The 57671-nt window shown below is 33.5% G+C and carries 54 protein-coding genes; 16 read left to right on the forward strand and 38 right to left on the reverse strand.

What is annotated here, in order from left to right:
- Positions 1-479: sulfite exporter TauE/SafE family protein (locus J7K39_02495; protein MCD6178750.1), on the reverse strand; the 479-nt coding region annotated here is incomplete at its 3' end.
- A 141-nt stretch (positions 480-620) separates the two neighbouring features.
- Between J7K39_02495 and J7K39_02500 the strand changes: the two genes are divergently transcribed.
- Together J7K39_02500 and fumC are read left to right on the forward strand one after the other, a co-directional pair.
- Positions 621-965 carry an arsenate reductase family protein gene (locus J7K39_02500; GenBank protein ID MCD6178751.1) on the forward strand — a complete coding sequence of 115 codons (345 nt, stop codon included), beginning with the start codon at positions 621-623 and terminating at the stop codon, positions 963-965.
- A 32-nt stretch (positions 966-997) separates the two neighbouring features.
- A complete protein-coding gene (gene fumC, locus J7K39_02505) occupies positions 998-2392 on the forward strand; it encodes a class II fumarate hydratase (protein ID MCD6178752.1) in 1395 nt (464 codons plus the stop codon).
- Between the two features lie 199 nt (positions 2393-2591).
- Here fumC and J7K39_02510 read toward each other — a convergent pair whose 3' ends face one another.
- The 10 genes from J7K39_02510 to J7K39_02555 form a co-directional block, all read right to left on the reverse strand.
- On the reverse strand, positions 2592-3470 hold the full coding sequence (locus J7K39_02510; protein ID MCD6178753.1) for an SPOR domain-containing protein: 879 nt from the start codon (positions 3468-3470) through the stop codon (positions 2592-2594).
- A gap of 114 nt (positions 3471-3584) precedes the next feature.
- Entirely contained in the window at positions 3585-4394 is an 810-nt protein-coding gene (locus J7K39_02515; protein ID MCD6178754.1) for a TPM domain-containing protein, read from the reverse strand.
- 1 nt (position 4395) lies between these two features.
- Positions 4396-4839 carry a TPM domain-containing protein gene (locus tag J7K39_02520; protein MCD6178755.1) on the reverse strand — a complete coding sequence of 148 codons (444 nt, stop codon included), beginning with the start codon at positions 4837-4839 and terminating at the stop codon, positions 4396-4398.
- An 11-nt stretch (positions 4840-4850) separates the two neighbouring features.
- Complete coding sequence (locus tag J7K39_02525) at positions 4851-5441, reverse strand: LemA family protein (protein ID MCD6178756.1); 591 nt, start codon at positions 5439-5441, stop codon at positions 4851-4853.
- Between the two features lie 104 nt (positions 5442-5545).
- Positions 5546-7453 carry a molecular chaperone HtpG gene (htpG, locus tag J7K39_02530; protein ID MCD6178757.1) on the reverse strand — a complete coding sequence of 636 codons (1908 nt, stop codon included), beginning with the start codon at positions 7451-7453 and terminating at the stop codon, positions 5546-5548.
- Between the two features lie 136 nt (positions 7454-7589).
- Positions 7590-9605, reverse strand: coding sequence for an LruC domain-containing protein (locus tag J7K39_02535; GenBank protein MCD6178758.1), 2016 nt, complete (start codon positions 9603-9605; stop codon positions 7590-7592).
- Between the two features lie 257 nt (positions 9606-9862).
- Positions 9863-11893: an LruC domain-containing protein gene (locus J7K39_02540; GenBank protein MCD6178759.1), complete on the reverse strand. Its 2031-nt coding sequence runs from the start codon at positions 11891-11893 to the stop codon at positions 9863-9865.
- 143 nt (positions 11894-12036) lie between these two features.
- Positions 12037-13098, reverse strand: a complete 1062-nt coding sequence (gene rfbB, locus J7K39_02545; GenBank protein MCD6178760.1) for a dTDP-glucose 4,6-dehydratase — start codon at positions 13096-13098, stop codon at positions 12037-12039.
- A 73-nt stretch (positions 13099-13171) separates the two neighbouring features.
- Positions 13172-14191, reverse strand: a complete 1020-nt coding sequence (gene galE, locus J7K39_02550; protein ID MCD6178761.1) for a UDP-glucose 4-epimerase GalE — start codon at positions 14189-14191, stop codon at positions 13172-13174.
- A gap of 144 nt (positions 14192-14335) precedes the next feature.
- Positions 14336-14869, reverse strand: coding sequence for a glutathione peroxidase (locus tag J7K39_02555; GenBank protein MCD6178762.1), 534 nt, complete (start codon positions 14867-14869; stop codon positions 14336-14338).
- A gap of 92 nt (positions 14870-14961) precedes the next feature.
- Between J7K39_02555 and J7K39_02560 the strand changes: the two genes are divergently transcribed.
- Complete coding sequence (locus J7K39_02560; protein MCD6178763.1) at positions 14962-16254, forward strand: MATE family efflux transporter; 1293 nt, start codon at positions 14962-14964, stop codon at positions 16252-16254.
- Between the two features lie 533 nt (positions 16255-16787).
- Here the strand turns inward: J7K39_02560 and J7K39_02565 are convergent.
- Genes J7K39_02565 through J7K39_02585 form a run of 5 tightly spaced genes read right to left on the reverse strand, consistent with a single transcriptional unit; the run spans position 16788 to position 22597 of the window.
- The gene (locus J7K39_02565; GenBank protein MCD6178764.1) at positions 16788-17492 is read right to left on the reverse strand and encodes a UMP kinase; all 705 of its coding nucleotides are present in this window, start codon (positions 17490-17492) and stop codon (positions 16788-16790) included.
- A gap of 47 nt (positions 17493-17539) precedes the next feature.
- Positions 17540-18535: a hypothetical protein gene (locus J7K39_02570; protein MCD6178765.1), complete on the reverse strand. Its 996-nt coding sequence runs from the start codon at positions 18533-18535 to the stop codon at positions 17540-17542.
- 24 nt (positions 18536-18559) lie between these two features.
- Positions 18560-20134 carry a citrate lyase subunit alpha gene (gene citF / locus J7K39_02575; protein MCD6178766.1) on the reverse strand — a complete coding sequence of 525 codons (1575 nt, stop codon included), beginning with the start codon at positions 20132-20134 and terminating at the stop codon, positions 18560-18562.
- Positions 20135-20187: 53 nt separating this feature from the next.
- Positions 20188-21402, reverse strand: coding sequence for a citrate lyase subunit beta (locus J7K39_02580; GenBank protein MCD6178767.1), 1215 nt, complete (start codon positions 21400-21402; stop codon positions 20188-20190).
- Between the two features lie 37 nt (positions 21403-21439).
- Positions 21440-22597 carry an iron-containing alcohol dehydrogenase gene (locus J7K39_02585; protein MCD6178768.1) on the reverse strand — a complete coding sequence of 386 codons (1158 nt, stop codon included), beginning with the start codon at positions 22595-22597 and terminating at the stop codon, positions 21440-21442.
- A 135-nt stretch (positions 22598-22732) separates the two neighbouring features.
- Between J7K39_02585 and J7K39_02590 the strand changes: the two genes are divergently transcribed.
- The 3 genes from J7K39_02590 to J7K39_02600 are packed head-to-tail and all read left to right on the forward strand — an operon-like array spanning position 22733 to position 25836.
- Complete coding sequence (locus J7K39_02590; protein MCD6178769.1) at positions 22733-24604, forward strand: sulfatase-like hydrolase/transferase; 1872 nt, start codon at positions 22733-22735, stop codon at positions 24602-24604.
- Positions 24604-25476 carry a diacylglycerol kinase family lipid kinase gene (locus tag J7K39_02595; protein MCD6178770.1) on the forward strand — a complete coding sequence of 291 codons (873 nt, stop codon included), beginning with the start codon at positions 24604-24606 and terminating at the stop codon, positions 25474-25476. Before J7K39_02590 ends, J7K39_02595 begins: the two co-directional genes overlap by 1 nt.
- Before the next feature lie 12 nt (positions 25477-25488).
- Positions 25489-25836, forward strand: a complete 348-nt coding sequence (locus J7K39_02600; GenBank protein MCD6178771.1) for a translation initiation factor — start codon at positions 25489-25491, stop codon at positions 25834-25836.
- 27 nt (positions 25837-25863) lie between these two features.
- Here J7K39_02600 and J7K39_02605 read toward each other — a convergent pair whose 3' ends face one another.
- The 3 genes from J7K39_02605 to J7K39_02615 form a co-directional block, all read right to left on the reverse strand.
- Complete coding sequence (locus J7K39_02605; protein MCD6178772.1) at positions 25864-26085, reverse strand: DUF2795 domain-containing protein; 222 nt, start codon at positions 26083-26085, stop codon at positions 25864-25866.
- A gap of 301 nt (positions 26086-26386) precedes the next feature.
- Positions 26387-27376, reverse strand: a complete 990-nt coding sequence (gene wtpA, locus J7K39_02610; protein MCD6178773.1) for a tungstate ABC transporter substrate-binding protein WtpA — start codon at positions 27374-27376, stop codon at positions 26387-26389.
- 217 nt (positions 27377-27593) lie between these two features.
- Entirely contained in the window at positions 27594-28049 is a 456-nt protein-coding gene (locus J7K39_02615; protein ID MCD6178774.1) for a ferritin family protein, read from the reverse strand.
- A 95-nt stretch (positions 28050-28144) separates the two neighbouring features.
- On the opposite strand from J7K39_02615, the gene gap reads away from it, so the two are divergent.
- On the forward strand, positions 28145-29158 hold the full coding sequence (gene gap / locus J7K39_02620; protein ID MCD6178775.1) for a type I glyceraldehyde-3-phosphate dehydrogenase: 1014 nt from the start codon (positions 28145-28147) through the stop codon (positions 29156-29158).
- A gap of 318 nt (positions 29159-29476) precedes the next feature.
- Here the strand turns inward: gap and J7K39_02625 are convergent, their stop codons facing one another.
- The 5 genes from J7K39_02625 to J7K39_02645 are packed head-to-tail and all read right to left on the reverse strand — an operon-like array spanning position 29477 to position 34685.
- A complete protein-coding gene (locus J7K39_02625; GenBank protein ID MCD6178776.1) occupies positions 29477-30691 on the reverse strand; it encodes a hypothetical protein in 1215 nt (404 codons plus the stop codon).
- 4 nt (positions 30692-30695) lie between these two features.
- Positions 30696-31295, reverse strand: coding sequence for a ribonuclease HII (locus J7K39_02630; GenBank protein ID MCD6178777.1), 600 nt, complete (start codon positions 31293-31295; stop codon positions 30696-30698).
- Entirely contained in the window at positions 31288-32274 is a 987-nt protein-coding gene (locus tag J7K39_02635; GenBank protein MCD6178778.1) for a hypothetical protein, read from the reverse strand. Before J7K39_02635 ends, J7K39_02630 begins: the two co-directional genes overlap by 8 nt.
- Positions 32275-32279: 5 nt before the next feature.
- On the reverse strand, positions 32280-33554 hold the full coding sequence (gene purD / locus J7K39_02640; protein MCD6178779.1) for a phosphoribosylamine--glycine ligase: 1275 nt from the start codon (positions 33552-33554) through the stop codon (positions 32280-32282).
- 21 nt (positions 33555-33575) lie between these two features.
- On the reverse strand, positions 33576-34685 hold the full coding sequence (locus J7K39_02645) for a glycosyltransferase family 4 protein (GenBank protein ID MCD6178780.1): 1110 nt from the start codon (positions 34683-34685) through the stop codon (positions 33576-33578).
- Positions 34686-34805: 120 nt separating this feature from the next.
- Between J7K39_02645 and J7K39_02650 the strand changes: the two genes are divergently transcribed.
- The 3 genes from J7K39_02650 (at position 34806) to J7K39_02660 (ending at position 38792) form a co-directional block, all read left to right on the forward strand.
- Entirely contained in the window at positions 34806-36275 is a 1470-nt protein-coding gene (locus J7K39_02650) for a polysaccharide biosynthesis C-terminal domain-containing protein (protein ID MCD6178781.1), read from the forward strand.
- A gap of 146 nt (positions 36276-36421) precedes the next feature.
- Entirely contained in the window at positions 36422-37345 is a 924-nt protein-coding gene (locus tag J7K39_02655) for a hypothetical protein (protein MCD6178782.1), read from the forward strand.
- Between the two features lie 10 nt (positions 37346-37355).
- Entirely contained in the window at positions 37356-38792 is a 1437-nt protein-coding gene (locus J7K39_02660) for an O-antigen ligase family protein (GenBank protein MCD6178783.1), read from the forward strand.
- Here J7K39_02660 and J7K39_02665 read toward each other — a convergent pair.
- The 6 genes from J7K39_02665 to J7K39_02690 form a co-directional block, all read right to left on the reverse strand.
- Complete coding sequence (locus J7K39_02665) at positions 38789-39727, reverse strand: UDP-3-O-(3-hydroxymyristoyl)glucosamine N-acyltransferase (protein ID MCD6178784.1); 939 nt, start codon at positions 39725-39727, stop codon at positions 38789-38791. The two genes, J7K39_02660 and J7K39_02665, sit on opposite strands and share 4 nt — an antisense overlap.
- 70 nt (positions 39728-39797) lie before the next feature.
- Entirely contained in the window at positions 39798-40367 is a 570-nt protein-coding gene (gene efp / locus J7K39_02670) for an elongation factor P (GenBank protein ID MCD6178785.1), read from the reverse strand.
- Between the two features lie 9 nt (positions 40368-40376).
- A complete protein-coding gene (gene lpxA / locus J7K39_02675; protein ID MCD6178786.1) occupies positions 40377-41159 on the reverse strand; it encodes an acyl-ACP--UDP-N-acetylglucosamine O-acyltransferase in 783 nt (260 codons plus the stop codon).
- A 5-nt stretch (positions 41160-41164) separates the two neighbouring features.
- Positions 41165-42562 carry a bifunctional UDP-3-O-[3-hydroxymyristoyl] N-acetylglucosamine deacetylase/3-hydroxyacyl-ACP dehydratase gene (locus J7K39_02680; GenBank protein ID MCD6178787.1) on the reverse strand — a complete coding sequence of 466 codons (1398 nt, stop codon included), beginning with the start codon at positions 42560-42562 and terminating at the stop codon, positions 41165-41167.
- Between the two features lie 98 nt (positions 42563-42660).
- Entirely contained in the window at positions 42661-43686 is a 1026-nt protein-coding gene (gene lpxD / locus J7K39_02685) for a UDP-3-O-(3-hydroxymyristoyl)glucosamine N-acyltransferase (GenBank protein MCD6178788.1), read from the reverse strand.
- Positions 43687-43719: 33 nt separating this feature from the next.
- Positions 43720-44970, reverse strand: a complete 1251-nt coding sequence (locus J7K39_02690) for an HD domain-containing protein (protein ID MCD6178789.1) — start codon at positions 44968-44970, stop codon at positions 43720-43722.
- A 237-nt stretch (positions 44971-45207) separates the two neighbouring features.
- Here J7K39_02690 and J7K39_02695 point away from each other — a divergent pair, with 237 nt between their 5' ends.
- The 6 genes from J7K39_02695 (at position 45208) to J7K39_02720 (ending at position 51032) form a co-directional block, all read left to right on the forward strand.
- Positions 45208-46761 (forward strand): bifunctional response regulator/alkaline phosphatase family protein, encoded by a 1554-nt coding sequence (locus J7K39_02695; GenBank protein MCD6178790.1) that lies wholly within the window; start codon positions 45208-45210, stop codon positions 46759-46761.
- Between the two features lie 88 nt (positions 46762-46849).
- Positions 46850-47275, forward strand: a complete 426-nt coding sequence (gene tsaE / locus J7K39_02700; GenBank protein ID MCD6178791.1) for a tRNA (adenosine(37)-N6)-threonylcarbamoyltransferase complex ATPase subunit type 1 TsaE — start codon at positions 46850-46852, stop codon at positions 47273-47275.
- A gap of 22 nt (positions 47276-47297) precedes the next feature.
- Entirely contained in the window at positions 47298-48521 is a 1224-nt protein-coding gene (locus J7K39_02705; protein MCD6178792.1) for an alanine dehydrogenase, read from the forward strand.
- Between the two features lie 9 nt (positions 48522-48530).
- Positions 48531-49613 carry an endonuclease/exonuclease/phosphatase family protein gene (locus J7K39_02710; GenBank protein MCD6178793.1) on the forward strand — a complete coding sequence of 361 codons (1083 nt, stop codon included), beginning with the start codon at positions 48531-48533 and terminating at the stop codon, positions 49611-49613.
- Between the two features lie 94 nt (positions 49614-49707).
- On the forward strand, positions 49708-50286 hold the full coding sequence (locus J7K39_02715) for a sigma-70 family RNA polymerase sigma factor (GenBank protein ID MCD6178794.1): 579 nt from the start codon (positions 49708-49710) through the stop codon (positions 50284-50286).
- Positions 50283-51032, forward strand: a complete 750-nt coding sequence (locus J7K39_02720) for a hypothetical protein (protein MCD6178795.1) — start codon at positions 50283-50285, stop codon at positions 51030-51032. Before J7K39_02715 ends, J7K39_02720 begins: the two co-directional genes overlap by 4 nt.
- A 22-nt stretch (positions 51033-51054) precedes the next feature.
- Here the strand turns inward: J7K39_02720 and fabD are convergent, their stop codons facing one another.
- The 8 genes from fabD to J7K39_02760 all read right to left on the reverse strand — a co-directional run bounded on the left by fabD (position 51055) and on the right by J7K39_02760 (position 57668).
- Complete coding sequence (gene fabD, locus J7K39_02725; GenBank protein MCD6178796.1) at positions 51055-51942, reverse strand: ACP S-malonyltransferase; 888 nt, start codon at positions 51940-51942, stop codon at positions 51055-51057.
- Between the two features lie 67 nt (positions 51943-52009).
- Entirely contained in the window at positions 52010-52738 is a 729-nt protein-coding gene (locus tag J7K39_02730; protein ID MCD6178797.1) for a Bax inhibitor-1/YccA family protein, read from the reverse strand.
- An 83-nt stretch (positions 52739-52821) separates the two neighbouring features.
- Positions 52822-53424 (reverse strand): GTP cyclohydrolase I FolE, encoded by a 603-nt coding sequence (folE, locus tag J7K39_02735; protein ID MCD6178798.1) that lies wholly within the window; start codon positions 53422-53424, stop codon positions 52822-52824.
- A gap of 36 nt (positions 53425-53460) precedes the next feature.
- Positions 53461-53874 (reverse strand): 6-carboxytetrahydropterin synthase, encoded by a 414-nt coding sequence (locus tag J7K39_02740; protein MCD6178799.1) that lies wholly within the window; start codon positions 53872-53874, stop codon positions 53461-53463.
- A 90-nt stretch (positions 53875-53964) separates the two neighbouring features.
- Complete coding sequence (locus J7K39_02745) at positions 53965-54357, reverse strand: hypothetical protein (protein ID MCD6178800.1); 393 nt, start codon at positions 54355-54357, stop codon at positions 53965-53967.
- An 8-nt stretch (positions 54358-54365) separates the two neighbouring features.
- Positions 54366-54581: an AtpZ/AtpI family protein gene (locus J7K39_02750; protein ID MCD6178801.1), complete on the reverse strand. Its 216-nt coding sequence runs from the start codon at positions 54579-54581 to the stop codon at positions 54366-54368.
- Complete coding sequence (locus tag J7K39_02755; GenBank protein MCD6178802.1) at positions 54550-54939, reverse strand: polymer-forming cytoskeletal protein; 390 nt, start codon at positions 54937-54939, stop codon at positions 54550-54552. The genes J7K39_02750 and J7K39_02755 overlap by 32 nt, the downstream gene beginning before the upstream one ends.
- A gap of 26 nt (positions 54940-54965) precedes the next feature.
- On the reverse strand, positions 54966-57668 hold the full coding sequence (locus J7K39_02760) for a tetratricopeptide repeat protein (GenBank protein MCD6178803.1): 2703 nt from the start codon (positions 57666-57668) through the stop codon (positions 54966-54968).
- Positions 57669-57671 lie beyond the last annotated feature (3 nt).

Genomic DNA, 57671 nt, shown 5'->3' on the forward strand with positions numbered 1-57671 from the left:
AGAAAATAACCGATGCCTACATGGATAAATCCTCCATAAATGCCAATAAAGAAAAACAACAGATATTGTTTCCAGCTTAACGATTTGTTTACCAAATCAGTTTGTTCTTTGATTAGTTTTTGTGGATTGAAAAGGATGAAGACAAGCATTACCAACAGGATAACGCCCATTGCTTTTTCAAAAATGGCCTCGTTTAAATCTACAGCAACAAAAGCTCCTAAAATAGAACCAACGGTAGCCGGAATAGCAAGTAAGAATCCTTTTTTACTGTCAAGAACACCTTGCTGTTTGAAACTCCCGACTCCTACAATATTTTGAATAGCAATTCCGATACGATTAGTGCCATTTGCCATTGCAGGCGATAAGCCCATAAGCATTAAAACAGATAATGATATTGTTGATCCTCCACCGGCTAAAGTGTTGATAAATCCAACAGTAATTCCGGCTATAACTAAAGCAAAAAAATCTATGAGGTTCATATGTTATTTTTTGCAAACATAAATAAAATTAAAAAACTGATTTATTTATAATCTAAAACCAACATATATTATCAAATTTATTCATTATCAAGATGATTATTTTATAATTTTGATGTCTTAGATTGAAGAAATCCTATTATTATGATTGCAATTTACCATAATTCAAGATGTAAAAAATCACGTGCCGGACTTCAGGCTTTAAAAAATTTTACCGATAATTTTGAAATAAAGCAATATTTAAAGGATGATCCGTTTACCGTTGAAACTTTTACAGATGTTTTACGGAAATTAGGGAAGAGTCCTCAAGAAATGATTCGTAAGCAAGAGGCTGTTTATAAGTCAGATTATAAAGCCAAGAGCTTTACCGATGCTGAATGGATAGAGATTATGGTTAAAAACCCTAAGTTGATTCATCGTCCAATAATTATTAAAGATGATAAAGCCGTTCTTGGTGATCCTGCAGAAAATGTTGGAAAGTTATTTTAAATGAATACGTAAACTAATAAACATATAAGATAATGGAATATAGAATAGAAAAAGACACTATGGGCGATGTTCAGGTACCTGCCGATAAATATTGGGGTGCTCAAACGCAACGTTCTAAAATGAATTTTAAAATTGGTGATGAAGGTTCAATGCCAAGAGAAATTATTGATGCTTTTGCATATTTGAAAAAAGCAGCTGCACTTTCTAATGCTGAATTGGGTGGTTTAGCCCGTGAAAAAGCAGATTTGATTGCAAAAGTTGCAGATGAGATTTTAGCCGGTAAATTATATGATAATTTTCCATTAGTTATTTGGCAGACAGGTTCGGGAACTCAATCTAATATGAATGTAAACGAGGTTATTTCTAATCGCGCTCACGTATTGGCAGGAAATAAATTAGGTGAAGGCACAAAGATGATTCATCCTAATGATGATGTGAATAAATCGCAGTCTTCAAACGACACTTTCCCAACAGCTATGCATATTGCCGCTTATAAAATGATTATGGAAATAACTATTCCCGGAGTTAAACATTTGCGCGATGCTATTGATAAAAAAGCCAAAGAATTTAAAGATATTGTAAAAACTGGTCGTACACATTGGATGGATGCAACTCCTTTAACTCTTGGACAAGAATTTTCGGGTTATGTTTCTCAACTCGATCATGGATTGGCTGCCTTAGAAGCTACTTTAGATCATTTGTCGGAATTGGCTTTAGGTGGAACCGCAGTAGGAACAGGTTTAAATACTCCAAAAGGATATGATGTAAATGTAGCGGCTAAAATTTCTGAACTAACCGGATATAAATTTAAGACAGCTCCAAATAAATTCGAAGCTTTATCGGCTCACGATGCTGTTGTAGAAACATCAGGTGCTTTAAAAGTGTTGGCAGTAAGCTTAATGCATATTGCTAATAATGTACGTTATTTAGCTTCCGGTCCTCGTTGTAGTATTGGAGAGGTAAACCTTCCTGCTAATGAACCAGGATCTTCTATTATGCCGGGAAAAGTTAATCCTACTCAAAATGAAGCTTTGACAATGGTTTGTGCACAGGTTATTGGTAACGATGCTGCTATTGCCGTTGGTGGTATGCAAGGCCATTATCAATTAAATGTGTTTAAACCTGTAATGATTTCAAATTTATTGCAGTCGGCTCGTTTATTAGGTGATGCTTGTGTTTCTTTTGCTGATAACGCAATAGCTGGAGCAGAGGCTAACTTGAAAAACATTCAACATAATCTTGAAAGTTCTTTGATGTTAGTTACAGCTTTAAATACACATATTGGATATGAAAAGGCTGCTAAAATTGCTAAAAAAGCACATGCAGAAGGAACAACTCTTCGTGAAGCAACTTTGGAATTAGGCTATCTTAGCGATGAAGAATTTACAGAAATTGTTGACCCTAAAAAAATGTTAGGACATAGTTAGTAATAAAACCCTTTTTTTTAATAAGCCCGCTCTAATTTATTTTGGGGTGGGCTTTTTTTATATAGAGAAACTTTTGTGAAACTATTTGGATATCATTCTGAGCACTCGCGAGGAATCTATAAATAATTATTTATTAGCAATTTATATTCTTTACTTAATTTAGAGCTTAGGGAGGAATTAAAAAGAATTTTACAAAAGTTTAAAGTGTTAATATCCACGCGCCCTTAAATTTTTGAGCATATTTTTTCAAAGATCTATCAGCTTCTTTTTTATTTGTAAAATAATCTATTGCAACACGGAATTTATTGGCTGTTTCAACTAAAATAGCTTTTGGATAACCCATTTCTTTGTAACTTCTTACCGCATTTACCCCGTCTTTTTTATTTTTATAACTGCCAATTGTAATATAATAAACAGGGTTTTCTGTAGATTGTTCCTGAGTATTTTTGGCTTTATATTCGGGCGAAGCATTATTCAATACCTGAATAGATGTCCCACATACGGGCGTACTAACCTCATAGTCTATACCTTCTCCCAGCCAAACTACAGCATAACCATCTTCAATTCCGATTCCAATAGCTTTCCACGATTTATTTTCCCATTGCCCACGATTAATCAGTAAGTCGGCACTAATTTTATTTTCTCGCCAAAAACTTAAAATCTGTCGAGGTGAATTTTCTACATTAGACCAATAGGTAATTTCGTATGCTTCAGATGAGTAGCCGATAATCTCTTTGGCTTTAAATTTTATATTATTCTTTTTTGATTGTTCTGAAGGAAAGCAGATGGGTTTCCATCGCCCTTTATCCGACCATGAATGCATATTGCAAATGGTATCAGGATTAAAATTTACTGATAAATCGCGTGCATGCGTAATAGCAACATAACTTAAAGACTTTGATAGTGCAATTTGAGGAAGGGCAAAAGCTTTTCGGTAATCGTTTATTAATTGATATAATTGATATTCTTCAGTACTAATACAAAAATCATCAGGGATAGTATCTGTTTGGGCTAATGTTTTGGTGTTGACTATGAACAATCCAATACTTAAAAATAAAAAGAAAACAATTTTTTTCATCTGTTTATATTTTTGTATTCCGCTTATTATTTGTTCTGATTCTTTAAAATGTATTTTAGTTTCAAATTTCAGAACTAAGTTTATAAGCCCAAACGTTTAAACTAATCATTATTATTACCAACTTCCTCCGGCACCGCCGCCTCCGAAGCCGCCGCCTCCGAAGCCGCCAAAACCGCCGCCTCCAAAGCTTCCTCCTCCGGAATTAAAATTACTCCATCCGCTACTGCTTCTTCCGCCACCCATCATACTTCCTAAAAACATCATAGTCAGTAGGGAGGATGAATTGCTTCTGCTTCCGTAGCCTGTTGGTCTGTTTCGACCTTTCATAGTAAATAGTATAAATATTATAATGAAAAAGAAAAACGGAATAAGCCCTGCAATATCGCCACCTTTACTTTGAGCATATTGATCTGCTGTATATTCTCCGGTAGTTATATTTATTAGTATTTTACTTGCTTTAGCAAAACCTGAATAATAATCTCCGATTTTAAACTCAGGTATCATTTCATATTCTACAATTTGTTTGGCAACAGCGTCAGGGACAACGCCTTCAAGCCCATATCCAACAGCAATATACGCTTCGCCTTTTGAACTTGTTGTTTTGGGTTTGACTAAAATTAAAATGCCATTGTCTTTACCTTTTTGTCCGATGCCCCATTTGTGAGCTAATTCAACGGCATATTGTGCTTTATCTAAGCCTTGTAAATCGGGAACTGTTACCAAAACAATTTGAGTAGAGCTTTGATAAGAAAACTGCGAAAGCTGGTTGAACAACATTTTTTCTTGTTGAGCAGTTAACACATCTGCAAAATCATTTACAGGACTGGCCGGCTCGGGTTTTGTTGGAAACTGACCAAAAATATTAATTGAAATACCGATTAATAAAAATAGCGTAGCTAAGCCGGATTTAGATATTATTTTCATATTATTTACCAAAAGAAATTTCATCGCTTAATTCGTTTTTATCGTCAGATTGATGTGGAAAATGCTCTTTAAGTTGTTGCCCTGCTTTGATAATTCCTTGTGATAGACCACCAACAAAATCGCCTTTTAAAAATGTTTGTTGAACTTCCTCTTTAATTTCGTCCCAGAAATTTTCCGGTACTTTTTGATTAATTCCAACATCGCCGATTATAGCAAACTTCTTACTTTTTACAGCAAGGTAAAAAAGTACTCCGTTGCGTAATTCTGTTTTATGCATTTTAAGTTTAGCAAAAGTATAAGAAGCGCAGTCAAGAACATCTTTTTCACACTTATTTTCGATATGTACGCGGATTTCTCCGGAACTGGCTAATTCTGCGTCGGCGATAGCCTGCATAATTTTCTGTTTTTCTTCTTTGCTGAAGAATGTTAATGCGAGTTTACTCATAGTGCTAACAGTTAAAATTCAACTTTTGGAGCTGTTTCTGCTCCTTGAGCAGCTTGAAAATAGGCTTTTTCATCGAAATTGAACATGCCTGCAAATAAGTTATTTGGAAATGTTTTGATACTTACATTATAGTTTCTTGCGGCATCGTTGAAGCGTTTACGCTCAACAGAGATTCTATTTTCAGTACCCTCAAGTTGTGCTTGTAATTCCATAAAATTCTGATTTGCTTTCAAATCGGGGTATTTTTCTACAACCACCATCAAACGAGATAAAGCAGAACTTAATCCGTCTTGAGCTTGTTGAAACTGCTGTAGTTGAGCTGCATTCATGTTTCCGGCATTAATAGTTGTTGATGTTGCTTTTGCACGTGCTTTTACTACTCCTTCAAGAGTTTCTTGCTCGTGGGTAGCATAACCTTTTACAGTTGCAACTAAATTGGGAATTAAATCGGCTCGGCGTTGGTATACATTCTCCACTTGTGCCCATTGAGCATCTACAACTTCGGAGCCGGAAACCATATTATTGTAAGTATTTTTTACTGAAGAATAGCCGAGAAAGATTAAAACTACGACTACTATTAAAACTATCCAAGATTTTTTCATAGTGTTCTGATTATTTAAATTGAAATATAAAGATACAAAAAAGGCTGTCAAACCTTTGTGTTTTAATTAAAAAACCAAAAATACGGGTCTAACAGCCTTGCTAATTATTTTATTAACGTAAAACTACGTTTAATGAAATCTGCTAATTCTTTTCCTTTTAGCAGGTTTTGCGAAAGCATTGCCAAATCATACATTTGAGTAATTAAAGCGGCTTGCTTTTTCTCGTCTTTTTCTTCTAAAAGATTTCCAACAAGATTATGGTTGGTGTTTACAACCAAATTATAAGAATCAGGTAAATTACCCATTCCCATCATACCGCCGCCGCCAAGTTTTTCCATATCTTTCATACGGCGCATAAACTCGCTTTGGGTAATCATAAATGGTTGCTCGTTTTCGCTTAGTGCTTCAAAAACAACGGTAAATTTGGTTTTATCAATATTGCCTTCGATGATTGGCTTCAAGCTTTCTTTTTGCTTATCATCCAATTTTGAAGGAATTTCTTCGTCCTTAGCAATTAGTTTATCGATAGTATCCGCATCAACACGTTTGAATTGAACATCGGTTAATTTCTGTTCCAAAGTATTTACAAAATGATTGTCTAAAACGCCATCCATTTCCAACACATCGTAACCACGGTCTTTAGCCGATTGAATAAAATTATATTGTTCATCAACATTATTAGCGTATAGATAAACAATTTTTTTGTCTTTATCGATTTGTGAATCTTTTACCTGCTCTTTGTATTCCTCTAAAGTGAAGTATTTGCCCTCGGTATTTTTTAATAAGGCAAATTTTTCAGCCCTGCTGTAGAATTTTTCATCGGAAAGCATTCCGTATTCAATAAATACTTTAATGTCATCCCATTTTTTCTCAAATTCTTCGCGATTGTTTTTGAATAACTCCTCTAGTTTATCAGCTACTTTTTTGCTGATATGATTAGCAATCTTTTTTACTGCTCCATCGCTTTGCAGATAAGAACGAGAAACGTTTAGAGGAATATCCGGCGAATCGATAACGCCATGTAAAAGAGTAAGAAACTCCGGAACAACACCTTCTACGGAATCGGTAATAAATACCTGATTACTGTATAGTTGAATTTTGTCTTTTTGAACCTCGAGATTCTTTTTTAATTTGGGGAAATAAAGAATACCGGTAAGATTAAAAGGATAATCTACATTAAGATGAATCTGAAATAGAGGTTCATCAAAGTTCATTGGATAGAGCTCGCGATAAAAATCTTTGTAATCTTTATCTTCTAAATCGGCTGGAGCTTTTTTCCAAATTGGATTAGGGTTATTAATGATACGATCTTTTTCAACTTCTTTATATACATCGTTACCGTCTTTGTCTTTCTCTCCTTCAACTTTTTCTTGAGTTTTTTCTGTTCCAAATTTAATAGGAATAGGCATAAACTTATTGTACTTATTTAGAAGCTCAAGGATTTTATGTTCTGATAAAAATTCTTTGCTGTCTTCGGAAATATGCAGAATAATGTCTGTTCCTCTGCTTTTCTTATCAATTTCTTCTATAGTGTAATTTGGGCTGCCATCGCATATCCATTTTACAGCTTTTGTTGAACCTCCTTTTTTGTAGGTCTTGCTATGAATTTCTACATTATCAGAAACCATAAATGAAGAGTAGAATCCTAAACCAAACTTACCGATAATTGCATTTTTTTCCGATTCGGTTTTTGTTTTGAATTTTTTCACAAACTCTTCTGCTCCGGAAAAAGCAATTTGATTGATATATTTATCAACCTCTTCGGCAGTCATACCAATACCTTTATCTCGGATAGTAAGTGTTTTGGCTTTTTCGTCTAAAATAATCTCAACGGTAATGTCGCCAAGTTCATCTTTAAATTTTCCTAATGAAGCCAATGTTTTTAGCTTTTGTGTTGCATCAACAGCATTGGAAACAAGCTCACGAAGAAATATTTCGTGATCTGAATAGAGAAATTTCTTGATAACCGGAAATATATTTTCCGTTTGTACATTAATTTGTCCTTTTTGCATTTTATATATGGTTTTTAATTTCTTGATGCTCTATTCACAAATTTGATACCACTACTTTAATGCTGACAAATTGACAAATAAAAAAGCCTGTTCACCAAAGGTGAACAGGCTTGACATTGAAAACACTTCGTCCCTCCTAATCAACGACTAAGTACGCATTATCTCTATAATCATCTTGGTCTTTATACCAATCAGTAAAATCGGCTCCTCCGGAAACAGCCCAAGAAGCAAATTTTGTGTATCCTTTATTAATAGCGTTTTTCTCTTTAGGGAAAGTAAAATCATACAAAATATTTATTCCCCAAGGTAGATTAGTTGAATTTCTGTAATATCTACCGATAGAAGGATTGCTATCATCATCAGCTGTTCCGAATAGTGAAGTATCCATAAGGTCGGTTGGTTCCATATCGGCAAAATGTACTTCTCTGCCTCTATCACCATCGATAAAAATAAATGGATTTAAACTTCCCATTTGATTATTTGCTATAGGTTGATGGTAATGCATTATTACTCGCATTTTCCCATCGTTTACATTTACATTTGCCCAAGCATCGTCAAAAACAATGATTACAGGTTTTGACTGGTTATTTTCTAAACCCTGACCGTTTAACGAAATCTTTCCTGTAGTTAAATTATAACCTGTTATTTCACTAATTACATTTGGATCTGCGTTAACTTCTATACCAAATCCATTTCTAAAAGATCCACCTACATTTTTAATAATAAAATCAAATATGGTTTCATAGATTAATCCTGCACTATTGTAAACGTGAGTGAAACGATAATTTATAACTAAATCATTAAAATCGAAATCGCCAATATTGGGCCAAAGGTCTTCAAAAGCATAAGTTCCCAATCCATAAATTGAAGGGGTGTAAACGTTATAAGCACGGTTAGCATCATCGGGATATTCATCATAAAAATCGATAATTCCATCACCATCTGTATCTGTAGTTGCTACTAAATCCTCATCTAAAGGCAGAGTTGCCAAATCAAAAATATAGTCAGAATATCCTTCAAAACGATTTTCCCAACCACCGGTTACATCATCCATAATAAACAGTCTTCCTTGCGAAGATATATTTGAAGCCCACCACAACTCTTGATTAGAATCATAGGTTAAAGAATTTGGATAATTGGGTAAATTTTCTGCAGAAATTCGTGTTGCTGTAATATTTTTATTATCGGCGTACTCACAACGGTAAAGACCAGCCTCCGTAGAAAGAAACATATTTCCTTCAGCATCAAAAGTAAGGTCTCCTCCGTCTAAATCGTGTAATCCATTTACTTTGTAATAAGATAACATTTTTCCGTCTTTTGGATCTAGTTTTAGTACCCAATAATTAAAAGAATAATAAAGTAAACCATCATTAATATTATAACCCAAGCGTGGGCCGAAATATCCTACACTGCCTTGCCTTTCCCATTTATCATCCTCAATATCATAGGAATATAAATTATACGGCCTCCTAATTCCAATCGTATAAACAATTTCTTTTACAGGATCGATAGCACAAGTGTAACTACCACCCATATCACTTGGAAGAGAACTAACAATCTCCATATCTCCTGTTTCTGCATTTATTGTAAACAGGTCATCTCGATTAACACCATAAAGAATGTCAACAGATCCTGCTTTTAAGCTGGTGGAGCTAATGGTTTGATTAGGAGCTTCAAAAGTGGCAGACATCTTATTGCTGTTTATAGGTAATGTTAAAGTTGAGTAATCTGCCATATTATTTTTTACTATAAATATAGAATCATAATAGGAAGGGATAGTTAAATTCAAATCGAAATTTGACGAACTTGTAATCTGCGTAAAAGCTAAATCACTCATAGCGTCCACCAGAACTCCAGATTGAGCAACGGGATCACCATCGTCACCCGTGGTGGTGGTAGATATATTTATTCCATCAGGATTATAGAGGTAAACATCATATTTCACTAAATCTTCGGTGGCTGATTTAAATCCACTGAAAGAGAGTGTAACTTCATCTGAAGTTTGAAAATTAAAATCGGCTGGAATATCTAAATCTAATAGACTAGTGTTAGGGTCGGTGGGGTCTACTGGATCTGGATCGAGTTCTTTGTGACAGCTACTTAAGCCAAAGGCTATAAAGAGAGCTAAGAAAAATGCATTTGTTCTTTTCATGATGTGGTTGTTTAGGACAATTAATATTTTCAATAATCACCACAAAATTAAATAGCCTGACAGTTAAAAGCAATTTTTATCGGGCTAAATTTTAGGTGAAAAGCGATATTTTTGTACGTATTGGACAATTTTGTCCAATATTTGGAAGTTTATATGCTTGATTTTAATAGGAGTAAGCCGGATAGGAATGAAAAATACACAGTTAAAAAAAGCTTGTTGCATTGCAACAAGCTCAAATATTTTAACACGAGCAAAGATTAATCAGCAATTAAATAAGTATAATCCCTGTAATCATCAATATCAGAATACCAATCGTCAAATTCTGTACCGCCAGAAGTTGCCCAGTCAACAAATTTTATATATCCCTTATTTATTGGGCTTTTTTCTACCGGCATAGTGAAATCGTAGAGAATATTTATTCCCCAAGGTAGATTGTTAGAATTCTTATAATAACTTCCACTTGCAGCATTTGAGTTATCGTCACCACTTCCAAATAAGGAAGTGTCAGCTAAAGTTGTTGGGCTAAAATCAGCCAAATGAACTTCTCTTCCTCTTTCACCATTAATAAAAATGAAAGGATTAAAAGTGCCAATAGCATCTGGATTAACGGGTTGGGTATAGCTAATTATTAATTCCATTACACCATTATTGGTGTCCATGATATTATGAGAATTGTCAAAAGCAATAATTACTGCTTTATCTTGATTGTTTTCCAAACCCTGACCATTCATTGAAATTATTCCTTCTGTGAGGTTGTGTCCGGTAACTTGATTTATTAAATTTTTGTCGATATTTAATTCAATACCAAATCCGTTATGAAAAGACCCTCCAATGTTTTTAACAAAGAAATACATTTTTGTTTCAACAACTAAACCTTCGGAATTAGCTACATTGAGAAATCTGTAGTTTACAATCAAATCATTAAAATCGTAATCGCCTTGATAAGGCCAAAGATCTTCGAAAGCATAACTTCCAAGACCTGTTATTGATGGAGTGTAAACATCTGTTGCACGCTCTGCATCGTTTGGGTAATCATCATAAATATCTATAATACCGTCATTGTCTGAATCTGCTTCTATAATTTCTTCTACCTCGATAGGTAAAACCGCAATATCATCAATAGAAATATCAAATGGAGAGAAATGACTGCTTTCTTCAGCATTATCAAGATCGAAAGTAAATATTTGTCCTTTACCATCAATATTAGTTGCCCACCAGAAAGTATCATCATAGCCAAAAGCTAAAGCACTTGGATAATTTGTAATACTACCTGAGATAAGTTCTGAATTATAACTTCTACTCCAGAAGCTCCAGCTATAGGTTAAATGATATATTCCGGAAGTTGTAGACATATACAGGCTGCCATCTGCAGAATGTGCAATATCTCCACCATCTTTAGCATCTAAATTTCTTATCCGATAAGTAGCTAATATTTTTGCATTGGAAGGATCCATTTTAACAAATCTATCATCATAAGAATAATACAAAAGGCCATCGGCTATATTATATGATAAACGAGGACCATAAATTCCGGTAGCATCAATAGTAGTCCAAGTATCAGCATTAATGTCGTAAGCCAATAAATTGTAAGGTTTAGTTAAACCAACAGCATATAAAATCTTTCTTACAGGATCGATAGCACAAGTGTGACTTCCGCCGTTTCCTTCAGGAATTTTACTTATAATTTTGAGTTCTCCTGTTTCTGTATTAATTTGAAAAACATCGGATGAGCTATTTACACCATATATCATATCTACAGTATAAGTGTCGGTGGTGGCTTTTGTCGATTTAAAAGAAGCTTCGTTTGAAGGGAAGATTACAGACATCTTATTACTATTTACAGGGAGTATCATTGAGGAAAATACACCTCTGTCATTCTTAATTATATAGATTGATTTATAAAAATTTGGTATAGTTAGTTTTATATCGAAGCTTGCAGCATCAGTAATATACGAGGCCGCAAGATTACTCAGGGCATCTACGGCTTGCATAGTTTCTGTTACTGCCAATCCGTCATCGCCAACGGTTGTAGTTGTTATAATTTCTCCATCAGGATTATAAAGATAAATATCGTATTTAACTTTGGTTGATGAGGAGGATTTAAAACCGCCAATATTCAGAGTGACTTCGGTTGCTGTCTCAAATTTAAAATCTTGGGGAACATTTATGTTTGCTATATTAAAATTAGGATCCGATTGGTCTACAGTTTTGATAGGTAATTCTTTATGACAGCTTGATAAGCTGACAACCAATAATAAAGTTAAAAGTGATAAGATTGTTCTTTTCATGCCGTGGCTATTATTAATATTTAACCGCAAATATAAATCAATCTCAAGCTAAAAAACAAGAGCCAATTCGTAAACGTTTGTTTTCCACTCGTAAATGACGAAGATTAATAAAAAGAATCAATATGTTTTTTTAATATTAAATTCTAACGTTTATCGTATTGAGCTTCGTAATATTTTTGATAATCACCTGAAGTTATATTCTCGAGCCATTCGGTATTTTCTAGATACCAATCAACTGTTTTTTCCAATCCCTCTTCAAATTGTAAGCTGGGAGTCCAGCCTAAATCTTTTTGTAATTTACTACTATCAATAGCATAACGTAAATCATGGCCGGCTCTATCCGTTACATATGTAATCAGTTTTTCACTCTCGCCATCAGCTCTTCCCAATTTCTTATCCATCACTTTACAAAGCAATTTGATCAAATCGATATTGGTCCACTCATTATGACCACCAATGTTATACGTAGTCCCTGTAGCTGCTTTATGAAAAATAACATCAATAGCTCTTGCATGGTCTTCAACCCAAAGCCAATCGCGAATATTCTTTCCTTCTCCATAAACAGGAAGCGGCTTATTCGTTTTAATATTATTGATAAATAAAGGCAATAACTTTTCAGGAAACTGAAACGAACCGTAATTATTTGAGCAATTTGAAATTACAGTTTGTAATCCGAAAGTATCGTAATATGCACGTACAAAATGATCAGAACTGGCTTTGGACGCAGAATACGGGCTATGTGGATCGTAAGCGGTAGTTTCTGTGAACATTCCTGTATCACCTAAACTTCCATAGACCTCATCGGTAGAAACATGGTAAAAGCGATGAGCTTCCATATTATCTTTCCAAATAAATTTGGCTGCATTTAGTAAGTTTACCGTTCCGATAACATTGGTCATCACAAACTCTGTGGGATTTGTGATTGAGCGATCGACATGCGACTCGGCAGCAAGATGAATAACATCGGTAAATTGTTCCTCTTGAAACAGTTCTGTAATAGCTTTGGCATTTACAATATTCATCTTTACAAAACTATAATTAGGCATATTTTCGACATCCTTTAAGTTTGCCAAATTTCCGGCATAAGTTAAAGCATCGAGATTAACAATCTGATATTCAGGATATTTGTTTACATAAAGACGAACTAAATGTGAACCTATAAATCCGGCTCCGCCGGTTATTAATATTTTCTTTTTATAAGCCATAATTCTATAATTGTATGGTGTTTAATTTAAGTAGTGATAGTGATTAGCAAATTTAAACTTTTACTCTAAACTCCTAACTTTTCCCTGCAAGAGCTTTTTCCCAATTCCAGGCAGAGAGCATCATTTCATCAAGTGATTTTTTTGCTTTCCATCCTAATTCATTATTTGCAAAAGTTGTATCGGCATACACTATTTCAACATCACCTGCACGACGATCAACTATTTTATAATTCAGTTTTTCTTTAGATACTTTTTCAAAGGAATTAATCACCTCAAGCACAGAAAAACCGTTTCCTGTTCCCAAATTAAAGATTTCGACATTCTTCTTTCCTTTTTTATTAATCATTCTTTCTACGGCTACAACATGTGCTTGGGCTAAATCAACAACATGAATATAATCGCGGATAGCTGTACCGTCGGGGGTATTGTAATCGGAGCCGAAAACGCTGAGTTGTTCACGAATTCCAATAGCTGTTTGAGTAATAAATGGGACGAGATTATTAGGGACGCCAAGTGGTAATTCGCCAATTAAAGCCGTTTCGTGAGCTCCAATCGGATTAAAATAGCGCAAAAGAATTGCTTTGATATCTGTTACAGAACTGGTGTCGGTAATAATTTCTTCGGCTATTTGTTTGGTATTTCCGTATGGCGACATAGCCTTTAAAATTGGTGATTCTTCTGAAACAGGTAAAATTTCGGGTTGTCCGTAAACGGTACACGAAGAAGAAAAAACAAGATTCTCTATCCTGTGCACTTTCATGTTTTCTAAGATATTAAGTAAAGAGCCAATATTATTACGGTAGTACATTAAGGGATTGTTTACCGATTCGCCTACAGCTTTATAGGCCGCAAAATGAATAATACCACTTAAATCGTGATTACGATTAAAAAAATCATTGGTCTTTTCATTATCGGTTAAATCAAACTCTTCAAAAGCGGGACGAATCCCTGAAATTTGTTCTATCTTATCGACAACATTAGCATGTGAATTAGAAAGATTATCTACAATAATGACTTCAAAACCTTTTTTCTGAAGCTCGACGACGGTGTGAGAACCTATATATCCGGTGCCTCCTGTTACTAAAATTTTCATAAGCTCTATTTAATAATTGTTCACTAATTGGTTGCTTTTTTGAGCGAACTAAGTTAGTAAATAATAAAAACGCCTACAACATTTTATGTAATCTTTTAAAACTTTTGATTTTTCAGACTTAGCTAAAAACAACTTTAAATCGTCTTATTCTTTTATCCAGTCAGTAATTTCAGTATCGTAAGCTTTAGTTTTTGGAGATATAATTTTTTTAAGTTTACCATCTTTTCCAATCAGATATTTCTGAAAATTCCAACTTACCTTGGAGTCTTTAACTCCGTTAAGTTCTTTCTGAGTAAGCCATTTATACAAAGCGTGTATATCTTTTCCTTTTACTGATATTTTACTCATCATCGGAAATGTTACTCCATAATTTAAAGTGCAAAATTTCTTAATCTCAGCATCCGATCCCGGTTCTTGGTGTAAAAAGTTATTGGCAGGAAACCCAATAATTATAAAATTATCATTACCAAACTCCTTATATAATTTTTCTAAGCCTTCGTATTGAGGCGTAAAACCACATTTGGAGGCGGTATTAACAATCATTACTTTTTTGCCTGATAGCTGGCTAAAAGCAAAGCTATTGCCATCAATATCTTTTACAACAAAATCGTAAAAACTACTTTGTGAAAAACCTTGAATACTCATAAATAATAGGGTAATGAAAATAAAACGACGCATAATTTCTTTTTTGTCAAAGATACAATTTATATTGATTCTAAATAACAATAAAAATTACTCTGTTTTCAATCCTATTTTTCTACTTTTGCAAAATGCGAAAACAAATTCTTCGGCTCGCCATTCCAAACATTCTGAGCAATATTAGCGTGCCTCTTTTAGGTGTTGTTGATTTGGCTTTGATGGGTCATTTAGAATCGGAAGTGCATATCAATGCCATTGCTATTGGAGGTGTTATTTTCAGTTTTATTTATATGAGTTTCGGTTTTCTGCGTATGGGAACAACGGGTTTTACGGCTCAGGCTTTTGGGCAGAAAAACGAAAAAGAAAGTGCTCTTATTTTTTCCCGATCATTACTTCTTGCATTTAGCATAGCATTTCTCTTGCTGATATTTCAGGAGTTAATTATTGCTGTTGGATTACAACTTTTACAAGCCAGTACGGAGGTTTCGTTTTATGCTAAACAGTATTATAACATCCGAATATTTGCGGCTCCTGCCACTTTAGGATTATATGCAATTAGTGGTTGGTTTATTGGTCGACAAGATACCAAAACGCCTCTTTTCTTGGCACTATTAGTAAATTTTGCGAATCTGGGTTTTAATCTGCTTTTTATTAAAGTCTTTGATATGAAATCGGACGGAGTGGCTTGGGGAACTTTGTTAGCACAATACCTTGGCTTTATAAGTGGGTTGCTTATAATTTTAGTCCGACATAAAGTAATATTTCGTTGGTGGAATTTTAGAGAAATGATTAAAAAGTCAGCACTAAAGGCTTATTTTCAAGTCAATAAAGATATTTTTATACGAACACTTTTGCTTATTTCAAGTTTGAGTTTTTTTACAGCGGCATCAGCAAGGATAAGCGATAATATTTTAGCCATCAATACTTTGCTATTTCAGTTTTTCTTGTTCTTCTCTTATTTTATTGATGGTTTTGCAAATGCTGCTGAAGCTCTTGTTGGGAAATATATTGGTATTGGAAAGAAAAAGGAAATTAAAACTGTAATTCATCAATTGCTTCGCTGGGGATTTTTTATCAGCATTCCGTTTTCTATCGCCTTCTTCCTTTTTGGCTCGAGTTTAATGTTTATCCTAACAGACATTCCACATCTTATTGAACAATCAAAACCCTACTTTATTTGGGTTGGGCTAATCCCAATATTCAGTTTTGCAGCTTTTATTTACGATGGAATTTATGTGGGAGCTACTCAAGCTAAAGCGATGCGCAACTCCATGTTTATCGCAAGTTTATTGGTTTATATTCCTTTGTATTATCTACTCCGGATACCTTTTGGAAATCACGGTTTGTGGGCTGCATTTTTAGCCTTTTTAGCCGTGAGAGGAATATTGCTTTTTGTGTGGACAAAGAAATATATTTATAGATAATGGTGGGAGATATGTTTTGGCACCGTACTCAACCCTGAGCAAAGCATAAAAAATCTTTATTATTAAAAAAATATTGTGCTAAATCCCTTCTTCAATTTTAATCAAAAACCCTCGGCTTAAAACCGAGGCAATTCAAAATAGCCCGTAGGGCTTCGAGATTAATAAAAAAGTAAGGCTTAAAAGAGTTTCTTTGTCCGAGGACATTAACCTAAATGCAAAAAAACAGCGAAGAATCTTAATCTCCATACGTAGAATATTTTTTTTGGCAAAGAAAGATTTTATTGAAATCAATGTCTACGGACAATGGAGATCTCTCCTGCACTACGTTTCGTCGAGATGAGAGAATGGCAACCCTATATCGAACTTAGAGAGATATCTCATTCTGGTGAAACACATTTGCCTTCGTTGATGAGAAACAGATTTCTCATTTCGTTTTACTCCATTCGAAATGAAGGATGGTGTCTCCGTCGGAATGAGAGAAAAACCCATTCCAACTGCATTCCCTTATTCCGAACAAAGTGAGGAATCTTTATCTATTTGATAATCGTTCCAATATGATCGCCCTGAACTACTTTTAATAGATTTCCAGGTGTATTCATATCAAAAACATAAACAGGTAGTGCATTTTCTTTGCAGAGTGTAAAAGCCGTTAAATCCATAATCTTCAAACCTTTTTCATAAGCTTCATCAAAACTCAATTCGCTGAATTTAGTAGCTTCTGGATCTTTTTCGGGGTCGGCTGAATAGACACCATCCACACGTGTTCCTTTTAAGAAAACATCGGCTTGGATTTCTACGCCACGTAGAGCAGAAGCAGAATCCGTTGTAAAGAAAGGATTACCTGTTCCACCAGCAATAATTACTACTTTACCTTGCTTTAAATAATCAACTGCAATTTTCCGACTCATCGGCTCTGCCATAGGTTTTAAAGTTAGACTGGAAAGCAATTTTACATCCAATCCTATTTTTTCAAGCTCGCCTTGAAGTGCTAAAGAATTAATAGCTGTAGCCAACATGCCCATATAATCGCCTTGAACACGATCCATACCTTTTCCTGCACCTTGTAATCCACGGTAAATATTACCTCCGCCAATAACGATACCGACTTCAACGCCTTCGTTAACAACATCTTTAATCTGAGAAGCATAGCTTGTCAATTGCTCCGGGTCGATGCCAAATTGCTGATTTCCCATTAATGCTTCGCCACTTAATTTTAGTAATATACGCTTGAATTTCATGCTCATTATTATTTTAGCTGGTTCATTTGATAAACAAAGATAGCAATTCAGCTTAGATAGTTTAAACTGCGGCTAAACATTTTGAAAGCATTTTTGGGTTTTTCCATATCTATTATCCAATGTTTTCTTTCAATTTGCAAACAATCTTTTGGACTGATTTTATATTTTATCTCTATTAAAGCGTATTCTTGAAATGCTAAACGAATGGCTCCGGCAAAGATTTGTAATATATTGACAAAATCTCTCTTTGCTTGAGACTTAGTGTCAAGATTTTCAACTTTTTTTATAATTGAATCCATAATACTCTCAAAGAAAAGTTCAATTTCTTTTATGGTTTTTGAGGTGTTAGGTAAAGTAAAAATACCCTGAGCTCTGTCGTCATACAAATCAAAAACATCATCCATAAACTGCCCAAAAGCACCCAACTCAAAAGCTAAACCCTTTTCCTGATCAGACAAATCATGACTTAAAAGCAAAGCATACATCAAACCCGAATATCCACCTTTTTGCCGAGATATATCCCACAAATGCTCTGCTTCTGATTCAAAGCGCTGTTGCTTTTTTGCTTTTGCTTGCGCATTGAACAGCTGATTGGCAGCATTTAAAAATTCAGTTTTATTATTTACATCTGCTAAAATATTTTGAAGAAAAAGGGCTGCTAATTTTTGCTCTTCTGTTTCAGGCTTTTCGTTTTCAACATTATTCAAAAGCTTATTTATTTTGTTTAGCTCGTCCTTGTCTTTATCAAAAAAATCATCGAAAATAGGTGCGCAAGCACTTAGATTTGCAAATCGTTTTCGCTCAGTATTGTCCATTTTAGATCTGCGCAAAACACAAAGTAACTCACCAAAAAAATGATTGGCATGCATATATTGTTTGGTGCGGTTATAATATTTAGAACCGTAAAAATATTCTTGTTCCAAACTGTTTGGAAAATTAAGATCGCTCAGAAAATGCTGTTTTAAATATTTGCGTAAACGCCAATAAATGCCAATAGCTTGGGCATAATACGAAATACCTAATTTTAATTGCTTTGGGCTCAACAGCGTTTCCCTTTCGTCAATGATTTAATTATCGACAGCCTCTTTTACTTTCCGTACGACATCAATAATAGTTCCGTCAACCCATTTAATTGCCGCAATAATTTCATCGGTAAACTCAGGTTTTTCCGGCTTTCCGCAAATAGCCTCCGCCTCTGCTTTTAGCTCTTCAATGGTTTTAATTGGTAAGTTGGAATCTTTTAATTTTTCTATCAAATCTGTTCTGCGCGGATTAATAGCGATTCCTCTTTCTGTAGCAATAACATCTATCAGCTCTCCGGGACCACAAATAGTAGTCACTTCATCCACAATTACAGGAATACGATCACGGAAAAGAGGAATAGGCAAAATAGTACATTTTGAGAAAAGACAGTTTTGCCAACCACCAATACCATGCAATAAAGCACCATCGGAATGAGTAACCACATTAGCATTAAAATTTACATCCACTTCGGTAGCACCAAGAATTACCACATCTACCATGCTTGCAAAATTCCCTTTACTGTGGTAATTATATGATGTAAATGGACTTGTGGCCAAATGGCTTTCATTTTCGCGCATAGAACGAACACCTTCCAAATCAAAAGTCTGTCCATCAAGGATATAATCTACCAAACCTTCTTCAAGCATTTTTACAGGATATTGATTACTTCCGGCACGAATAAAACGTGCTTTCCATCCTCTTTCTTTCAGTATCTCAGCAAAATAAATTCCAATGCTTAAGGCTGTTCCTCCTGCTCCTGCTTGATATGAAAATCCATCTTGAACAATGCCTGCTTCTTCGCAAAACTGTGCTGTCATTTCAGCAATTAAAAGTCGGTCAGGACTTTTAGTAATTTGTGTTGTTCCTGAAATAATTTTTTCAGGATCACCTACTTTACCAACCAAAACAGTATAATCCACATAATTTCCATGAATTTGGAAGGGGACACAAGGAAAAGGAACCAAATTATCGGTTACCACGATCACTTTATCAGCATATTGAGAATCGCCCAAAGCAAAACCCAATAAACCGCAAGCAGCAGGACCATTAACACCATTGGCATTGCCAAAAGCATCTGCTGAAGGTGCAGCAATTACAGCAATATCTATTTGAACTTCACCATCTTGGATAGCTTGGTAACGACCGCCATGCGATCGCAAAATGCCTATGCCTTCCATTTTTCCTTCGGAGCAAAATTTACCTAATGCTCCATTCATACTTCCTTCAATTCGTTGAATAGTTCCATCTTCCAAATAGGGAATTAGATGTTCGTGACAAGGAAAAGAAGCTGAAGGAAACCATCGCAAACCTTTAATGCCTAATTCATGAGCAATATCAAAAATCTGATTTGCTATCAAATCGCCGTTTCTGAAATGGTGATGAGTAGAGATTGTCATCCCATCTTTTAATCCGGCTTTAATTAAGGCTTCTTTTAGGTTTGGCAGTAACTTATTTCCGTCTTCAGGATAATCAGCACACGTTGGAATACGAGGAGCATGTTTCCTACCTTTGGGGCGAAATTTCCCGACTCCTTGAAAAGCGGTATGCTCTTCACCATTTATAATCTCCGGGACTATTCGTCCTACGGCATTTTTTATCAATTGATCGTATTTTTTCATCTTCTATAAATTATAAATCGAGGAGTCTATTAAGCATTGTCATCTTTCAAGAATTATTTATCAAAATCTGTTAGCCAGTCTTTCTTTAATTTTCCCATATCCACGGCAAGCTGAATAACTTTTTCAGCACGTTTCACTACCGGAGCATCTATCATCTTTGTTCCCAAAGAAACAACACCAAGTCCTTTTGCTTTGGCATCGAGAAAAGCTAAATAAATTTTCATTGCTTTTTCAATTTCTACAGTATCAGGTGCGAAATTTTCGTGGATAACGCGAATCTGACGAGGATGAATACATCCCATACCGTTAAAGCCTAAACTTTTTGAAATTTGTACGTTTTTCTTTAATCCTTCCATATCAGACACATCTGAAAATACCGAGTCGATAGCCTGAATTCCGGCTGCAACAGCGGCATTAACTAAAGTGGTGCGTGCAAAAAAGGATTCTGTTCCTTCAGCCGTACGACGAACACCAAGATCAGCCGTATAATCTTCTAAACCGATAGCCAAAGAAGAAACTTTATCGCTTGCCGAAGCAATAGCATAAGCGTGCATTACGCCTTTTGCACTTTCAATAATTGGCATTAGCCAAACTGGGTTTTTTAAATTGTGTTTAATTTGAAGCTGTTTAATTTTTTCGTCAACAGCAAGCAATTGTTCTGGTGTTTCCACTTTTGGAACTAAAATCAGGTTTGCTCCATGTGGAATTATAAAATCTAAATCTTCAATTCCTCTCTCCCCCTGGTTGATTCGTACCATACGCTCAGCACCGTAAAAATTCAAAGATCGTAAGGCGTTGCGTACTAAAAAACGAGCTTCGTGTTTTTTATCAGGAGCTACAGCATCTTCCAAATCCAAAATTAAACCATCGGGAGAATGAATTCCCGCATTAAGCATCAAACTTGGCGAATTTCCCGGCAAATAAAGTCGAGAAAAACGATGTTGCTCTTTTAGGCTTGCCTGTTTATTTTCGTCTAATATCTCGAGCAAGAATTCTTTTTCAGAATCGAGCAATTGCTTAATTGCAGCTTCAATACGAGCTGCAATTACAAAGGGTAGGGCACCGCTATCAACAAATTGAATACGAGCGTGTTCGATTTCAAAAAAGGCTAAGATATCAAGAATTAATTGACGGTTGGCTTTCCCGTACATAATCTCAACTTTAGAGTTCATTTCGAGCTGAATGCCTCCCGAAGTTTTAATTTCCAATTCGATAAAACAGTCGGATCGAATTTTCTTTCCTTTGTTACCTGCTTGAGCTATTTGCATATTTTTATATTCTATATTTTTTTTAAAAACGTTGTAATTAAAACCGCATTTCGAGCAGAGTTCTTAAACGATCCGGTGTTAATGCTTTTCGCTCTCCCAAATTTATCTTTTTTTGCTTATTAAGTTTTTGAATTACGGTTTCTATTTCGCTTTTAGGAATATTGTATTCACTCAATCGTGTTTTAGCCCCTAAAAGTTTAAAAAATTCTTCTGTTTTGATTATTGCTTTATCTATTAGTATTTCTTCGTCTTCCTCATCAATATTCCAAACATTTTTAGCGAAGCGAATTAATTTTTCATGTTTTTCTTTACGCATAACTTCCATTGTTCCTGCTAATAAAATAGCTAAAGATTGTGCGTGATCCAAGCCGTAAAGAGCTGTAAGTTCGTGTCCAATGGTATGTGTTGCCCAATCGGTTGGAACACCCAAAGCCAACTGACCATTTAAAGCCATGGTAATAGCCCACATACTATTTGCAGCAACATCATAATCAAAATCTTTTAATACATAGTCAGGTCCGTATTCTATTAGGCTAAGCATAACCCCTTCTGCCCAACGATCTTGAATTTCCGCTTTATTTGGAAACGTAAGATATTGTTCAATTACATGAATAAAAGCATCTATAATGCCATTTGCTAATTGAGTTTTAGGTAAAGTTTTTAAAACGCAAGGATCTAAGATGGAAAATTTAGGATAGACTTTTTCGCTATGAAAGGGAAGCTTTTCATTTGTTTCGTCATTGCTTACTACACAAAAAGAATTCATTTCGGAGCCTGTTGCAGCGAGCGTTAATATAACACCTAACGGCATAGCAGATTTAACAGGGGCTCCTTTTTGACAAATTGCCCAAGGATCACCATCTTTAAAATGAGCGGCTGCTGCCAAAAATTTAGTGCCGTCGATTACAGAGCCTCCGCCAACAGCTAAAAGGAAATCAATTTTTTCTTTTTCAACTATTTTTAGGGCATTCATCATAGTGTGATAACGCGGATTGGGCTCTATACCACCAAATTCAAAAATGGTAAATTCTGACAATGCTTTTTTTACTTGTTCATAAATGCCATTTTTAAAAATACTTCCGCTACCATAAGTCATTAAAATTCGGCTATTCTTTGGAATTTCTCTTGCTACAGAAGAAATTGTTTCTTTTCCGAAAATGATTTTAACAGGATTTTGATATTCGAAATTGTACATTTATTTTTTTATTCAAATTTACTAAATTTTGGTGCATCACAAAGTCTTAATAAAACTAATTAGGCAGTCTGTTTTCTTTATTAAAAGTTGTTTTGTCTATAAAAAATATAACTTTGTAGCATTCAACAAATTCTTATGAAAAGTATTGAATTTAAAGGCAAGGTCTATACCGTATTATTTCTTCGACTGCTAATAGTTTTAGTCTTGCTAAGCATATCTCGTATGCTTCTATACTTTTTTAATGTGAATTATTTTGGCGAGCTTTCTGCTAACGACTTATTTTCAATCTATTTTTTAGGACTTCGTTTTGACATTGCGGCTCTGATGATGTTGAATTTTCCATTAATACTGCTTAGTACTTTGCCGTTTAATTATAAATATAGTAGAAAAGTAATAAATGCAGTTTTGTATATCACATTACTATTCAATAGTTTGGCCATCTTTTCCAATTTAATAGATGTTATATATTTTAGATTTACATTAAAAAGGAGCACTTTCGATATTTTTAATTTTTTGGATGCTAATGTTGGATTGTTTGATATTTTTAAATCCTTAGTTTTAGATTATTGGTATATTATATTGCTTGCTGTAGCAATGATACTATTGATGGTTTATGCTTTGTTAAGGATTAAAGAAAGGATTATTATTCCAAAGCAATCTCTTGCTCAAACCATATACAAAAGTTTTCTTTTTCTTTTAATTTTAGGTTTAAGCATTTTAGGAATGCGAGGAGGAACTCAACTTAAGCCTCTTAATTTGATTGATGCCGAGAGAATGGTAAATTCTAGACAAGTTCCATTAATAATAAATACTCCGTTTAGTTTAATTGTAACTCGTGGACAACAAAAGCTTGAACTTAAATCGTGGTTTAAGCAAGACGAAGTAAAACAGTATTTTAATCCTATTCATTTTTATAGCCATCCGGATTTATTAGCTGATAATAGAAATGTTGTAGTGCTTATTTTGGAGAGTTTCTCTGCTAAGAAAGTCGGGTATTTTAGTCCTTCACAAAAGAGTTTGACTCCCTTTCTCGATAGCCTTCTTAATAAATCGCTTACTTTTAAAGGTATTGCAAACGGTAAAAAAAGTATAGAAGGAATTCCTGCTATACTTTCTGGTATTCCTACATTGATGCGTCAACCATTTTTAACTTCTCTTTATGCTAATAATCAATTTTATAGTTTGGCTTCCATATTAGGTGATAAAGGTTATACTTCTGCTTTTTTTCATGGCGGAAAAAATGGGACTATGAATTTTGACAGCTATGCTACTAAAGCAGGGTTTAAATACTATTTTGGTTTGAACGAATATGAAAATAAAGACGATTACGATGGTAGTTGGGGTATTTGGGATCACAAATTCTATCCTTTCTTTAAATCTAAGTTGGATACTTTTAACGAACCGTTTATTGCTGCTTTCTTTAGCTTGTCGTCGCATCATCCCTACGCTATTCCTAAACAATATCAATCAAGATTTTCAGATTATAAACCTTTGGATAATAGTATAGCATATTCTGATTTTGCCTTATCAAAATTCTTCCAATCGGCTAAAAAGGAAAAGTGGTTTAATAATACTCTTTTTGTTATAACTGCTGACCATACAGCAGAACTTCCAAACACAAGAGATTCAAGTAATTTGGTTCATTTTGAAATACCAATTGCTTTTTATGCTCCAAATGATACGGTTTTAGTTAAAAAAGCACATAGGCAAATTATGCAGCAAAGTGATATTTTGCCAAGTGTTTTAGATTATCTCAATCTCCCCGATACATTTGTAGCTTTTGGGAATTCTATATTTGATACAACAGCTCCTGACTTTATGATTTATTATTTGAATGATATTTATTTTGGAGTTACACCCAATTTTACTTTTGAATTTAATGGTAAAGAATTTTCTTTTTCTGATGGTGACTCTTCAAATAAACGCAATACAGAAAATCAAGCTAAAGCCATTATTCAAAATTATTCCGATTTTATGATACATAATAAATTAGGTTTTAATAAGTAATGAAGAAAAAGATTAGAATAATCATCAATCCAATTAGCGGCACTAATAAGCAAATTAAAGCTGAAAAAGCTATAGAGGCGAATCTTAATACCGAAATGTTTGATAGTGAGATTGTTTACTCTAATAAAAAAGGACATTTAACCACACTTGCAAAAGAAGCTGCTGAGAAAAATTATGATGCTGTAATTGTAGTTGGAGGAGATGGTTCTATAAACGAGGCCGCTCAAGGGTTGATAGGCAGTAAAACATCACTTGGCATAATTCCTATTGGCTCAGGAAATGGTTTTGCCAGACATTTGAATATCCCTATGTCGTTACCTAATGCTGTTGAACGCATTAATCAATTTAGAATAAAGAGCGTTGATACTGTTAAAGTGAACGAACAGTCGTTTGTTAGTATTTCCGGTTTGGGTTTTGATGCCCACATTGCCGAAAAATTTAGTCTTGCAAAAGGCAGAGGATTATGGAACTATACAAAAATAAGTATCCGTGAATTTTTCAGCTATTCAGAAAAAGAATATACTATAAGTCTAGACGAAACTACTTTTGAGAAAAAAGCCTTTATGATTGTATTTGCCAATACCAATCAGTTTGGAAATAATTTTGTAATTGCTCCACAAGCTAAAATTGATGATGGACAACTTGATGTGTGTTTTGTCAGTAAACCCAAGCTTTTGCAAATACCATATGTGCTCCTCAAAATATTAAAGAAGGAAATAGATCAAACAAAATTTGTTCAGATAAAGAAAGCCAAAAAAATTAAAATAGAATTAAATGATAAAGTGTTTATGAATATTGATGGGGAAGCTATTCAGCAAAGCAAAACAATTAATATCGCCATAAATCCATTATCTTTATCGGTAATATATTAAGCCCAAAACCATATGTCGAAAAAGAAGAAAAAGAAGAAAATAGTAGGTGATGTGATGTATTCTACTAATCCTGATTTTGAATATGAAATGGAAGAAGATGTAGAAACTTTATTGCCTTCGGAACAAGATCTTAGAGTTTGGCTCGATCGTAAACACAGAGGTGGCAAACAAGCAACTTTAGTAAAAGGTTTTATAGGAAATAATGATGATTTAAAAGATTTGGGAAAGATTTTAAAAACAAAATGTGGTGTTGGTGGCTCATCAAAAGATGGTGAAATAATTATTCAGGGAGATCACAGAGATAAGGTGGTAGATATTTTAAAGAATCTTGGATATAAAGTTAAAAAAGCGGGAGCATAAAAAAAGCCTGAAAATCAGGCTTATATTTTAATATTCATCCTCGTTAAAGAAAAAATCTTCTTTAGTCGGATAATCAGGCCATATATCTTCTATACGATCGTATGCTTCTCCCTCATCTTCTATTTCTGCCAAATTCTCGGCTACTTCTGCAGGTGCTCCGGAACGAATACAAAAATCAATTAATTCTTCTTTAGTAGCTGGCCAAGGCGCATCTTCTAACTTTGAGGCTAATTCTAAGGTCCAATACATAGTTATGTTGTTTTGTAATTTTTGCAAAAATAAATTTTTTTTAGAGAAAAACAAGCGTGTTAATAAAAAAGTATTTTTAAACCATAGTACCTTGTCAATAAAGAAGATATACAGGCGGTTTAAATAATCTGTAAAATAAAAGGGTTAAACATTAAGCTTGAATAATCTTTTTTATGTTTAAACTGTACTTAAAAACTGTTTTATCATCAAGATATGGGTTAAAATCATGTGTTTTTAGTCCAACTCTTTTTTAGCTTCAGCAATATTTAAAAGTAAATATCCGATAACAATTATTTTCAGTTTACTCTGTGTTTTTGTTCGAGTCGAGAGCAAACTTCTTGAAATTTTCAGGTATTTGATTATAACTAGATGTAATAGCAGGAATAATAGATGTTTGTCCTTGCTCCTCAATAATTTTCATTCCTTTATCAGTATCAAAGAAAAAATCTAAGAATGCTGTTGCTGCTTCTGCATTAGGAGCATTTTTTAGTTGTGTGATGCTATAAACCATCGGACTCCCAATTAAACTTATATATTCTCCCGGTTTTTTTCCTGCAATATTAACTTTTGCGTTGGTATACCAATCGGATAAATCAGAATTAGAAAGATTTATTGAGTCGTTTAAAGTGATATAGTTCAAATGATGTTGAGTGGCTACCGATTTATAGATGAAAATATAATCAATGGCATTAGCTTCGAGTAATCCTAATAAATCCACTTCTTTTGGACGAATGTAATTTTGATCTTTATCTAATATTTTTAGTATTTCGGGATTCCCCTCTTGTAAAGCTGTAAGTTGAGTAGTCATTACAGAGCGATAGCCGCAGGGATCGGAATTGGGATCGGATCGACCGTAAATCACCTCGGGTTTAGCTAAGATTTCGTACCAGTTTTTGTTTGTAATTTCATTTGCCAATTTCGATTTATCCGTAAAGGCTATTGCCATCTCATTTGCTGCAAAGGAAATATTCCAACCTGCATAATTAGGAATTAAGAATCTGTCAATGACCTGATAATCAGCCGATGCCATAATATCACAATCTTTATTTAAATCGGTAATTTTTCTTGCGCAAGCAACACTTCCTGCAGCTTCTAATAATACATCTACATTTGGATTTTCTTTCTCAAATTCTTTGGCAATCAAACGGAATGGAACAGATAAAGAGCCTGCATGGAAGACAATTAAATTGCCTTGTAAGCCTTCGGGTTTAGATTTCTTATTAGTGTTTTGGCAAGATTGAAATCCAATGGCAAAAGTCATTATCCATAGTAAGAATATTCTTTTTTTCATAGCTTATTTTCGTTATGCAAATTTAAACATATCGAATAGAAAAAACAATAAATACAGTAGAATATTAATAAGAAAGCAATGTAAAATGATAGTAGTAATTAGCTATATAAACTCCAACCTCAGAAGTAATGAGTATAAGCTAAATTTTGGCTTAACTCACTATGAACAGGCTTGGTTTAATTAAATGATTTTGAATCAAGCTTAAAAGTATCACCAATTAGTTTTCACGTAAAATAACGTTATCGTATTCAATTTCAAAGGCCATTTTATGCTTAGCTTCTTCTTGAGCTAGTCCGATAAAAAGATCTTTAAATTGCTTATCATCTGTTTTTGACGATAGTTTCATATACAAACGATAAGCTGCTTTTTCTCTTTTCATAGCAAGAATTAATGCATCCTGATAAGACATGTTTTCAGAAACAGCTTGACGAACAACATAGTCAGCAACTTTCATATCTAAAATTGATTGTTCTTCTAATTGAAAAACGCCTTCTTTTTTGATAGAAATCAATTTTTCTTTGTGTCCAATTTCTTCATTAGCATACAAAGTAAAAGTTTCGCGAATACTTTTATCTCGAGTTATATCGGCAAGTTTAAAGTAAAAATCAGCAGCGTTTTGCTCGTTTTCTATAGCGAAGTCTAAAATCTCGTCTACTGTTTGAAAATTTTTCATAATCAGGATAGTTTTGAAGCTATAAAGATAGGTATTTTCGCCTTTCACCAGCCACCATTTCTCGAAAAAGCATTAGCTTTGTCAAAAAATAAATCATGTCAAAAATTCGCTTGGCAATAAATGGTTTTGGTCGTATTGGTCGAGCTACATTTAGGAATTTAATCCATAATAAAAATATTGAGGTCGTTGCTATCAACGATTTAACCGACACGCTAACTTTAGCACATTTGTTAAAATATGACACTGTTCATCGTTTACTTAAAGCCGATATTAGTTTTGATGAAAGCCATTTGGTGGTAAACAATCATAAAACACTTGTTTTGAAGGAGAAAAATCCCGAAGAACTACCGTGGAAGAATTTAGATATTGATGTCGTGATAGAATCTACCGGTTTGTTTGCAACAAAAGCAGGAGCCGTGAAACATTTGGCAGCGGGAGCGAAAAAAGTTATTTTGTCGGCACCGGCGAAAGGTGATGGGAGTGAAGAGATTCCTTTTGTCGTTTTAGGTGTTAACACCGAAGTGATAGCAAAAGCAGATCGAATTATTTCAAATGCTAGCTGTACAACAAATAATATTGCTCCTTTAATAAAAATTTTGGATGAGAGATGGGGTATTGAAAAAGCCTTTATTACTACTATTCATAGTTATACTAAAGACCAAAATATTTTAGATGGTCCGCATACCGATTTACGCCGTGGACGAACAGCTGCCGAAAATATTGTACCCACTACAACGGGTGCGGCAAAGGCAGTTACTAGGATATTTCCTCATTTAGCTAAAAATATTGGCGGTGCCGGTATTCGTGTTCCTGTTCCCGACGGGTCGCTTACCGATTTAACTGGAACCTTGCGAAAACCTGCTTGCGCTGAAGAGATTAATGCAGCTTTTAAGGCGGCATCAGAAAATGAACTAAAAGGAATTTTGGAATACACCGAAGATCCCATTGTTTCGCGCGATGTGATTGGAAATACACATTCGGCTGTTTTTGATTCTAAACTGACTGCCGTTTTAGGTGATAAAAACAAATTGGTAAAAGTAATAGCTTGGTACGATAACGAAATGGGTTATTCCAGTCGCTTGGTAGAATTGGTAGAGTTATTTGCGTAATACTTGAATGTTGATCAATACACTATTCTTTTCTCTGTGATATTTTTCTTTTGTGGTGAAAAGTTTACCACGGAGACACTAAGACACTAAGTTTAAAAAAAAACATTTCTCTAATATTTTTTCTTTGTGATTTTGTGCTTTTGTGGTGAAAAGTTTACCACGGAGACACTAAGATACCAAGTTTAAAAAAAAATATTTCTCTGATATTTTTTCTCTGTGCCTCTGTGCCTTTGTGGTGAAAAGTTTACTACTGAGACACTAAGACACTAAGTCTGAAAAATATTTCTCTGATATAAGAACCTACAACGATTAGATAGATTACTCTAAATGTTTGGTGGAATTATTTGTTTGATAAAAAAGTGGATTTGGAATTAGCTGATAAAGCTCATTAAGTTTTTCTTTCCTCATTTTATCATTTAAGAATCTGGCATCTCTATAAATCATTTCTTTGAGAGGAATATCTCTTTTATGTGCTTTTTCTTTAACCTTATTAAGCCAGCTTTTAGTGTTTTTTATACGTTTGCTGTATACCGAAATAGCCTCTTCTTGATTACGGTATAAGCTATCTATTTGTAAACATAAACTATCTGCTTTTGTTTCGGGGTAGCCTTTTTCTTTGAGCTGAGACAAAAAATACAGAAAGTTAAGATCTACAAAATTCCAGTACAGTTTTTTATTTTCTTTATCATAATTAAAAATTAAAACTTTGTCTTTTGGTGGATTAGGATGCTTATCAGGGTTTTTCAAAAACATAGTATTATTAATCCCCGAAGCTAAAAACTGTATGCCATCAACAGATTTAAAACTATAGTTTTTACTCCATTTTCCAATATCGCCGGCTATCCAAATAACATCAATATTCTTCTTCTGTATTTTGATCAGATTGGGATAAATATCAGTTATAAAACTTATTGAACTGTCGGTACTAAAACTATAAGGTTTAGAAACATTAGCAAATGTTCGGCTGGTACTATCTAAATCTTTCCATACCACATTATGACTTAAAACAATAAGATGTGATGATTTTGTTATGGTATCGCTGAGGTTTGAAATCAGTTGAAGCTGATTTTTGTATTCATCTTCTTTTTGCTCTGTACTTAAATTGCTGTGCTCAAAATTTGTATTTAAAACTAAGAAAGTTAGTCCGTTTATTGATTTTGCATAATACGATTTTCGTTTGGTATATTTTTCAATTAAGGCAAGATTTCCATTACGCAAATCGTGATTTCCTATTGCCCATAATACTTTAGGATTTGAAATGTTGAATATAGAGTCGATATGAAGCAGGCTTGTATCACTACGTGAAGATTCGGAACAAATATCTCCGCCGAGCAAAACCATTTCGTAATCTTTTAAGTCGAGGCTTTGTATTCTGAAATCAATTCTATCATTAGAATACCAATGATAAGTGTGTCCTAAAAAAATATAGCGTCCGCTTTCAGGAGAGATTGATTTATGCTTTTCGGTATTCATTTGGCAAGACCAAATACTAAAAAGCATGATTACAAAAATTAATGCTTGTTTTCCCCTCATAATATTAAAGTATTAATTTCAATTGTTCTGCTAACCGAAATGATTTTCGATGATAAGGAGTAATACCACGTAAACGGATAGCTTCTCTATGTTTTTTTGTTGGATAGCCTTTGTTATTTTGCCAATCGTAGTCGGGAAATTCTTCATGAAGTTTTTCCATATATTCATCGCGATGGGTTTTAGCTAATATTGATGCCGCTGCAATAGCCATGTATTTTCCATCGCCTTTAATAACAGTATGATATTCAATATTTTCAAATGGTTTAAATCTATTGCCATCGATAAGTAAACGTTGTGGCCGGATATTTAGTTTTTTTACGGCTTTGTGCATGCTGAAAATGCTGGCATTAAGAATATTTATTTCGTCAATCTCTTCGGGTGTCATACTATCTACTGCCCAAGCCAACGCCTTTTCTTCTATCAATTTGCGCAAAATATCTCGATTTTTCTTATTGAGTTTTTTAGAGTCGTTTAAAATCTCATTTTTGAAATTGAAAGGTAAAATAACTGCTGCTGCAAATACAGGACCGGCTAAGCAGCCACGTCCGGCTTCGTCGCAACCGGCTTCTATTTTTTTATCATTAATAAATCTTAGTTTAAGCATTCCAAAGGATTTGGTAATTCTGAAATAGAATAAGGATAAAAATAATACTTATGAAGATATCAGCCCAAAGCTGTCTTTTTACCACATTAAAATAATGTCCTAATATTGCTGCAAAAGGAATAAATACTATTTCGTGCGAAAGTGTATCAGATGTAAAAAAAGAAATAAGAATACTAAATCCTAAAAACCAGTATATAAGACTTGTTTTTTTACGTATGCTTATTACCTGATTTCCAATACGCGGAAAAATATAACTACTTGCTAAAAAAAGTAAAGCTGCAAAGCCTGTAAGTTCAATGATTTCCACTCCGGTAGGTATTCTTGGAAATTCTATAAGCTTACTCAATAAGCTTTCCATTTGTTCCATAAAAAGCAAACTATTATCTAACCAAAAATAGGCTATAGCAATAAAAAAGTAAGGGGTTAGTAAACCGACTAGGCTAATGGGAATACTCCGCCAATTAAATGATTGAAAAAGTATCAGGCTTATCCAGATAATGGGAAAAAGTAGAATTACTGATGGAATAAACAAGCTTGCTAAAGAAAATAATATTGATGTGGAAAGCAAGAGATTATAAGCTCGAATAGATTTAAAATTCTCAAGTAGTTTTTTAAGTCCAAGAGACAAAAGAAGCAAGGCTATTAGAGTGGGATTAAATCCAAGATGTTCGGGAGTACGACTTAAAAAAAGTACAAATAAGAATCCCGATAAGAAATTATTACTATATGTAAGTTGATGATTTGAAAATATATTGGATAGCATAAAAGCCTCAAAAAGCAAAAGTAAAAATCCTAAAAATACAGCCGGTATAGAATTACTTAATAAGGTCTGTGAAAAAAAGAAATTGGTAAATGGATTTGATGTAGATATAATTACTGTTGGCGGCTTAATAAAAGCAGGAAACCAAATGATAAGTGATAATATAATCAGCGAAGCGATTTGGATAAAATAAGACTGTTTAAAAAGCTTTAGTATCATAAGTTTTATAAATCAAAGCCGAGGTCGTAGCGTAAATACTTTCCCTCAAATTGTATTTTTTCCGATTCTTGGTATGCTTTATCTAAAGCTTCTTTTTGAGTATTTCCAAAAGCGGTAACAGCCATAACACGACCTCCATTGGTTAAGATTTCCCCCTTGTCGTTTTGTTTAGTTCCGGCATGAAAAACCAAACAATCTTTAACCAAATCAAGTCCGCTAATTACTTTGCCTTTTTCATAATTTTCAGGATAACCACCTGAAACCAGCATAACCGAAGCCGTAGTTTTTTCGGAGAATTTTATCTCCTTTTCTGACAGGCGTTTTTCGGAGGCAGCTATAAATAAATCAAGTAAATCGTTTTCTAATCGTGGGATAACAGATTCTGTTTCAGGGTCGCCCATACGAACATTGTATTCGATAAGGTAAGGATTCCCTTTTACTTTTATCAATCCAAAGAAAATAAATCCGCTATAGTCTATTTTTTCATTTTTTAATCCATTGATAGTAGGCTCAATAATTCGACTTTTTACTTTTTTCATAAATTCGGTATCAGCAAAGCTAACGGGAGATATTGATCCCATTCCACCGGTATTTAATCCTGTATCTCCTTCGCCAATTCGTTTGTAGTCTTTAGCTTCGGGGAGCAGTTTGTAATTTTCTCCATCGGTTAAAACAAATACTGAACATTCAATACCACTCAGAAATTCTTCTATCAAAACTGTTTTACTGGCAGTTCCAAACTTTTCATCCCGGAGCATAGCTTTAAATTCAGCAATAGCTTCGTTTAAGTCATTTAAAATAAGGACTCCTTTTCCGGCTGCTAATCCGTCGGCTTTAAGTACATATGGAGATTTTATATCTTCTAAAAACCGAAAGCCATGTTCAATAGTTTCAAGTGTAAAACTTTTATAATTGGCTGTCGGGATTCCATATTTCAACATAAACTCTTTAGAAAAATCTTTACTTCCTTCTAATAATGCTGCTTGTTTTTTTGGTCCAATTACTGCAATATGACTAGTTTGAGAATCGGTAAGGATTTGATCGTGAAGCCCTTTAACAAGAGGGTCTTCGGGGCCTATTACTAGCATATTTATATTTTCCTTAAGGAGAAAATTTTTAAGTTCATCGAAATTTTCCCAGTCAATTGAAATATTTGTTCCGTGAGTAGCCGTTCCCGCATTTCCGGGACTAATAAATAGCTTCTTTAGTTTAGGGCTTTTTGCTAATTTCCAAGCTAGTGTGTGTTCACGACCTCCTGAACCGATTAATAATACATTCATTATTTTTTATCATTAATTAGATTACAAATTACGATTTTTGTTCTTCTTGTTGACGGGAAATAATCCTTCAATATCTTCCCAAAGTTTTTCAGCCGTTTTATTCCAGCTGAATTTCATTTTTTGTTTATTTCCTTTTTCTATGAGTTTTTTTCTAAGAGCCTCGTCTTCTATTTCATGTAAGGCTTGCTGAATCTTCTCTATAGAGTGTGGGTTAATTAAAAGTGCAGCATCACCGGCTATTTCGGGCATAGAGCTAATATTGGATGTGATTACCGGTGTTTCACAGGCAAAAGCTTCAACAATAGGAATACCAAAACCTTCGAAAAAAGATACAAAAGTTAAGGCTTTTGCCGCTGCGAGTACGGCATGTAACTCATCAGCAAACAGATGACCGTGAAAATGAACATTATCGCGATAGCTCATTTCATTATAGGTTTTAAATATTTTGTTGGCTTTAAAAAGCTTTGAGCCGATGACTAATAATCTGGTGTTTGTTTGGTCGGTTTTTTTATATTCATCAAAAGCCTTTAAAAGATTGCAAAGATTTTTACGTGGGTGTAAGCTACCAACAAAAATAAAATAGGGATTTCCTTCGGCATATTTTTTTCGAACGGCTGCTTTTTCTATTTCAGAAATAGGCCCAAAAGATTCGTTTATGCCATTATAAACTACGCTTATTTTTGATGGAACAATATTATAAGTTTTAATAATATCGTTTTTTGAATATTTAGAAACGGTAGCGATTTTAGAAGCTATTAATGCATATTTTGGAAAATAATGTTTGTAATATTTAGCGGCAAAGAAAGGAATGCCTTTTGTTTGATGTTCAAAATTAATATCGTGAATAACAGCTAAAGACGGCACCTTTGATTTTAAAGGTAAAAAACCATCGGGCGAAACAAATACATCAATATCATATTTTTTTAAAAGCTGTGGAATACGCAAATGAAACCAAATATAAAATAAAAACGGATGTCTTGCTTGCGGACTTAAAATCAGCGGTTTAACATTAGAGGAAAAGATAAATTCTTTTTGAAAAGGGCGATCGAAAATAAAATAAAAGGTGTGTTCAGGATGTGCTTGTGTAATCCGTTTAAAAGTTTCGAAAGTAAACCACTGAATACCTTCCATTTTTTGGTTTATAAGTAATCGGGTATTTATGGCAATTTTCACGGATGCAAAGCTATATTTAATAAATTTGTTCAAAGATAAAATAAGTGAGGCGAACAGAGTACTTTCGCTTGATAAATTATGCAAAGAAAATTTTTAACAAATTTAATTTTTCTTATACTTCTCAATTTACTGATTAAGCCTTTTTGGATATTCGGGATTGATAGAACGGTACAGAATGTTGTTGGATCGCAAGATTTTGGATTTTATTTTACTCTTTTAAACTTTTCATTTATTTTTAATATCCTTCTTGATCTTGGAATTACAAATTTTAACAATAGAAATATTGCACAACATACGGTTCTCTTAAAGAAGCATTTTTCGGGGATATTAACATTAAAACTTTTACTCTCAGTAGTTTATTTCGTTGTTACTTTTAGTATCGCTTTTTTAATAGGATATCGTGGGCATCAGTTAAATCTATTGGCTTTAGTGGGCTTTAATCAGTTTTTAATTTCCCTGATAATGTATATGCGTTCAAATATTAGTGGTATGCTAATGTTTAGGACTGAAAGTTTAATGTCGGTTTTCGATCGGGTTTTGATGATTGGAATTATGTCGATTTTACTCTGGGGAAATGTAAGTAGTCAACCTTTTAAAATAGAGTGGTTTGTTTATGCACAGACAGCAGCTTATGGCTTTACAGCTTTTGTTGGTTTTATTATAGTTGTTTTAAAATCCGGCTTTCGCCGATTAAGTTGGAATCCTGTCTTTTTTCTGATGATACTTAAAAAGAGTGCTCCTTTTGCGTTATTAGTTTTACTAATGACTTTATACCATCGTATTGATAGTGTGCTTTTAGAGCGGTTATTGCCTGATGGTGATGGAGAAACTCAGGTGGGAATATACGCGCACGCCTTTAGGATTATGGATGCTGCTAATCAATTAGCTTATTTATTTGCAATATTGCTAATGCCAATTTTTTCTAAAATGATTAAAGAAAAACAGGCTTTGATACAGATGATAAAAATGCCAATGACATTATTGTTTACAGCAACATTTATTTTGGCTATAGGTTCTTGGATGTATAGTTATGAGCTAATGGAACTTTTATATCTCGATAATATTCAAGAATCTGCATCGGTATTGTCTATTTTGATATTTGGAAGTATCGCTGTTGCTATATCTTATGTTTTTGGTACTTTATTAACAGCTAATGGCGATTTGAAAATTCTTATTGGAATTGCTTCTTTTAGTATGTTTGTCAGTTTTTCTTTAAATGCTTTATTAATACCTCATTATGCTGCTTTAGGATCGGCTATTGCTAATGTTTCTGCATTGTTTTCCAGTATGATCTTACACTTGATTTTTGCTTATAAACAACTTAATATAAGTTTTAAACCTCAGTTTTATTTAAGATTGATTACTTTTTCTCTTTCGGTATTAGGAATTGCTTACGTAACTTTTGAACTGGGTTTTGAATGGTGGAAAAATCTTGGAGTATTTGTTCTCTTATCGCTTATTATAGCTTTCTTTTTACGTTTGCTTAATATTCGTGAAATTTATTTTATTCTGAGTAAACGCGAAAAAGAGCTTGTTGTTGAAGAATAATATTAAAACGTGTTTATAAAAATAAAAGTAGACTAAAAGCAGATGCTTTTTTTATTGTACTTTTGAATAAAGTAAGGGACTGTGCACATTATTCTATCTAATAATTAAAAAAATTAAGAATGGAGTTGAATTTCAGAAATGTCAATTTGTTAAATTTAATATTGAAATGGTTTAAGCTGTTGCTTATTATTCAAATCATAACAATTTTACTTGCTACTATATTTTCTTCTCCAATGTTTATTAAACCTAAATATAAGAGTTGGGCTGTTGTTTATCCGGCAAATATTACTTCTTATTCCGACGAAAGTTTAACAGAGCAAATGGTGCAGGTTTTAGATGCAAATAAAATTAGAGAAAGTATTATTAAACAGTTTCATTTGATGAAACATTATGAGTTAGATTCAAATAATAGATATGCCCAAACTAAGATAAACCGTTTGTATCGTAAAAATGTCTCTGTTTCAAAAACACTTGCAGATGCTGTTATGGTTGAGGTTCTCGATAGCGATCCTGAAATAGCCAAACAAATGGTAGATGCTATTTTAAAGGAATATGAACTGAAAATAAAATCTTTACACGAAAGACGATATGCCGAAACGGTTGGAATGTGGGATCGTGCAATTAACAGAAAACTATTTACTATAGACTCATTAAAAAACCGTTTGCATTATTTAGCAACTAAAGAAGGACTTATTGATTTTGGAGCACAGGCTTCAGAAGTTGTGAAAGGCTATTTAGGAACGGTAGAAGGTGGGCTTACCAAAGTAGATAAGAAAAGAGTTGACGCTTTAAAGAAAAAGATAGACGAGAAAGGTGGTGAGTTAATAATTGTTATGGATCGTTTGAAATATGAAGGTGGTTTGCTTAATAATTTGATTGGTGCTCACGATATTGCTGTTGCCGACCTTGATAGGCAAGAGACTTATGTAGATGTTATTGAATCCGCTTATGTTGCCGATAAAAAAGATCGTCCTATTCGCTGGATTATCGTTTTAGGAAGTATGCTCTCCGTTGCTTTAATATCACTTTCAGTTTTAGCTGTATTCGAAGGTGTTGAGCTTAAAAAATAATTATAAATCCGTGTTAAATACAAAGTGGAAAATACTATTAGTAAGCTTGTTTAGCTTGCTCTTTGTGGTGTTGAATCTTGTGTTTATCAGTTATGATAATTATTACTTATTTGCTTTTCCATTGGTCTTAGTTGGTTTATTGTTGTTGTTGTTTGCTCAAGAATATGCCTATTGGTTCATTATTTTTTTAACGCCATTATCTATAAATTTAGATCGCCTCGATATAGGTTTTGCTATTGCATTGCCAACCGAACCCCTTTTGATAGCTTTGCTTTTATTCTTTTTGTTAAAATTATTTCAAAATATTAGAACAGATACTTTCTTATTAAAACATCCTATAACATTGGCTATTTTCTTTTACTTGACTTGGATGTTAGTTACTAGTTTTACCAGTGAAGACCCATTAGTTTCGTTTAAGTATTTATTGGCTCGTTTGTGGTTTATTGTCCCTTTATATTTTATGGCTTTTCCACTTTATAAAAAGACAAAAAATATTTATCGCTTTTTTTGGTTATCTATAATTTCATTGTCTTTGGTGATTATTTATACAACTATTATCCATTATAAATATAATTTTTCCGAGGAAGTTGGTCGTTGGGTAATGAGTCCCTTTTATAATGACCATACGGCTTACGGTATGATAGTGACTCTTTTTATTCCTTTTTTGTTGAGTTTATTTTTTTTGTCAAAATCTTCAAGACGAATAAAATTGCTGGCCTTTAGCTTTTCAGTGTTATTATTTATAGCTCTTTATTTATCTTATAGTAGAGCTGCTTGGTTAAGTTTGGTAGTTGCTATTTTTGTCTTTACTTTTTTAAAATTAAAAATCAGATTTTCTTATTTATTTCTTTTTAGTTTTTTAGTTTTACTTTTTACTGTTTTAAATCAGCAAGCTATAAGCGATAGATTGTCGAAAAACAGTTCTCAATCGTCGGAGAATTTTGTTGAGCATGTTGAATCTTCCTCCAATATTATGACTGACGCCTCTAATTTAGAGCGTATTAACAGATGGAAGTGTGCTATTCGCTTATTCGATAAACGAAAATTTTTCGGCTGGGGTCCGGGGACATATCAATTTGTTTATGGTCCAATGCAGCGATCAGATGAACGCACAATAATTAGTACTAATTCGGGTGATGCCGGTACTGCGCATAGCGAATATTTAGGTCCTTTAGCGGAGTCGGGAATTTTTGGTTTATTAGCTATTTTAGCCGTTTTTCTTAGCTTGATGTATACGGGATTTAAAGTATATAAAAAAGCAGGGACAGCTCAGATAAAGCTATTAGCTCTGATTAGTACTATAGCTCTTTCAACATATTTAAGTCACGGGTTTTTGAATAATTTTTTAGATACTGATAAAGCTTCTGTTCCGTTTTGGACTTTGGCTGCAATTTTATTAGCTCTAGATTGGCAGAATCAGCAAATAAAAGAGAAAGAAACTTTTTAGTGGTTTTTTCTGCTATTATTAAATTCTTCTACCATTTTCTTTTGAATAGCCATTTCTTTCCATTTAGTTCTAGCTTCAATGGCAGGTAATCCAAAATAGGTTTTGCCTCCGGCGATGCTTTTAACTACTCCTGTTGTAGCTAAAACAATAGCTCCTTTTCCAATAACTAAATCTTTGTTTACCGTAACACGACCCCAAAGAATCACATCATCTTCAATTCGTGTAACTCCGGCTATGGCGGCAAATGCTCCTATTAAACAGTTTTTGCCAATATAAGTGTCGTGTCCAATCTGACAATGATTATCTGTTTTAGTACCTTCTTCAATAATTGTATCTCCAGAAACGCCTTTATCTATGGTACATAATGCCCCAATTTCTACGCTATCCTTAATAATAACACGACCGGAACTTTCAAACTTTTTAAAGCCGTCTGCTCTTTTTTGAAAATAAAAAGCATCGGCTCCAATTACGGAATTGGCATGAATAATTACATTGTTTCCTATAATGCTATGGTCGTAAATGCTAACATTTGAGTGGATTAAGCAATTTTTTCCTATACTCACATTGTTCCCGATAAAAGCACCGGGCTGAATAATTGTTCCTTCTCCAATTTTAGCACTTTCACTAATGTTTTTATCTGAACTTTTAAAAGGACGAAATAGCTGCACTAATTTTAAATAATCTGAAAAAGGGTCTTCGGAAATAATTAAGGTTTTGCCTGATGGACACTCTACTTCTTTATTAATAATTATTGTTGTAGCATCGGATGTTAAGGCTTTATTGTAATATTTAGGATGATCGACAAAAGTCAAATCTCCTTTTCTAACCATATGAATTTCGTTTATTCCACTAATTAGAAAATCGGCTTTGCCAATGGTTTTTTTGTTTAATATTCCTCCTATTTCGGATAAGGTATATTTCTTTGGTAAGTCCATGCTTGAATATTTTTAAACAAAAATAGCAGGAATAAATATATTCCTGCTATTTAAAATATTTTAATTGATTTTAAACTTTAACGCGTTCAGAATAGCTGCCGGAGCGAGTGTCTACTTTAATAAACTCTCCGGTATTTATAAAAAGAGGAACTTTTACGTTTGCACCTGTTTCTACAGTAGCATCTTTAAAAGTGTTAGTAGCGGTATTTCCTCTTTCTCCGGGTTCTGTATAAGTGATTTCTAAAACTACGTAAGCTGGCAAATCAACGGTTAATGGAGTTTCCGTTTCGGCATGGAAGAGAATTTCCACATTTTGACCTTCTTTAAGAAAGTCAGCAGGTTTCCCTATTAGTACTCTATCAATAAAAGTTTGCTCAAAGGTTTCGTTATTCATAAAATGCATAGTATCACCATCGCTGTATAAAAACTGATAGCTTCTACGTTCAACACGTTCCACATTAATTTTTACTCCGGCTGTGAATGTATTAGGAATAACTTTTCCGGTTTTTAGATTTTTAAGTTTAGATCGTACGAAAGCAGGTCCTTTACCTGGTTTAACATGTTGAAATTCGACGATGGAGTATAAATCGCCATTAAATTCTATTACCAGTCCGTTTTTGAAATCTGAAGTATTTGCCATTGTATTATATTATTTTTTTATATTTCCTTTCATTATCCCACGTTCAGAATTTTTAATAAATAGAAGAATCTCATCGCGGATAGCAGTATAAGGCATATTAGCTTCTATATATTGAACTGCTTGTGTAACATTTCTGTTACGTAAATAAAGTTCGCGATAGATATCTTGAATATTATTTATCTGCTCTTGGCTGTATCCTCTTCGTCCAAGGCCTATGGAGTTAACACCAACATATGATACAGGTTCTCTGCCTGCTTTTGTAAAAGGAGGGATGTCTTTTACTATTAAAGAACCTCCGGAAATCATGGTATGCTTACCTATTTTAACAAATTGATGTACGGCGGAAAGACCTCCGATAATTGCCCAATCGTCAATTTCTATATGTCCTGCTAAGGTAGCTGCATTTGCTAAAATAACGTGATCTCCAATAATACAATCGTGAGCAATATGAACATAGGCCATAAGCAAGCAGTTGCTTCCAACAATTGTTTCCATATTAGCCTTGGTTCCTCTGTTAATAGTAACAAATTCTCGAATAGAAGTATTATCACCTATTTTTACTATGGTGTCTTCACCGGCATATTTTAAGTCTTGAGGTATGGCGGAAATTACAGCTCCCGGAAAAATTTTACAATTTTTTCCGATTCTGGCTCCTTCCATAATGGTTACATTAGAACCTATCCAGGTTCCTTCGCCAATTTCTACGTTCTTTTCTATATTTACAAATGGCTCTATAACAACGCTTTTAGCCACTTTGGCTTCAGGATGAACGTATGCTAGGGGTTGATTCATATGGTTTATTTTTTCTTTGTAATTTGAGCCATCATTTCGCCTTCCATTACAATTTTATTTCCCACATAAGCAACGCCTTTCATTTGGCAAATACCTCTGCGGATTGGTGATATTAAATTTAGTTTAAAGTAAAGAGTATCTCCCGGAACTACTTTATTTCTGAATTTAAGATTATCAATTTTCATAAAGTAGGTGAGATAATTTTCGGGATCAGGGACGGTATTTAGTACCAGAATACCTCCCGTTTGAGCCATTGCTTCTATTTGTAGAACTCCCGGCATAACAGGTTCTTCGGGAAAATGTCCAACAAAGAATGATTCGTTCATAGTAACATTTTTCGACCCGATTATTTGATCTTCTGAAATTTGTAAAATCCTATCGACTAATAAAAAAGGAGGTCGATGAGGCAAAATTTTCATTATATCATTGATGTTATAAACAGGTTTAGAATGTGCATTAAATTGAGGTGTTTTTTTTAGTTCTTTGTGTTTAACGGATACCTTTTGTAGCGCTTTGGCAAATTCAACATTATTGAAATGTCCCGGTTTTTTAGCAATAATGTGAGCTTTAATAGGTTGCCCAACTAAAGCCAAATCTCCGATAACATCTAATAGCTTGTGTCTAGCGGGTTCGTTATTAGCTAATAACTCTACATTATTCAAATAGCCTTTTTCTGTAATCGAAACGGTAGGTTTGTTAAAAAGCTTTGCCATTTCGTTAAGGTCGTTCTGAGAAACTGCTTTATCAACAAATACAAGCGCATTTGTCAAATCACCACCTTTAATTAGTCCTTTTTTGAATAGGAATTCTAATTCATGAAAAAATGCAAAAGTTTTGGCTTCGGATATTGCCGACTTAAAGTCTTCAATTTTACTTATTTCTGCAAATTGAGGACCTAAAACATCAGAGCCATAATCAACCATAACGCTCAAACGGAAAGTATCTGAGGGAACAGCAATAAATTCAGTACCATTCTCTTCGTTTTTGTATGTAATAGTTTCTTTAAGTTCAAAATAATCTTTTTGTGCATCTTGTTCTTTGATACCCACTTCTTCAAATAAAGCAATAAATAGTTTTGCACTACCATCTAATATTGGAATTTCAGGACCGTTTAGTTCCATTATCACATTGTCTATTTGCATGCCTACCAATGCAGAAAGAACATGTTCGATAGTATAAACACGAGCACCGCTTTGTTCTATTGTTGTACCACGAGAAGTGTCTACAACATTCTGAGTAACAGCTTTTATTATCGGGTTATTTTCTAAATCTATTCTAATAAAACGGAAGCCGTAATTTTCAGGTGCAGGTTTAAAGGTAATAGTAATGTTTTTCCCTGTATGTAAACCAATTCCGGAGATATGAGTTTCTTTCTTAAGAGTTCTTTGTTTTTTTAAGGTCATTAATCAGGACTTAAGTATGATATAAAATAATTGTAACTAAACAATTAACTTTTATTTGCGCCTGCAAATGTATTAAAATTAAAAATACTATGGTAAATTTAATTCTCTTTGAGCTTTTTCTCTAATGTGTTAATCTTTTGAGCTAATTCAGGAAGCTTCTTAAAATAAACAGATGCTTTCATAAATGCTCCTACGTCAATTGCCGGAGATCCAATGATAGTTCGTCCGTCTTTTACATTGCTAATTACTCCTGTTTGAGCTCCTATTTTAACATTATCGCCAATACTGATATGACCGTTCATTCCTACTTGTCCTCCAATCATACAGTTTTTTCCTATTTTGGTAGATCCAGAAATTCCACTAAGTGCTGCCATTACCGTATTCTCTCCGATTTCAACATTATGTGCAACCTGAATAAGGTTGTCAAGCTTAACGCCTTTCCGAATGATAGTAGATCCTAATGTTGCCCTGTCGATGACAGAGTTGGCTCCAATTTCAACATAATCTTCGATGATAACATTTCCGATTTGAGCAACTTTTTTATACATGTCGTCTTCTTGCGGAGCAAAACCAAAGCCATCTGACCCAATTACAACTCCGGCATGAAAAGTACAATTATTACCAATTACGCAGTCAGAATAAATTTTTACTCCGGGAAATAGAGTTGTGTCTTCTCCAACTTTACAGTTCTCACCTATAAAAGTTTGTGGATAAATCTTGGCATTATCTCCAACAATAGCGTTATCGCTAATAACTGCAAACTCACCAATATATACGTTTTTTCCAATTTTTGCTGATTTGGATATTGCTGCTTGAGGAGAAATACCTGATTTGTTTAGTTTAACTTCATTGTACATGTCCAGTAGTTGCGAAAAAGCAGTATAAGAATCCGCAACTCGAATAATAGTGCAGTCTAAAGCTTTTGAAGCTTGGAAATCGGAATTTACAATAACAATGCTTGCTTTAGTATTGTATATATAAGGAGTGTATTTTGGATTAGCTAAAAAACTTAAGGAGCCTACTTTTCCTTCTTCAATTTTTGAAAGTGTAGTAACTTCTGCTTCCTTGTTTCCCTCAATTTTCCCATTGAGGACTTTGGCAATTTGTTCGGCTGTGAATTTCATATGTATAAAGTGGTTTTTAGCAATTAATATAAATTATATTATTTCAATATCTTTAGGATAAAAAAGAAAATATTTTTTTACTGGTTTTGAAAGTGTTTGGATGTTGAAATTATCCGATGCTGTAGCAATATCGGTAAGTTCACCCGTTTTTGATGCAATAAATATTCCGTCGTGTATTTGGTTATACGCTCTGTTGCTAACGGTTCCGTTCACAACAAAATGTTTACTTTCTTCAAAAGGGATATTGTATTTTTTTGCAATAGAAGAACGAATACTATTCAGTTCAGCAGAATTGTATTTCTCATTTTGAATTCGGATTTTAGGTAAATGTCTGTTAATCAACATCCGACTAAGTAAGGAAAGGCTTTTGTCGGGATGTTTTGTCCATACTTTTATGGCTCCCATGATATCAAAATCATCCATTTCAACAAAACTATCCAATACTTCGCGATTATTGAAGAATGCCGATTTATTAGGATGCTCATTTAAGAAAAATTGAAAAGCCGGTGAACCGAAAACTGATAATTTTTTATCTATACTGAGATTTTTTGCTCGCTGAATAATTTGAATGAGAAGATGTTCTGCTACCAAAACGGTTTTGTGTAAATAAACTTGCCAATACATTAAGCGGCGCGCAACTAAAAATTTTTCGACAGAATAAATACCTTTTTCTTCAACAACTATTTTGTCATCAACTACATTTAACATTTTTATGAGGCGCTCGGTTCCGATTACTCCTTCCGAAACGCCGGTAAAAAAACTGTCTCGACGAAGATAATCTAAACGATCCATATCGAGCTGGCTACTTACTAATTGATGAAAAAAACCGCGTTTGTATGTATTTCTAAAAATAGAAATAGCTAAGTCTAATTTTCCACTAAATTCTTTATTTAGTAAATCAAGCAGATAATTTGTTATCTCTTCATGGGTGATGTCTCGAATCAGTATTCCTTCCAAAGTGTGCGAATATGGTCCATGTCCAATATCGTGTAATAATATTGCAATATAGGTCGCTGTTTGTTCTTCTTCCGAAATATAAATACCTTTTTCAGTTAGAGTTCTTAAGGCATGACTCATTAAAAAAAGCGTCCCCATAGAGTGTTGAAAACGCGAATGTATTGCACCGGGATAAACCAAATGCGATAAACCTAATTGTTTTATTCTTCTGAGTCTTTGAAAGTAAGGATGTTCAATTAAATCGAATAAAAGAGGGTTAGGAATAGAAATAAATCCATAAACAGGATCGTTAAAAATTTTTCTTTTATTCGTTGTTGAGCGTTTCATAAGTCATCTAAAGGCTTGGTGCAAAGCTAATACTTTGGTATGAATAGTAGGTAATATTCATAACTATTTAATAACAAAGATACTGAATTAGTTTGTCCAAGGCTGAATTAACAAAGATTAACAGCGTATCTCAGTTTTGGATAGTATAAGAAAGTGTAATTTGCAATAATTTTGAAAAACGAGGGAAAATAGATTGATATTTACTTGGTTTTTGAAAGAGCATAAAATATTTAAAAAATGAAACAGGCGAAAATTCTTTGGGTTGATGACGAAATTGAAATCTTAAAACCTCATATTTTATTTCTTGAACAGAAGGGATATAGTGTTAAAGCATTAAATAATGGGATGGATGCTATTGAATTAATTGATAATGAGCGTTTTGATATTGTTTTTTTAGATGAGAATATGCCTGGTTTATCAGGTATCGAAACTCTTGAAAAAATAAAGGTTAGTCATCCGCAATTACCCATAGTGATGATAACAAAAAGTGAAGAAGAATCGATTATGGAAGATGCTATCGGATCTAATATTGCTGATTATTTGATAAAGCCGGTAAAGCCAAATCAAATCTTACTTTCGCTTAAAAAGAATTTGGATACAAAAAAATTGGTTAGCGAAAAAACTATCAGTTCATATCAGCAGCAGTTCAGGAATATTAGTATGGAATTGTCGGGCAATTTAGATTTTAATGATTGGATAGATATTTATAAAAAGCTTGTTCATTGGGAGCTGAGTTTAGATATATCTGAAGATGATAGTATGAGCGAAATTCTTTTACAACAAAAAGAAGAAGCTAATGCTCTGTTTGGCAAATTTATTAGTAGGAATTATGTAGATTGGCATAAATCCGGAAATGCTGATACTCCTTTACTTTCACATATGTTATTAAAGAAAAGAGTTTTGCCTGAATTGCAAAAAGACAAATCCGTTTTTCTATTTTTGATAGATAACTTGCGTTACGATCAATGGAAAAGTATAGAGTCTTTGTTGGAGCCGTATTTTTATGCCGAAAAAGAAGAGTTATATTACAGTATCTTACCAACAGCAACACAGTATGCCAGAAATGGATTATTTGCCGGAATGATGCCCTTAGAAATTCAAAAGAAAATGCCACAGTATTGGGTTGATGAATTGGAAACTCCGGGAAAAAATAGCTATGAAGAGGAGTTGCTTTCAAATTTATTTTCTCGTTCTCATATCAATCCTTCTTTTTCATATCATAAAGTTTTGAATATGGATTTTGCAAAGCGTTTGCTTGATAAATTCCCGAATTTGTTAAATAATCAATTTAATGTAATTGTATACAATTTTGTGGATATGCTGTCACATGCACGTACCGATTTAGAGATACTGCGCGAACTTGCTGAAGACGAATCTGCTTATCGTTCAATAACCCGTTCTTGGTTTGAACATTCGCCGCTTTTTGATATGCTAAAATACTTATCTGAAAAAAAAGTTAGTGTAATAATTACTACCGATCATGGATCCATTCGTGTAAAAAATCCTGTTCAAATTATTGGAGATAAAAACGTTAGTTCTAATCTACGATATAAAACAGGTAAAAATCTGGCTTATAAACCTAAAGAAGTATTTGAGCTTAGAAATCCTGAAGAAGTTGGCCTGACAAAGCAGTATCTTTCTTCAAGTTTTATTTTTGCTCGTCAAACTGATTTTTTCGCATATAAAAATAACTTTAATTATTATGCGTCTCACTATAAAAATACATTTCAGCATGGAGGAATTTCAATGGAAGAAATGCTAATTCCCTTAGTGTTTTTAAAAGCTAAGTAAAGTTGTTTTTTCTATTTTTGTATAAAATATTCTTGATGACTCAGATATAAGAAGTTTGGGTTGTGTCTAAATAAAAAAATATAAACAAATGACTAAATCTTTTACTATTCAGTCGGTTAATGAACTAAAAGTTGTTGCCGAAGCATTAGTCGAAAGTATGAATAAAGCAAATGTTTTTGCATTTTTCGGATCGATGGGAGCAGGGAAAACTACTTTTATTCAATCTATTTGCGAAGTACTTGGAGTAGAAAATGTAGTTAATTCTCCAACTTTTGCCATAGTGAATGAGTACGTTCATCCTAATGGAGATCCAATATTTCATTTTGATTTTTATCGTTTAAATTCTCCCGGCGAAGCTGTTGATATTGGCTATCACGAATATGTAGAAAGTGGTTATTTATGTTTAATGGAATGGCCGGAGAAAATTGAGAACCTTTTGCCTGAAAATTGCGTATACGTTTACATTAAATCGGAGGATAATACAGGTTTGCGTACTATTTCTTGGGAAGTGTAAATCCTGAAACAACCTTATTTATATGGTAGCTGACGAAAAAAATATTTCAAATTTTTCCTTTTCAACACAGTTGATGCCTAAAGAAGAAAAATTAGCTTCTTCGCCTAAAAAGGCAAGTTTAACCATAGCTGTTTTAAAAGAAAATAGTGACACTGAAAGAAGAGTTTGCTTAAGCCCTGAAGCCGTTGGATTACTTGTTCAGAACGGACATACTATCCTTGTTGAACGAGGTGCCGGATTGGCATCGCAATTCGAAGATGTAAATTATAGTGAAGAGGGTGCCCGTATTGTAGAATCAAAAGAAGAGCTTCTAAAAGCGCAGATAATATTAAAAGTTTCTGCTTTGAATGAAAAGGAAATAGCTAGTTTGGGAAAAAACCAGACTTTATTTACCACTTTGCAATTATTGTCGCGAGACAAAAACTATTTTATGCAATTAGCTGAGCGGAAGATAACTGCTTTAGCCTTTGAGAAAATAAAAGATAATACAGGATCTTATCCTATCATTCGCTCTATGGGCGAAATTGTTGGAAATACATCTTTGCATGTTGCAGCAAAATATTTAGCTCATCATAAATACGGAAATGGTAGTATGTTAGGAGGGATTCCCGGATTAAAACCTACTGAAGTGGTTATTATCGGCGCAGGAACTGTTGCAGAAAATGCTGCTAAAGCTGCAATAGGAATGGGTGCTCTTGTGAAAGTTTTTGATAATTCGGTTTATCGTTTACGGCGACTTCAAAATAATATCCAAAGTAAAATATTTACATCTATTTTGCAACCAAAAAATTTAGAAGAGGCACTAACTACTGCCGATGTGGTTTTAGGCGCTATGCGAAAAAGAAAAGGTATATTATCGTTTATGGTTCCGGCTACTATGATTCAAAAAATGAAAAAGGGATCTGTAATAGTCGATGTAAGTATAGATCAGGGTGGGTTATTTGAGACTTCTCGTCTTACAACACATATTAAACCGGTATATCAAGAGTTTGGAGTAACACACTATTGTGTTCCAAATATAGCTTCTAGTGTGCCTCACACTGCAAGTCAAGCTTTGTCTAATTTCTTTATGCCTGTGATTTTACAAATAGCCGAGGATGGTGGTGTAGATCAACTTTTACGAAATGACGAAGGCTTTCGGTCGGGAGTTTATCTGTTTAACGGAGTGGTTACATATAAAGAAATTGGGGAAACTTTTCACTTGGCTTATCGTGATTTGGAACTTCTTTTAGCTGTTTTGCATTAAAACAAATATATGATCCTTTGGATATATAAGGATACTCGTTTTTATATTGAAAGAAAAAAACTGAGTTTATTAGTTTTATTTCTTATCGTATTTCCATTTTTATTATTTGCACAAGAGCATAAAGCCAATAATGAACAAGAAAAAACATTTAGGCTGATGTTTTATAATGTTGAAAATTATTTTGATTCTTTTGACGATACTTTAACAAATGATAACGAATTCTTGCCTGACGGAATAAGAAACTGGAATTATTCACGCTTTTTAAAAAAGAGAAATAATATTTATAAAACAATTATGGCCGTTGGAGAGTGGGAGCCTCCTGCTATTATTGGACTTAGCGAAGTGGAAAATCGTTTTGTCTTAAATCAGTTGGTTTATAAAACGCCTTTTTCTCAATTTGATTATCGTATAATTCACGAAGAATCACCTGATAGGAGAGGCATTGATGTGGCTTTGCTCTTTAACCCAAAAGTATTCCAAGTTATTAATCATAAAGCTATTACTATAAATTTTCCATTCGATAAAGAATTAAAGACAAGGGATATTTTATATGTAAAAGGACTTGTCTTTGGTAGAGATACACTTCATATTTTTGTTAACCATTGGCCATCTCGATATGGCGGTGAGCTTTTTTCGAGACCAAAAAGAATTTTCGTTGCACAGCAATTAGCTAAACATATAGATTCAATTTTACAAGAAAATAAAAATGCTGCTATAGTAGTAATGGGCGATTTTAACGATTATCCATTTAACCAAAGTATAAAAAAGGAGCTAAAAGCAGGGAAAGATCTTAATAATAGATTAATAAACCTTATGCCTAAGAACGATTATACTGTTGGAACAAATAAATATGATGGACAATGGGGTATTTTGGATCAAATTATGGTTTCGCCAGTTCTACTTTCACAAGATAAGCCTATCTTTGTAAATGGGGAAGCTCAAATTTTTGATGCTGATTTTTTATTGCAAGAAGATGCTAAATTTTTAGGAAACATGCCTTTTCGTACCTTTTTTGGGGGGGAATATAGGGGTGGATTTAGTGATCATTTGCCTGTTTTTGTCGATTTTACCTTAAAAATGGATAAAATGTAGGCTTGTAACTATCAGGTTATGAGTAAAATAAAAAATAAATGAAAAAAAGTTGGGTTTTTAGGGTAACGTTTTGCTAAAATCAACCATAAATAGAGTGAAGAAAGAAAGGTATAACGACAGAGAAATTATAGAAGGTTTAAGGCATGGAAATGATAATGTTTTGAATTTTATTTATAAAAATTATTACGGAGCTGTTAGAAATTTAGTTTTAAATTCTTTTGGCAGCGAAGAACAGGCTCGGGATATCTTTCAGGAAGTAATTATAGTTATTTATAACAAATTGCAAGACAGCAATTTTAAAATTACAAGTTCTTTTTTTACTTTTTTCTATGCAGTGGTTAAAAACACTTGGCTCGATTTCAGAAAGAGAAAAAAAACAAATCCTATAGACTATGCCTTGGATTTTAATGATGAAATTGACGTGAATAGTGATGATATTAGTTTTCTTGCCACAAGAGCTTTGCAGAACAATTTATTTAATAGTTGTTTGAAACAATTATCTGAAAATTGCCAAAAAATATTGGAATTATCTATGGATTATTATAGTCACAAGGAAATTGCTGTAAAAATGAATCTGAAAAGTGGGGCTTATGTACGTAAACGCAAATCGGAATGTTTAAAATTGTTGATAGAAAAAATAAGAAAGGATACTTTGTTTAAGGAGTTATTATGAAAAAAGATCACGAAGAATTAATGCTAGCGAAAATCTTTAACGAATTAAATGAGGAACAGTCTGCTCGTTTTGATCATAATCTGGCTACAGATGATGATTTCAGGAAAGAGTTTGAACTTTTCAAACAGTTATTCTCTAATTTAAAAGACAAAAAATCGATGGATCTTAGAAGTAAGTTAGATTCAATTTATGAAGAAATGTATGTAACAAAAAAGGAGGCTAAAATGATACAATTAATTAAACGAAATTGGTATTCGATAGCTGCTGCAGTAGCAGTATTATTTATGGTAGGTGCTTATTGGTTTGCGGGAGTAAATCAACAAGATTGGAATCAAGACCTTTATAATAAGTATTATCAAGAGGATGAGGTTTTTGTTAATACAAGAAGTGTTGCTAATTTCGATACGGATGTTTTGCATCTTGGTATGACGTTTCTTGAAAAGAAAGAGTTCTCGGCTGCATTAACAGAGTTTAATAAATTACCTACCAGTATTACGGCAAATTATTATGCCGGAGTAGCAAATATGGAACTTGATAATTACCAAATTGCTATTTCTAAGTTCGATTATGTGATAGAAGATTATTTGAACCTGTTTTATGATCAGGCGCAATGGTATAAAGGATTATGTTTAGTCAAATTAGAAAAGAAGTCTGAAGCTATTGAACTATTCGATCAGATAACAAATACAGAAAGTTATTTTAAAGAAAAAGCTAAACAAATTTTGACTGACTTACGGAAGAACTAAGAAAAGTTAAGCACAAATTGAGTTAAAACTCAATTTGTGCACTTTTTGAAGGTAACTTTCTATTTACTTTTTTCAATAGCCCTTGTAATACATTTCCGGGACCTACTTCTGTTAATTCTGTCATACCATCGGCCAACATATTAGTCATTATCTGAGTCCATCGTACAGGTGCCGTCAATTGCTTTACCAGATTTTCTTTAATGATAGCTGAGTTTGTAACGGATTGTCCTGTTACGTTTTGATAAATTGGACAACTGCCTTCTTTGAAATTTGTATTCTCAATAGCCATTGCTAGTTTTACCGCTGCCGGTTTCATTAATGGACTATGAAAAGCACCTCCAACGTTTAAAGGAATAGCCATTTTTGCTCCGGCTTCCGTTAATTTTTTACAGGCAATTTCAATACCTTTAAGAGAACCACTTATAACTAATTGTCCGGGACAATTAAAATTAGCAGGAACAACAATTTCATCTATTTCTGCACATATCTTTATAACTTTTTCGTCTTCCATTCCTATAATGGCAGCCATAGTCGAAGGTTCAATTTCACAGGCTTCTTGCATTGCCATAGCCCGTTGTGAAACAAGTTTTAATCCGTCTCCAAAAGTTAAAGTTTTATTGGCAACTAAAGCAGAAAATTCGCCTAATGAGTGACCTGCAACCATATCAGGTTTAAAATCATCACCCATAATTTCGGCTAAAATTACCGAATGTAAAAAGATAGCCGGTTGTGTTACTTTTGTTTCTTTCAAGTCTTCATCAGTACCTTGAAACATTATATCGGTAATTCTGAATCCTAATATTTTGTTGGCTTTTTCAAATAATTCTTTTGCTCGGGGAGAATTCTCATATAAATCTTTTCCCATTCCTATATACTGAGCTCCCTGTCCGGGGAATACAAATGCTTTCATATTTTCTTTTTAATAAAAAAACACGGACAATTTTTTTGTCCGTGCAAGTATAAAAAATATTTTTTGTTTACTTTCTATTTCCCATAAAACGAAGTAGGAATAAAAACAAATTAATAAAATCGAGATAAAGGGTTAAAGCACCCATAATTGCCAATTTATCTTTTGATTCTCCTGCATATTCTCCTGTTGCCATTCCTATTCGTTTTAGCTTTTGTACGTCATAAGCAGTAAGTCCTGTAAAAATTAGTACGCCGCCAATACTTATAATGTATTCAAGTGTACCGCTATGCATAAAGAAGTTGACCAGACTAGCTAAGATAATACCTATAAGAGCCATAAACAATATGGAACCAAACTTAGTTAAATCGGTATTTGTGGTATAGCCTAATACAGCCATTAATCCAAAAGTGCCCGAAGTAACTATAAAAGTAGAAAATACGCTAGCCTGAGTGTAAATCAGTAAAATAAAGCTAAGGCTCATTCCCATTAATATGGAATAGATTAAAAACATGAAACTGAGATTTGCTCGGCTCATTGTCTGAAACTTAAACGACATAAACATTACCAATCCGAAAGGAGCTAGCATAACGACCCAACCGAGTATAGACATTCCTGTTTCGTTATACATTAAAGAAAGTAAGCTTTCGCTTGATGCAAATAAATAAGCTGTTACAGCGGTTATTCCTAAAGCCAAAAACATCCAGCCAAAAACAGTTGTCATAAACGTTTTAGCAAGACTTTGTGTTTGTGAGTTTGACGAAAAAGTCTGTTCAAATCTATTTTGTGGTATATTCATTTTTTAGTAATTATATGTTTCTTGATGCAAGGATATAAAATATTGTACCAAAGCAATAAATATTAACAATAATTGACTTTTTGTCAGCCGTGAAGATTAGTGCTTATAAGATGTATAAATTCTTCGCGTGTTTCTTTTCTTTTGAATGCTCCGGTAAAATCGGAAGTGGTAGTGACAGAATTTTGTTTTTGTACTCCGCGCATAGCCATACATAGATGTTTTGCTTCAATAACAACTGCTACTCCTAACGGATTAAGTGTATCTTGAATAGCATCTTTTATTTGGGTGGTTAAACGCTCTTGAACTTGAAGTCTGCGAGCAAAGGCTTCAACTACTCTTGCAATTTTGCTCAATCCGGTAATATATCCATCAGGAATATATGCTACATGTGCTCTGCCAATAAATGGTATCATATGATGCTCGCACATGGAATATACTTCAATGTCTTTAACAATTACCATTTCGCGATAGTCTTCTTTAAACATAGCAGAACGTAAAATTTCTCTAGGATCTACATCATAGCCTTGTGTTAAAAATTGCATAGCTTTTCCTACACGCAGAGGGGTGTCTATCAGACCTTCTCTCTTAGGGTCTTCACCTAAGAGTTTTAAAATTTCAAGATAGTGTTGGCTTAGTTTATCAAGTTTTTCAGGGTTCCATTTATCTATTCTTTCGTAATCGTACATAGTATTTAAAATTTTCTGTTTTTAATGTGAAGACTTTTATTCACCATAATATTCAACTGAATTATTTTCAGTTTCGGATATTTTGACACAATGAAGAGTCGCTCCCATATTTTTAATGTTGTTTTCTAATTCTTTCCAAATAGAAACTGCTATTACTTCTGTGCTTGTAAATTTATTTTTTAAAAAATCTACTTCTATATTAAGGTTCTTATGATCAACTTTATCTATAATCTTTTCTCGAATAATATTTTTTAAGTCGGTAAGATTAATTAAAAATCCGGTTTCCGGATTAATTTCTCCTTTTACAGTTACAAATAATTGATAATTATGTCCGTGCCAATTGGGATTAGAACATTTACCAAACACTTCCATATTTTCTTCGTCGGAATATTCCTCCCTAAATAAGCGATGTGCTGCGGTAAAACGTTCGCGCCGAGTAATATATATCATAGTGTGCAGATTTTATATCCGATTCAAAGGTACAAAAAGCATTGATATAAATAATTTGATTATGGTTTAAGAAAAATTGGAATAACTCAATTATTTTTTTTGAGCTGTTCTTAGATATTTTAAAATAGAAATAATCTCAAACGAGGTAAAAATGAGATAGTAAGTAAAAAAAGTAAGAATAAATCCTATGGCATCATCCCTATTCAATAGTACGTAAATAACTATAACAGCTAAGAAAAGTAGTAGTTTTATGGTGGTGGTTAATAAGAAGGCATTGATAAATTTAGCGTGTTGCCCTCCTGATTTTTTAAGCAAGTACCGATGAACCAAAAGACTTATTGTAAAAAAGAATAAAATAATATAAGGCCATGAGCTGCTTATTAAATTCTCAGGTATAAGGTATGTTAAACCATATGTTAACGCTATGCTTATTAGCGATAGAATAATTAAATTTTTACTAAATGTCTGTATAGTATTATCCATAATGATATCTATTTTTTAATAAAATCTTTAATGGCAATATAAATAGCCAAGGCAACTGAAGCAAGAGATAAAATTAATGTAAATAAAGGGAATTGCCAAGATGTGAGCTTGTCTAACTGCACCCCACCAAACATCCCAACCCCAATTATCACTCCCATCTGAAGTGCTAAGCCGGAATATTTTACATAGGCATTAAGATCCTTTTTTGGTTTGTTTGTTTTCATTAGGTACTTTTGAACCTGAATTATTCATAGTGCATTGTCCGCTGAATAGAGCTCCGGATTCAATTGATAATTTACCGGTTTTAATGTTTCCGTTTAAGTTAACTGTAGTTTTTAAAAATAGGAGTTTTTCAACTTCAACATTACCTTTTATTGTTCCCGCAAAATCTGCATTCTGACAGAAAATATCTCCTTCTACAATACCACTTTGTCCGATAACAACTTTTCCGGTAGACCTAATGCTTCCTATTAGTTTACCAACTATTCTAAAATCTCCCTCAGAAGTAATATCTCCTTTTACTATCGTTCCCATACTGATAGTTGTAACCGCATTAGTATCGAATTCCCCGTTTTTTGCCATTTTTTTATCTTTAGAATTACTAAACATTAGTATTTATATTTTTTTTTGAAAAATGAATCGTATTTTTCAATATTCTTATCGTTAAAGAAACGCGAATAATTTTCAGCCGAAATTACAAAAGTTTTGGAATCATTCCTAAGAAGAGCAGGAAAAACGTAGCTGTCAGAAATGAAGGACTTATAATATTTCATAGCATCATCTTGATTTGTGAATTCTCCAATACTAATTACATATTCTTGATTGACAAAAGGATAGGAGGTAAGACTTAGGTTTTGTATTTGCTTTTTATTAAAGTCTTGTATTCTAACTTGAATCGCTTTTACATTTATTTTTTCTGCATCAATAATTATTAATACATACTGTTTGTCATTAGGATTAAAAGTATAAAGTTTTAAAGCGTCATTAAGCAATTTGTCAAGAGAAATATCGGTAGTGTTATCAGGCGTTTCAATAGACTCGAATGCCTTTCCTCGACGTGATAAAATATTTTTGGCTTGTGGTGTTATTTCTGCATTAGGATAGAGGTTTATTAGTTTTTCCAAATTAGCATATAGAGAATCGACCACACTTGTTTGTGCCATCGAAAGGGCTTTTATATATAAAAAATTGGCTTTTAATGGATTATTTTCCGCTTTGCTTAATGCTTGATTAGCGTGATGTAAAGAAAGTAAATATTGACCTTTTTCAAAGGCTTGATAGGTGCGTTTGTATTGCTCTTTAAAATAGCTTTGCTTTTTCTCCATCTCACGATAATAATTCGGGTCTTGAACCAAAATAGCGTAATCGGTGTTCGGATAATTACTTATAATTAAGTTTTTATATTTATTTTTTTTATCTGCGTCTGTATTTTTATCATAGAGTTGATACAGTTGAAAATAAACTTGTAATTGCTGAGGATGGTTTTTAATGCGTTTGACAAAATCCTCGAAAATTAAAAGGGCTTTGTTATTTAGTTTTAAGTCTTCTTTGTAAATAAATCCGGCTTGATAAAGTGCATTGGCAATTTGTGTGTTTGCATTAGCAATTTGTTCTTCTGTACGAGGAATATTTTTTAAATAATAATTTCGTGATTTTGGGTCTGTGTCTGATCCGCCACTTAAGCTGTCGTTGGTGTTTTTGTTTAGCTCTTCGTCTTTATTAATGTCAACCCCAGCTGTATTTACAGCCCGTTTATTACTTAATCTCCAGTTATCCGCCAAAGCTCTATTCCCCCATTTTGCAATAAATTCGGTATAGCCCATACTTCTGGCTTGGGGATTATAAAAGTACCATTGTCCACCCCCTAAAGGCATTCCCATTCCTCCAGGCGAACTTCTCATCTGATTTCCCATAGCAATGCTTTGTTGTTTAGCAAATTCCTCATCGCGTTTTTGATCTTCTTTTTCTCTGATAAGGGAAATGATACTGTCGGCTATAGCATATAATTTAGAATCAGGAAGTTGTCCAAGAAGTAAAAGGCTGTCTTGTTGTTGAACAATACTAAGCTGCTTAGATAAATTATTATAAATACCGGCTTCTTTTATAATTTGATTGTAATTATCGTAGGCAACAGGTAATTGCTGGATAGCAGTATCGTAATAATTAGCAGCTAATGAAAAACGCCCTTTATTAAATAATAGCTCGGCGACTTTTAATGCTGCTTTTGCTTTTTGTGTTTTATTTTCGGTACTGCTTTTTACTGCTGCTCTCAAATTTTTAATGGCAGACAGACTATCATTATCTTTTATGTCAATATCTGCCAAGGCATAATAAATCTGATCTAAATAATTCTTGTTTTTGCTATCTTTTAGCATTTTAAGCAAGTTCTTACGTAAGTCTTTGCCTCCCTCAGAATTGTGAGTATACAAAAATGCCATATTGATTTTTGCATTAAAAGCCATTCTGTAATTGGTATTTAACTTAATAACTCTTTGATAATAAGTGCTTGCTATTCCCGGCTGATTGTCTTCTTGGTTCAGCTGTGCCAAAATATATGATATACGAGCAATTGTTTTTCTATTTATAGGTAATTCTAAAGCATGCTCTAAATGAGGTTTCGCTTTCTCAGCTTGCTTGCTTTTTAAATATAAATCGGCATAAACCAAGTCTAAATTCTTTCTTATAAAGGGTGTTTGTTCTTCATCAGAAATAATACTTAACTCGTTTAAGAGACTAAGTGCTTTTTGAAAATTTCCGGTTTCTATAAATGTTTTAGCTAGCCAAAGTAGAGCATCGTCTTTAATTTTATTGTAATAATATCTACTGATAATAAAATTAAAACTTTGGCGAGCACTGGTGTATTCTTGCTTTAAGAAGTTGGCTTTGCCAATTAGTAAATAGCTATCGTCTATCCACTTACAATGCTCTCTATTTTTAAACCACATACTATGCCTTAGAGCTGTAATAGAACCCTTTTCAATAGCTCTGTCCATATCAGCCGAAATAGAAGATGCCTGTGTTTCGTCGCCATAATTGAAAACAAATAATGTTTTAGTATAATCATCGGTAACATTCTTATTTAATTTTGCTATTCCGTTTTTTAGACTTTCATTTCCATTCCACCAACTATTGTAGTGAGCGGTAAGATTATGGTAGGTACGTCGGCTAAAGGTGTTCTTTTTTGTAGAACAAGACGATAGTAAGAGCAATACAAATAAAAGTACGATTCTGTTTTTTGAAAAAACGGATTTAAACTTATTGATTGATTTTAATTGTTTCAATGACACTATCTGTAAACTGTAATCTTGCAAAAA

The sequence above is a fragment of the Bacteroidales bacterium genome (genome assembly GCA_021157585.1).
Classification (GTDB): Bacteria; Bacteroidota; Bacteroidia; order Bacteroidales; family UBA12170; genus UBA12170.

Excerpts from the sequence above, each read along its gene's own strand:
- J7K39_02705 (MCD6178792.1), top strand. The coding sequence starts at position 47,298 with ATGGTAGCTGACGAAAAAAATATTTCAAATTTTTCCTTTTCAACACAG.
- J7K39_02560 (MCD6178763.1), top strand. The coding sequence starts at position 14,962 with ATGCGAAAACAAATTCTTCGGCTCGCCATTCCAAACATTCTGAGCAAT.
- lpxA (MCD6178786.1), bottom strand. The coding sequence starts at position 41,159 with ATGAATCAACCCCTAGCATACGTTCATCCTGAAGCCAAAGTGGCTAAA.
- J7K39_02645 (MCD6178780.1), bottom strand. The coding sequence starts at position 34,685 with ATGGAAGGTATTCAGTGGTTTACTTTCGAAACTTTTAAACGGATTACA.
- J7K39_02500 (MCD6178751.1), top strand. The coding sequence starts at position 621 with ATGATTGCAATTTACCATAATTCAAGATGTAAAAAATCACGTGCCGGA.
- fabD (MCD6178796.1), bottom strand. The coding sequence starts at position 51,942 with ATGAAAGCATTTGTATTCCCCGGACAGGGAGCTCAGTATATAGGAATG.
- J7K39_02745 (MCD6178800.1), bottom strand. The coding sequence starts at position 54,357 with ATGGATAATACTATACAGACATTTAGTAAAAATTTAATTATTCTATCG.
- J7K39_02585 (MCD6178768.1), bottom strand. The coding sequence starts at position 22,597 with ATGTACAATTTCGAATATCAAAATCCTGTTAAAATCATTTTCGGAAAA.
- J7K39_02630 (MCD6178777.1), bottom strand. The coding sequence starts at position 31,295 with ATGCTTAAACTAAGATTTATTAATGATAAAAAAATAGAAGCCGGTTGC.
- J7K39_02510 (MCD6178753.1), bottom strand. The coding sequence starts at position 3,470 with ATGAAAAAAATTGTTTTCTTTTTATTTTTAAGTATTGGATTGTTCATA.
- galE (MCD6178761.1), bottom strand. The coding sequence starts at position 14,191 with ATGAAAATTTTAGTAACAGGAGGCACCGGATATATAGGTTCTCACACC.
- efp (MCD6178785.1), bottom strand. The coding sequence starts at position 40,367 with ATGGCAAATACTTCAGATTTCAAAAACGGACTGGTAATAGAATTTAAT.
- J7K39_02690 (MCD6178789.1), bottom strand. The coding sequence starts at position 44,970 with ATGAAACGCTCAACAACGAATAAAAGAAAAATTTTTAACGATCCTGTT.
- J7K39_02730 (MCD6178797.1), bottom strand. The coding sequence starts at position 52,738 with ATGAATATACCACAAAATAGATTTGAACAGACTTTTTCGTCAAACTCA.
- citF (MCD6178766.1), bottom strand. The coding sequence starts at position 20,134 with ATGAAAAAATACGATCAATTGATAAAAAATGCCGTAGGACGAATAGTC.
- folE (MCD6178798.1), bottom strand. The coding sequence starts at position 53,424 with ATGTACGATTACGAAAGAATAGATAAATGGAACCCTGAAAAACTTGAT.
- J7K39_02535 (MCD6178758.1), bottom strand. The coding sequence starts at position 9,605 with ATGAAAAGAACAAATGCATTTTTCTTAGCTCTCTTTATAGCCTTTGGC.
- J7K39_02755 (MCD6178802.1), bottom strand. The coding sequence starts at position 54,939 with ATGGCAAAAAACGGGGAATTCGATACTAATGCGGTTACAACTATCAGT.
- J7K39_02695 (MCD6178790.1), top strand. The coding sequence starts at position 45,208 with ATGAAACAGGCGAAAATTCTTTGGGTTGATGACGAAATTGAAATCTTA.
- tsaE (MCD6178791.1), top strand. The coding sequence starts at position 46,850 with ATGACTAAATCTTTTACTATTCAGTCGGTTAATGAACTAAAAGTTGTT.
- lpxD (MCD6178788.1), bottom strand. The coding sequence starts at position 43,686 with ATGAAATTCACAGCCGAACAAATTGCCAAAGTCCTCAATGGGAAAATT.
- J7K39_02665 (MCD6178784.1), bottom strand. The coding sequence starts at position 39,727 with ATGGACTTACCAAAGAAATATACCTTATCCGAAATAGGAGGAATATTA.
- J7K39_02710 (MCD6178793.1), top strand. The coding sequence starts at position 48,531 with ATGATCCTTTGGATATATAAGGATACTCGTTTTTATATTGAAAGAAAA.
- J7K39_02520 (MCD6178755.1), bottom strand. The coding sequence starts at position 4,839 with ATGAGTAAACTCGCATTAACATTCTTCAGCAAAGAAGAAAAACAGAAA.
- J7K39_02740 (MCD6178799.1), bottom strand. The coding sequence starts at position 53,874 with ATGATATATATTACTCGGCGCGAACGTTTTACCGCAGCACATCGCTTA.
- J7K39_02565 (MCD6178764.1), bottom strand. The coding sequence starts at position 17,492 with ATGAAATTCAAGCGTATATTACTAAAATTAAGTGGCGAAGCATTAATG.
- J7K39_02680 (MCD6178787.1), bottom strand. The coding sequence starts at position 42,562 with ATGACCTTAAAAAAACAAAGAACTCTTAAGAAAGAAACTCATATCTCC.
- J7K39_02650 (MCD6178781.1), top strand. The coding sequence starts at position 34,806 with ATGCAAAGAAAATTTTTAACAAATTTAATTTTTCTTATACTTCTCAAT.
- J7K39_02580 (MCD6178767.1), bottom strand. The coding sequence starts at position 21,402 with ATGCAAATAGCTCAAGCAGGTAACAAAGGAAAGAAAATTCGATCCGAC.
- fumC (MCD6178752.1), top strand. The coding sequence starts at position 998 with ATGGAATATAGAATAGAAAAAGACACTATGGGCGATGTTCAGGTACCT.
- J7K39_02625 (MCD6178776.1), bottom strand. The coding sequence starts at position 30,691 with ATGAGGGGAAAACAAGCATTAATTTTTGTAATCATGCTTTTTAGTATT.
- J7K39_02605 (MCD6178772.1), bottom strand. The coding sequence starts at position 26,085 with ATGTATTGGACCTTAGAATTAGCCTCAAAGTTAGAAGATGCGCCTTGG.
- J7K39_02615 (MCD6178774.1), bottom strand. The coding sequence starts at position 28,049 with ATGAAAAATTTTCAAACAGTAGACGAGATTTTAGACTTCGCTATAGAA.
- gap (MCD6178775.1), top strand. The coding sequence starts at position 28,145 with ATGTCAAAAATTCGCTTGGCAATAAATGGTTTTGGTCGTATTGGTCGA.
- J7K39_02595 (MCD6178770.1), top strand. The coding sequence starts at position 24,604 with ATGAAGAAAAAGATTAGAATAATCATCAATCCAATTAGCGGCACTAAT.
- J7K39_02555 (MCD6178762.1), bottom strand. The coding sequence starts at position 14,869 with ATGCGTCGTTTTATTTTCATTACCCTATTATTTATGAGTATTCAAGGT.
- J7K39_02750 (MCD6178801.1), bottom strand. The coding sequence starts at position 54,581 with ATGAAAACAAACAAACCAAAAAAGGATCTTAATGCCTATGTAAAATAT.
- htpG (MCD6178757.1), bottom strand. The coding sequence starts at position 7,453 with ATGCAAAAAGGACAAATTAATGTACAAACGGAAAATATATTTCCGGTT.
- J7K39_02515 (MCD6178754.1), bottom strand. The coding sequence starts at position 4,394 with ATGAAAATAATATCTAAATCCGGCTTAGCTACGCTATTTTTATTAATC.
- J7K39_02525 (MCD6178756.1), bottom strand. The coding sequence starts at position 5,441 with ATGAAAAAATCTTGGATAGTTTTAATAGTAGTCGTAGTTTTAATCTTT.
- J7K39_02540 (MCD6178759.1), bottom strand. The coding sequence starts at position 11,893 with ATGAAAAGAACAATCTTATCACTTTTAACTTTATTATTGGTTGTCAGC.
- J7K39_02720 (MCD6178795.1), top strand. The coding sequence starts at position 50,283 with ATGAAAAAAGATCACGAAGAATTAATGCTAGCGAAAATCTTTAACGAA.
- rfbB (MCD6178760.1), bottom strand. The coding sequence starts at position 13,098 with ATGGCTTATAAAAAGAAAATATTAATAACCGGCGGAGCCGGATTTATA.
- purD (MCD6178779.1), bottom strand. The coding sequence starts at position 33,554 with ATGAATGTATTATTAATCGGTTCAGGAGGTCGTGAACACACACTAGCT.
- J7K39_02635 (MCD6178778.1), bottom strand. The coding sequence starts at position 32,274 with ATGATACTAAAGCTTTTTAAACAGTCTTATTTTATCCAAATCGCTTCG.
- J7K39_02600 (MCD6178771.1), top strand. The coding sequence starts at position 25,489 with ATGTCGAAAAAGAAGAAAAAGAAGAAAATAGTAGGTGATGTGATGTAT.
- J7K39_02590 (MCD6178769.1), top strand. The coding sequence starts at position 22,733 with ATGAAAAGTATTGAATTTAAAGGCAAGGTCTATACCGTATTATTTCTT.
- wtpA (MCD6178773.1), bottom strand. The coding sequence starts at position 27,376 with ATGAAAAAAAGAATATTCTTACTATGGATAATGACTTTTGCCATTGGA.